The organism is Roseateles rivi, from assembly GCF_043555845.1.
Lineage (GTDB): Bacteria > Pseudomonadota > Gammaproteobacteria > Burkholderiales > Burkholderiaceae_C > Roseateles > Roseateles rivi.
This window is the reverse complement of sequence record NZ_JBIGHZ010000005.1, coordinates 225,836-281,997: the sequence shown is the minus strand read 5'-3', so window position 1 is coordinate 281,997 and position 56,162 is coordinate 225,836. Positions and strand designations below refer to the sequence as shown.

Here is a 56,162-nt window from a genome sequence, read left to right as displayed (position 1 = left end):
CAGCAGCTCGCCCAGGCGCTGCGCGTTGTCGAGGTCAAAAGGGGTGGGGTTCATCACAGTGCTTTCAAAGAATAAGGGCCCGACCGGGCCCTCGTGAGGTGTGTGGGGTGCAGTGGCGCTGTCAAGCGTAGCGGGATTCAGAGGCGTTGTGCCACCCAGGCCTGCACGCTGGCCAGCGCTTGGGGCAGGGCGGCTGCATTGGTGCCGCCGGCCATGGCCATGTCGGGCTTGCCGCCACCTTTGCCGCCCACTTGGGCTGCCACATGGTTGACAAGTTCGCCCGCCTTGATTTTGGCGGTGCTGTCGGCCGTCACGCCAGCGGCCAGCTGGACTTTGTCGCCGTCGATCGCGGCCAGGACGATGGCCGCCGTTTTGAGCTTGTTCTTGAGCTGGTCCATGGTTGCGCGCAGCGTGGCGGCGTCAGCACCTTCCAGCACGGCGGCCAGTACCTTGATGCCGTTCACGTCCACGGCTTGGCTCACCAAGCCGTCGCCTTGGTTGGAAGCGAGCTTGCCCTTGAGCGAGCCCAACTCTTTTTCCAGCTGCTTGATGTGCTCTTGCAGGCCATGGATGCGTTCGGCGAGTTCGCCCGGAGCCGACTTGAGCGCACCCGCGGCGGCGTGCACGGTGTGCTCGAGCTGGTGCACATAGGCCAGGGCATTGTCGCCAGTGACGGCTTCCACACGGCGAATGCCTGCGGCCACACCGCCTTCGGCCACGATTTTGAACAGGCCGATATCGCCCGTGGCATGCACGTGGGTGCCGCCGCAGAGCTCCTTGGTGCTGCCGATGGTGAGCACGCGCACGGTCTGGCCGTACTTCTCGCCAAACAGCATCATGGCGCCGCTCTTTTGCGCGCTCTCCAGGTCCATCACCTCGGCGCGGGCGCCGGCGTTGGCCAGGATTTCAGCGTTGACGATGGCTTCCACCTTTTGCAGCTCGGCGTCGCTCAGTGCCGCGGTGTGGGCAAAGTCAAAGCGTGTGCGCTCGGGCGTGACCAGCGAGCCCTTTTGCTGCACATGGCTGCCCAGCACTTCGCGCAGGGCTTTGTGCATGAGGTGGGTGGCGCTGTGGTTGCGCACGGTCTTGGCACGCAGCTCGGCGTTGACCTTGGCCAGGAACTGATCGCCCACCTTGATCGAGCCTTCTTGCACCAGACCTTGGTGGCCGTACACATCGGCCTGGATCTTGAAGGTGTCGGTCACTTCCACGCGGGTGCTGGCGTTTTTCAGCTCGCCGCTGTCGCCCACCTGGCCGCCGCTCTCGGCGTAGAAGGGGGTGTGGTCCAGCACCACCACGGCCTCGTCACCGGGGCCAGCCGCTTGCACCGACACACCATCCACATACAGGGTCACGACCTTGGAGGTCTCGCACACCAGGTGCTCGTAGCCATGGAATTGCGTGGCCACGCCGCTGTAGGCCAGGCCTTGGGCCATCTTGAACTTGCCTGCCTCGCGGGCGCGGCGCTTTTGCTCGTCCAAGTGCTGGGCAAACCCCGCTTCGTCCACGGTCACGCCGCGCTCGCGGCAGACGTCGGCCGTCAGGTCCACGGGGAAGCCGTAGGTGTCGTGCAGTTTGAAGGCGGTTTCGCCGTCGAGCTGCTGGGGCTGCGAGGCCAGGGCTGCATCGAGGATTTCCATGCCATTGGCAATGGTCTTGAAGAAGCGCTCTTCCTCTTGTTGCAGCACCTCGATCACGCGCTTTTCGGCTTGCCGCAGCTCGGGGTAGGCCTCACCCATTTGGGCCACCAGCTCGGGCACGATTTGGTGGAAGAAGGGCGTGCGTGCGCCCAGCTTGTAGCCGTGGCGGATGGCGCGCCGGGCAATGCGGCGCAGCACATAGCCGCGGCCTGCGTTGCCGGGGATGACACCGTCGACGATGGTGAAGCTGCAGGCGCGGATGTGGTCGGCAATGACTTTGAGCGAGGCGCTGTCTTTGTCGCAGTCGCCCGCACCGGCGCCATCCACTGCTGCCTTGGCCGCTGCCAGCAGGGCCACAAAGGTGTCGATCTCGTAGTTGCTGTGCACGTGCTGCAGCACCGCTGCAATGCGCTCCAGCCCCATGCCCGTGTCCACGCTGGGCTTGGGCAGCTTGTGCATCACGCCGTCTTCGGTGCGGTTGAACTGCATGAAGACGTTGTTCCAGATCTCGATGTAGCGGTCGCCGTCTTCATCGGGGCTGCCCGGGGGGCCGCCAGCCACATCGGGGCCGTGGTCGTAGAAGATCTCGGTGCAGGGGCCGCAGGGGCCGGTGTCGCCCATCATCCAGAAGTTGTCGCTCTGGTAGCGGCCGCCCTTGTTGTCGCCGATGCGCACGATGCGCTCTGCGGGCACACCCACCACCTTGTTCCAGATTTCGTAGGCTTCGTCGTCCTCGGAATACACCGTGACCCAGAGCTTTTCGGGCGGCAGGCCGAAGGGGCCCGTCAGCAGCTCCCAGGCGTAGGAGATGGCGTCGTGCTTGAAATAGTCTCCGAAGCTGAAGTTGCCCAGCATTTCGAAGAAGGTGTGGTGGCGCGCGGTGTAGCCGACGTTGTCCAAGTCGTTGTGCTTGCCGCCCGCACGGATGCACTTTTGTGCCGTGGTGGCGCGGCTGTAGGCGCGCTTGTCAAAGCCCAGAAACACGTCCTTGAACTGGTTCATGCCCGCGTTGGTGAACAACAGCGTGGGGTCGTCTCCGGGCACCACGGGGCTGGAAGCCACGATTTGATGGCCCTTGGATTCGAAGAACTTCAGAAAGGTGTTGCGGATCTCGGAGGCTTTCATGCCCATCCTTTTGGCGTTGGTCCAGCGGTCATGCAGCGCGCGCCGCGCACTCTCGCATGGGTTGGCTTTGGGGTCCGTCAAGTGTTTGATTTGACAAAGCTTTCGATTATAGAAGCTGGCCTGGTACCCCCCGCGTTTAGGGTGTCCGACAGCAGCTAGGATGGCTGCCAGTATCAGGTTGTGCTTTCAGCCCTCGGAGTTCTTATGTCCACCCCTATCGATTTACAGTCCCAACTGCGTGATCCCAGCCTGCTCAAGGCCGATGCGCTGATCAATGGCCAGTGGGTGGGCGGCGGCTCGCGATTTGCGGTGGAAGACCCCGCCACCGGGCAGGTGCTGTCCGAAGTGGCCGACCTCAGCGCCGCTGACGCCGAAGCGGCCGTGAACGCCGCCAACACCGCCTGGGCGGGCTGGCGCGCCAAGACGGCCAAGGAGCGCGCAGCGATCCTGATGCGCTGGTACCAGCTGCTGGTGCAGCACGCCGACGACTTGGCGCGCATCCTCACCGCTGAACAAGGCAAGCCCTTGGTGGAAGCGCGCGGTGAAATCCTCTACGGCGCCAGCTTTGTGGAGTGGTATGCCGAGCAGGGCAAGCGCGTTTACGGCGAAACCATTCCCACCACCGATCCCAACAAGCGCTATCTGGTGGTGCAGCAGCCCATTGGCGTGTGTGCGGCCATCACGCCCTGGAACTTCCCGCTGGCCATGATCACCCGCAAAGTGGCGCCCGCGCTGGCTGCAGGCTGCACGGTGGTGATCAAGCCCGCTGAGCAAACACCGCTGTCAGCCCTGGCCGCGGCTGAATTGGCACAGCGCGCGGGCATGCCCTCGGGCGTGCTCAATGTGCTGAGCGCCAGCGCGGACAACTCCATTGCCATTGGCAAGCTGCTGTGCGACAGCCCGTTGGTGCGCCACCTGTCCTTCACCGGCTCGACCGAGGTGGGGCGCATTCTCATGACGCAGTCTGGCAGCACGGTGAAGAAGCTGGCGCTGGAGCTCGGCGGCAACGCGCCCTTTATCGTGTTTGATGATGCTGACATTGAAAGCGCTGTTGAGGGCGCCATGGTCAGCAAGTACCGCAACGCCGGCCAGACCTGTGTCTGCGCCAACCGCTTCTACGTGCAAGAAGGCGTTTACGAGGCCTTTGTCACGCGTCTGGCCGAAAAGGCTGCGGCCCTGCAAGTCGGCCATGGCTTTGAGCCTGGCGTGCAGCAAGGCCCGCTGATTGATGGGCAGGCGCTGGAGAAGGTCGAGCGCCACGTGGCCGACGCCAAGGCACTTGGCGCGCGCGTGCTGCAAGGCGGCGAGCGCCTGGGCGAGCGCTTCTTCCAGCCCACGGTGCTGGCCGATGTCACGCCCGCCATGCTGTGCTCGCGCGAAGAAACTTTCGGCCCGGTGGCGCCAGTCTTCCGCTTCCAAACCGAAGAACAGGTCATCGCCTTGGCCAACGCCACCGAGTTTGGCTTGGCCAGCTACGTCTACACCCGCGACATCAGCCGCGTGTTCCGTGTCAGCGAGGCGCTGGAGTACGGCATGGTGGGGGTCAACACCGGCCTGCTGGCCACAGCCGAAGTGCCGTTTGGCGGCGTTAAGCAGTCGGGCCTGGGGCGCGAAGGCGGCCGTCAGGGCATGGACGAGTACCTGGAAGCCAAGTACATCTGCCTGGGTGATGTGCTGCGCTGACGGCGCCTGAAAGTCAGGGCGCTGCCGCCGCGGCTTTGCGGGCAGCGCTGGCCTGTGGTGTTAGCCGGGTGTCTTGCCCGAGCCCTTCATCAGAGCCATGGCGGTGCCGATGAGGCCGCTGACTTCGCTCATATTGCCCGGCACGATCATGGTGTTGTTCTTTTGGGCCAGCTGGGCGTAGGCGTCGACGGCCTTCTCCGCCACCTTCAGCTGCACAGCCTGCTGGCCACCGGGCTGCTCGATGGCGGCGGCGATCTGGCGGATGGCCGCTGCCGTGGCCTCGGCCACTGAGGTGATGGCGGCGGCCTCGCCCTGGGCCTTGTTGATTTCGGCCTGTTTGTCGCCCTCGGAGCGGGCAATGGCGGCTTCGCGCTCACCCGTGGCGATGTTGATTTGCTCCTGACGGCGACCTTCAGAGGCAGCGATCAAGGCGCGCTTTTCACGCTCGGCGGTGATTTGCGCTTGCATGGCGTGCAGGATGGCGGGCGGCGGCGTGAGGTCTTTGATCTCGTAGCGCAGCACCTTCACGCCCCAGTTCAGGGCCGCTTCGTCCAGCGCTTGCACCACGGAGCTGTTGATGAGGTCGCGCTCTTCAAACGTTTTGTCCAGCTCCATCCGGCCCACGATCGAGCGCAGTGTGGTTTGCGCCAGCTGGGTGATGGCCAGGATGTAGTTGGAGGAGCCGTAGCTGGCACGCATGGGGTCGGTGACCTGGAAGTACAGGATGCCGTCCACCGTGAGCTGGGTGTTGTCCTTGGTGATGCAGACTTGGCTGGGCACGTCCAGTGGGATTTCTTTGAGCGAGTGCTTGTAGGCCAGCCGGTCAATGAAGGGCACCAGGATGTTGAGGCCCGGGGTGAGGGTGGCGTGGTAGCGCCCCAGGCGCTCCACCACCCAGGCGTTTTGCTGCGGGACGACTTTGACCGACTGGATCACAAAGATCACGGCCACGATCAATAAAACCAGCGCAATGATTTCCGTCATGAGGTGTTTCTCCTGGTTGAGTACGTGTGGTGGCAGGGGGCTTCAGGCTTCGCCCAACAGCAGGAAATTGCCTTGAACTTGTCGAATGACCCACTGGCCTGGTTGGGCGGGGCCGGTGCCGACCCAGCGCGCGCGCCAGGTGCTGCCGCGGTAGCTGACTTGGGCCGTGCCGTCGGGCAGCCAGGCGTCGACTTGCAGGCGCTGGCCAACGTCAAGAGACATCAACGCGTCGGCGGCATCGGCTTTGCCAGCGCTGCGTGCGCGTTGTCGGCGGTGCCACAGCGCGACCGCCAGCGCACCGACGATGGCGCCTGTGGCCAATTGGGCGGATGGGGGCAATCCGGCGTGGGCACAAACAGCGCCTGCCGCCGCGCCCAGGGCCAACATGAGCAGGTAGAAGGTGCCAGTCCACAACTCCACGGCGATCAGCGCGCCGCATGCAACCCACCACAGGGTGGCGACTTCCAGATTCATTTGGGGCTCCTACAGCGCAAGGCGCTGTGCGGCGCAGTTTAGGCTCAGTTTTTGGCGGTTCGTGTCGAGGCTGAAGCGCAGCCAAGCTCTTTAAATTCCGCAGTTCAGGGTTCGGGGCTCAGCACTGTTCGAGACTGACACAGGAAAGCCCTACACTTCGGCGCTTTTCCATTTTTGCGCGTTGTGCCCGGAGGCTTCATGACCCCGCGTTTTCGCTTTCCCATCGTGATCATCGATGAGGACTACCGTTCTGAGAACACCTCTGGCTTGGGTATTCGAGCTTTGGCTGATGCCATCCAGAAAGAGGGTTTTGAGGTGCTGGGCGTGACCAGCTATGGCGATCTGTCGCAGTTTGCGCAGCAGCAAAGCCGGGCCAGCGCCTTTATTTTGTCGATCGACGACGAAGAATTTACCCCCGGGCCGGAGCTGGACCCCGCGGTGCTGAACCTGCGCAAGTTCATTGAAGAGATTCGCTTCAAGAACGCGGACATTCCCATCTACGTCTACGGCGAGACGCGCACCAGCCAGCATTTGCCCAACGATGTGTTGCGCGAGTTGCACGGCTTTATTCACATGTTCGAAGACACGCCCGAGTTTGTGGCGCGTCACATCATCCGCGAGGCCAAGAGCTACCTCGACGGCCTGGCGCCGCCTTTCTTCAAGGCGTTGATGGACTACGCCCAGGACGGCTCCTACAGCTGGCACTGCCCAGGGCATTCCGGCGGTGTGGCCTTTTTGAAGAGCCCCGTGGGCCAGATGTTCCACCAGTTCTTTGGTGAGAACATGCTGCGCGCTGATGTCTGCAACGCCGTGGAAGAGCTGGGCCAGCTGCTGGACCACACCGGCCCGGTGGCAGCGTCGGAGAAAAACGCCGCGCGCATCTTCAACGCCGACCACTGCTTCTTCGTCACCAACGGCACCAGCACCTCCAACAAGATGGTGTGGCACCACACGGTGGCCCCGGGCGACGTGGTGGTGGTGGACCGCAACTGCCACAAGAGCATCTTGCACTCCATCATCATGACCGGCGCGGTGCCCGTGTTCATGACGCCCACGCGCAACCACTACGGCATCATCGGCCCCATCCCTGAGCATGAGTTCTCGCCCGAGAGCATCAAGGCCAAGATTGCGAAAAACCCGCTGCTGGCGGGCGTGGATGCGCAAAACGTCAAGCCGCGCATCATGACGCTGACGCAAAGCACCTACGACGGCGTGCTCTACAACACCGAGACCATCAAGCACAAGCTCGACGGCTGGATTGGCACGCTGCACTTTGACGAAGCCTGGCTGCCGCACGCGGCCTTCCACAGCTTCTATGGCTCCTACCACGCCATGGGCAAAAACCGCCCACGGCCCAAGGAGGCCATGGTCTACGCCACGCAGTCCACGCACAAGCTGCTGGCTGGCCTGTCGCAGGCCTCGCAGGTGTTGGTGCAGGACTCGCAAAACGTCAAGCTGGACCGCCACCTCTTCAACGAGGCCTACCTGATGCACACCAGCACCAGCCCGCAGTACAGCATCATTGCCAGCTGCGATGTGGCTGCCGCCATGATGGACCCGCCCGGCGGCACGGCGCTGGTGGAGGAGTCGCTCTCCGAAGCCATGGACTTCCGCCGCGCCATGCGCAAGGTGGAGGCCGATTACGACGGCGACTGGTGGTTCAAGGTCTGGGGCCCGGGCCGCTTGGTGGAAGAGGGCGTGGGCCGCGCCGACGACTGGCAGCTGCACGCCAACGAGCGCTGGCACGGCTTTGGTCCCATCGAGGACGGCTTCAACATGCTGGACCCGATCAAGTCCACCATCATCACGCCGGGCCTCAATATGGACGGGCAGTTCGCCCCCACCGGTATTCCGGCGTCCATCGTCACCAAGTTCCTGGCCGAGCATGGCGTGGTGGTGGAAAAGACGGGGCTCTACAGCTTCTTCATCATGTTCACCATCGGCATCACCAAAGGCCGCTGGAACACGCTGTTGACGGCGCTGCAGCAGTTCAAGGACGACTACGACCGCAACGCCCCGCTGTGGCGCATCCTGCCCGAGTTCTGCGCTGCGCACCCGCGCTACGAGCGCATGGGCCTGCGCGACCTGTGCCAGTCCATCCACGAGGCCTATGCGCAAGGCGACATCGCGCGGCTCACCACCGAGGTCTACCTCTCGGACCTGGAGCCCGCCATGAAGCCCAGCGATGCCTTTGCCTGCATCGCCCACCGCAAGACCGACCGCGTGGCCATTGATGAGCTCGAAGGCCGCGTCACCACCTCGTTGCTGACGCCTTACCCACCGGGCATTCCGCTCTTGATCCCGGGTGAGCGCTTCAACAAAAAGATTGTGGACTACCTGAAGTTCACCCGCGAATTCGACACCCGCTTCCCCGGCTTTGCCACCGATGTGCATGGTCTGGTGGAAGAGGTCGACGACGCGGGCGTGAAGCGCTACTACGTGGACTGCGTCAAGCAAGACTGAGCCAAGGCGTCGGGCCTTCGGGCCTGCGCCACAAAATCAAAAGGGGCGGTGCGCATGGCACAGCCCCTTTTTGTTTGCAGCCTTGCGTGGTGGACTTCAGCGCCGGCGCAGGCTCAAGAGCAGCACGCCAAGGGCGGCGGCAAAACCGAGCGCGCTCCAGACCTCGTAGGGCAGGCTCAGCAGCCGGTAGGTGGCGGCGTCAGCACAGTTGGCGGTGATCATGAACATCTCTGGCCAAGTCATTTCCAGGTCCAGAGCGGTCACGATGCGGTCGGCCAAGCCCATGGCGCAGCTGGCTTGTTGCGCTGCCACTTCGTGCTGGTAGTAGGCCGAGGCCAAACCAGCCAGGGTGATGGCAAGGCCGAGGCCGCTCAGGGTCAGGCGCAGCGGACGCACGCCGCCAGCCAAGCTGGCCAGCCCGCACACCACGGCCAGCAGCAGGAACAGCGCGCGCTGCAGCACACACCAAGCGCAGGGTTTGACGCCAAACTGGTGCTGTGCCACATAGACCACGCCCACAGCAGCCAGGCTGCCCAGGGCCACCAGCGCCAGCAACAGCCGTGGCGTTGGCAGGGTGCAGCGCATCAGTCTTGCACCTCGGCCACCAGGTCGATTTCCACGCAGGCGCCCAGCGGAATTTGCGCCACGCCAAAGGCACTGCGCGCATGGGCGCCGACTTCGTTGCCAAACACCTGCACCATCAGCTCCGAGCAGCCATTGGTCACCAGGTGCTGTTCGGTGAAGTCGCCCGTGCTGTTGACCAGGCTCAGCAGCTTGACCACGCGCTTGATCTTGTTGAGGTCACCCACAGCAGCGTGCAGCGTGCCCAGCAGGTCGACGGCCACAGCGCGTGCGGCAGCTTGGCCGGTGGCGGTGTCTACATCTTTTCCGAGCTGTCCCACCCAGGGTTTGCCGTCCTTCTTGGCGAGGTGGCCCGATGTGAAGATGAGGTTGCCCGTGCGCACAAAAGGCACGTAGGCTGCAACAGGAATGGCCAGCGGGGGCAGCGAGATGCCCAGTTCTTGCAAGCGGGCGTAGACGTCAGGACGGTTGTTGGATGAGGACATGATGGAGAAGAAACAAAAATATTGTGCGGGCATCCTACACCTGAGGTTGACGGCCAGACCCTGTGCCGTGATGGCCAGCGCGCTGCTGGTGTTGGCTGCGGGCTGCAGCTCGCGCGCGGGCATGGAGAGCACCCAGGCGCAGGCCGTGCCCGAGCTCCAGCAGCAGCCAGAGGCTGCCAGTGGCCGGCACGACAAACCCGGCTGGCACTTGAGCACAGAGGGCGTGGCCGCTGCCCACCCCTTGGCCGCGCAGGCTGGGGCCGCGGTGCTGGCTCAGGGCGGCAATGCCCTGGATGCCGCCATTGCCGCGCAGCTCATGTTGGCTTTGGTGGAGCCGCAAAGCAGCGGGCTGGGTGGTGGCGCGTTTTTGCTCATGTGGGACGGCCAGCAATTGAGCGCCTGGGATGGGCGTGAGACCGCACCCGCCGCCGCGCATGAGCGCATGTTTGAGCTGGCCCCTGGCCAGGCCATGCCCATGGCGCAGGCCGTGCCCAGCGGGCTCTCCGTGGGGGTGCCGGGCTTGTTGCGCATGCTGCAGCAGGCCCATGCCAAAAACGGGCGGCTGCCCTGGGCGCAGTTGTTTGAAGCGGCCATTGCAAAGGCCGAAGCGGGGTTTGAGCTCACGCCCCGGCTGCATGGGCTGCTGCAGCAAGACCCCTATCTGCGCCAAGACCCCTTGGCAGCGGCGCTCTACTACGACGCGCAAGGCCAGGCCCGCCCGGTGGGCTACCGCTTGCGCAACCCCGCGCTGGCGCAGCTGCTGCGCCGCATCGCCAGCCAGGGGGCTGATGCCTTCTACACCGGTGCGGTGGCGCAAGACATCGTGCAGCGCGTGCGCAGCCACCCCAGCCGCCCGGGCTTGATGAGCCTGAGTGATTTGGCAAGCTACCGCGCCGTGCAGCGCAGCGCCCTGTGTACCGACTGGCGTGTCGAGAGCGCCGCGCCCTGGCGCGTGTGCGGCTTTCCGCCGCCGTCCTCGGGGCATTTGACGCTGATGCAGCTGCTGACCATGCTGCCCGCCAGCACTCTGGCGCAGGCCTGGCAGCAGGGCGTGCCGGGGCCGGACTGGCTGCATGCCTACACCGAGGCCGCACGTCTGGCCTACGCCGACCGCGACCGCTATATCGCCGACCCAGATTTCGTGGCCGCGCCTGGCGGCAGCTGGAGCAGCCTGCTGCAGCCCCAGTACTTGCGCGAACGCGCGGGGCTGATCGGCCCGCGCAGCATGGGGCGCGCTTCCGCTGGGGTGCCCGCACCGCTGAGCGTGGCCTGGGCGCCGCATCCGGAACAGCTGGAGCAGGGCACCAGCCACATCAGCGTGGTGGACCGCGAGGGCTCAGCGGTGGCCCTGACCACCACCATCGAGGCGGGCTTTGGCTCGCGCATCATGAGCAATGGCGGCAGTGGCCTGCCCGGGGGCTTTTTGCTGAACAACCAGCTCACGGATTTTTCGCTGCTCAGCCACGACGCCAAGGGCCAGCCTGTGGCCAACCGCGTGCAGCCGCTCAAGCGTCCGCGCTCCAGCATGAGCCCCACGCTGGTGTTTGATGCGCGCAGCGGCCGCCTGCTCATGACACTGGGCGCACCCGGCGGCGCAGGCATCATCCACTACGTGGCCAAGGCCCTGGTGGGCACGCACGATTGGGGCTTGGATTTGCAGCGCGCGGTGGATTTGCCCAATGTCGCCAGCTTCAACGGCCCGACGCTGCTGGAGCAGGGGCAGTTCCCACCGAGCACGGCGCAGGCCCTGCGTGCACGTGGCCACGAGGTGCAGGAGCGCGAGCTCACCAGTGGCTTGCACGGCCTGCAGCGCGAAAGTGCGGGCTGGCTGGGCGCCGCCGACCCGCGCCGCGAAGGCGTGGCCGCGGGACGCTGAGAAGGTGCGGAAAAGATGTTGAGAGGGCGCTGCGGCCTTAGCGCTGCGCGCCAGTGAGCTGGGCGTTGATCCAGGCGCGCAGCGGTGGCAGGCGCGACGCGCCTTGCAACACACTATCACGCAGCAAGCGCGCCAGCGGACGCTCGTTGGTGAAGAGCCCCACCACCGCATTGGTGCCCAGGTAAATGGTGCGCGTGGCTTGACGGTGCTCGCGGGCATAGGCCTGCAGCGGACCGGGCGCACCAGGGTCCCAGCTGCCGTTGGTCACGGCGCGGGCCTTGAGTTGCTGGCGCAGGGTCTCGAGCCCGTAGAGGCCGAAGTTGTAGCCATGTGCAGTCACGGGGTGCATGCCCACGGCGGCGTCGCCCGCCAGCACCAGGCGCTGGGCGGCAAAGCGGTGCGCGTAGCTGGCCACCAGCGGGTAGTGGTGGCGCGGCCCGGCCAAGCTCAGCTGGCCCAGCCGACCCTGGCTGTGCTGCTGCACCCAGGCCAGAAAGTCTTGGTCCGTGGCGCGCAGCAGCTCCTGTGCCTGGGCGCCGTTGAGCGTCAAGACCAGCGAGCACACGCCCGGCTGCAGCGGCAGCCAAGCCATGGTGTGGCCGTGGTGGAAGCACTCCAGCGCGGTGTGCTGGTGCTCCCGCTCCACCTGCATGCGGCAGAGGATGACGCTGCGCCCGAAATCCAGCTGATCTGCGCCAATGCCGGCCAAGCGCCGCGTGGCAGAGAAGCGGCTGTCGGCGGCAATCACCAAGCGGGCTTCAAAGCGCTCGCCCGAGGCCAAACCCACGCTGGCTGATGTGCTGCCCAGCGCCAGCTGCCGCACCTGGGCTTGGGCGCGCAGCTGCACGCGCTCACCACGCTCCTGCGCGGCCAGCCAGGCCGCGCGGCGCAACAGGTGGTTGGGCACCAGCGTGCCCAGGCGGTCCACACCGCTGGCCCCGGCATCGCCGCTGAAAAAGTCCAGCGTCCGCGCGCTGCCGCCGTTGAACACGCGCGCAGCGCGCAGCGGCCAAGTTTGATCGGCGGGGATGTGCTTCCAGTGCCCAAAGGCTTGCAGCAAAGCCACGCCGCGGTGGGTGAGGGCGATTTCGCGCCCGTCTTCACGCGGCTCTTGGAGCTGCTCTAGCGGGGCTTGTTCCAGTACCAGGGCCTTGAGGCCCAGATCCGCCACCATGGCGGCGGCGCCCAGACCCACGGGGCCAGCGCCAATGATGATCACGTCGTGCATAGGGGGCAGCCTAGCTGCAGCTGAAGCTTGCTATTTTGACTCGGCGCAGGGAAGCCTCCTTCGAACTGTGGTTTATGGCCGCGCGGCCACAACCTAGGCTGCGTCCATGGCCCGCCATTCATTGCATCTTGCACCCCACAGCGCCGCTGGCAGGCCCGGCTATGGCGCTTGGGTCTGCGCGGGCCTGGCTTGGCTGGCGGGGCACGCGCTGCTGCAGTGGGCGCCTGAGCTGCCGCCCGCCTGGTGCTGGGCCGTCTTGCTGGCACTGGGCTTGGCGGCGGCGCTGTGGGCCTGGCGCTGGCCGCGGCAGGCGCCTGCCGCTTGCTTGGTGGCGGCGCTGGCGTTTGCCCTGGCCCACGCGGGCTGGCGCGCCCAGCTGCGCATGGCCGAGACCCTGCCCGCGGCATGGCAGGGCCAAACCTTGGCGGTGCAGGGGCGTATCGCGGGCCTGCCTCAGCCGCTGGCGGGCTGGGGCGCACGCACGGGCTGGCGCTTGACGCTGGACGTGGAGTCACTGGCTGCACCCGGCGTGGGTTCACCGCTGCCTGTGGTGTCGCGCCTGTCTTTGAGCTGTTTTGACTTGCCCAGCGTGCCCAAGGCCGACGAGCAGTGGCGCTTGCATGTGCGCCTGCGTGCCGCACAAGGGCTCTTCAACCCGGATCTGCCCGACACCAGCTTGTGGCTGCTGGAGCAAGGCGTGCGCGTGAGCGGCAGCTGTGTGCGCGAGCCCGCCGCTCAGCGCTTGGCCGCGCCACGCGTCTGGACGGTGGACCACCTGCGCCAGCGCTGGCGCGACGTCCTCTACCAGCAGGTGAGCGACCCGCGCCAAGCCGGTGTGCTGACGGCGCTGAGCGTGGGCGAGCAGGCCGCACTCAGCACCCAGGACTGGGCCTTGATGCGCGACACCGGCGTGGCGCATTTGCTCAGCGTCAGCGGCTTGCATATCACCATGCTGGCGTGGCTGGCGCGCGGCCTGGCGCAGCGGCTGTGGCAGCGCAGCGCCAGACTGTGTTTGGTCCTGCCCGCACCGCGCGCGGCGCGCTGGCTGGGGGTGGCGGCTGCGGCGCTCTACACCGTGTTTTCCGGCTGGGGCGTGCCCGCGCAACGCACGTTGTGGATGCTGGTGCTGTGGGCTTTGCAAAGCGAGCTGGGCTGGCGCTGGCCGCGGCATTTGAGCCTCTTGTTGATCGCGGCCTGGATTTGCCTGTGGGACCCCTGGGCGCCGGTGCAGCCGGGGTTTTGGCTGTCTTTTGTGGCGGTGGCTGTGCTCATGGCGGCGGATGCACAAACCACCCAAGCGGCTTCGGCCCCGGTGGTCAGGCCCTGGTGGCGCAGCCTGTGGGCGGCACTGCGCGTGCAGCTCATGATCAGCCTGGCGCTGGCGCCGCTGAGCTTGGTGCTGTTCCAGCAGCTCTCGGTGGTGGGCGTGCTGGCCAATGCGCTGGCCATTCCCTGGGTGTCTTGGGTGGTGACGCCGCTGTCGCTGCTGGGGGCGCTGTTCAATCCTTTGTGGCTGCTCGGCGCCCTGGCCGTGCAGGGCTTGCTGCTGTGGCTGCAGTGGTGCCAGCAGCTGCCGCTGGCGGTGTGGCGCGTGCCGGTGGCCCCCTTGTGGACCTGGGCGGCGGCCTTGCTGGGTCTGCTGCTGTTGGTGCCGCGCTGGCCGCTGCACTGGCGCGCTTGGGGCGGCTTGCTGCTATTGCCCATGTTGTGGCCGCCGCTGCAGCGTTTGCCCGCCGGTGTGCTGGAGTTGCAGGCGCTGGACGTGGGCCAGGGCAGCGCTGTGCTGCTGCGCACGCGCTCGCACACGCTGCTGTTTGATGCCGGGCCGCAATGGGCCAGCGGTCAGGATGCCGGCACGCGCATCGTCGTGCCCACGCTGTGGGCTCAGGGGCTGGTGCCCTTGTCCATGCTCATGGTCAGCCATGCCGACATGGACCACCGCGGTGGCGCGGCGGCGGTGCAGCGCGACGCCCAGCCGCGCCGCTTGCTGGGCGCCTTGCCCCAGGCCACGCCCTGCCTGGCTGGTCAGCGCTGGCAATGGGATGGCGTGGAGTTTGAGCTGCTGCACCCCTGGCCGCAGACTGGGGCGCCGACGCGCCGTGTGGCCGAAAACGAGCGCTCTTGCGTGCTGCGCGTGCGTGCCGCTGGGGGCTCGGTGCTGCTGCCGGGCGACCTCCCCGCCGCGCAGGAGGCACAACTGGTGGCGGCCTATGGCGCTGCCGGGCTTCAGTCCAGCGTGCTGATGGTGCCGCACCACGGCAGCAAGAGTTCTTCGAGCAAGCCCTTTATCGAGGCCGTGGCGCCGCGCTGGGCCGTGGTGCAGGCCGGGGCGAACAACCGCTTTGGCCACCCGGCGCTGGAGGTGCGCCAGCGCTACGCCGCGCTGGGGGTGCCCTTGGTCAACACCGCGCAGTGCGGGGCCTGGCGCTGGCGCAGCGACCAGACTTTGGCGCAAACCGCGGAGCAGGGCTGTGCGCGAACCCGCCTGGCTCGCTACTGGCGGCCCCTTCCCCCGCCGGAACCCCCCGCTGCGTCCATGGGGCCGGAACAGCCCCTGGCCGCGCCTTGAGCAGCCCCGCGCAGCGTCAACTCAAGGTGTGGTCTGTGACGCTGCAGGTGCTGTGGCACTGGCGCCGGAGCGCAAAGCTGCGAGCGTGTCGGCCATCTCGATCACGGCCATGGCGTAGTAGGCCGACCAGTTGTACCGCGTGATGACCCAGAAGTTCTGCGTGCCCGCCACATACACCGGCGTGGCGCCGCCCATTTGCAGCTCCACCAGGGCCAGCGGGCCGGCATGGGCTTGGCCTGCAGGGCTCAGTTGCGCGCCAGCGGCTGCAAAGTCCGCCGCGCTGAAGCTGGGGCGAATATCCGGTTCCAGCAGCCGCGCGCGGGCCGCCCCGTCGCTGGGCGGGGTGACGGCAAAGTGCGTGGGTGCGCCCGTCTGCCAGCCGTGCTCGGCCAGGTAGTGGGCGATGGAGCCGATGGCGTCGACCGGGCTGTTGATGAGGTCCACATGCCCGTCGCCGTCAAAGTCCAGCGCGTAGCGGTTCCAGCTGCCCGGCATGAATTGGCCCCAACCCATGGCCCCAGCGTAAGAGCCTTTGAGGGCGAGGGGGTCCAGGCCTTCGCGCTGGGTGAGGGCGAGGAACTGCGTCAGCTCGTCGCGGAAGAAGGCACTGCGGTCGGAGCGGCCACTGGGGAAATCAAAGCTCAGCGTGGCCAGTGCGTCGATGACGCGAAACCCACCCGTGATGCGGCCGTAAAAGGTCTCGATACCGACGAGGCTCACCACCACGGCCGCGGGCACGCCCCAGCGCTCTTGGGCGCGCTGCAACGCGGCTTGGTGGGTGTCCCAAAAGGCCAGACCGGCTTGCAGGCGGCGGGGCTCGATGAAGCGGTCCCGGTAGGCGCCCCAATCCTTGGCCGTGCCCACGGCCGGCGGCATGATGAGCTGCTGCACGCGTGCCAAGCGCTGGGCCTGCGCGAGCACCTGGCGCAGCGCGGTGGCGTCGCGGCCCTGGGCTGCGGCCACGCTGTCGGCAAAGGCCATGACGTCCGGGCGCTGGCCATAGGGCGTGGCGGCTTCAACCGCTGCCACCTTGGCCTTGCCAGATTTCTTGCTGGATTTGTTGCGCTTGGGCACCGCCTTCTTGGCTGCTGCAGGTGATTTTTGCGCGGAGCCTTGCATCTCACCCGCAGGGCTTGCAGGTGCGGCCAGCGCGGCTGAATGGGCAGCGGCAAGGGCTGCGGCCAGGAGCAGCGCAGCGCTGTGCTGGCTCAGGCTTTGAGCGCGAGTGCGCCAGGGGCGGGTGAGGTGATGGCGGGGGCCGGGGCAAAGAGTCATGAGCTGGCGCTGGCTGCGGCTGTGTGCGGCCTGCCAGTATCACCGCGTTGACGCAGTCTCTGGCAGCTCCAGCGCAGGCTCAAACACCAGCGCAGCCCGCCCACCGCCCCCAAAGTGCGGGGGCGTTCGTGCGCGCCAGAGCTTGCGCCGTAGCGGGCTTGCTCCAACTCCAGCAGCAGGGTGCAGAGCTCATGGGCGTCATTGCCCCAGCGCTGCTGGGCCAGCTCGGCCCAGTGCCGTGGGCTTTGGTGGTGTTGCGCGGGCAGGCCCAGGGCCTGGAGTTGGCGCACGCAGCTCTGGCGCAGGCGTGCCCAGGGGCTGTGGTCGCGGCGCCGCCAGGCCAGCACCAGGCCCCAAACGGCCACGCAGCTGCAAAGCCCCACTACGACCAGCTGCAGCAGGTCGGCCACGGCTGCGGAGCGCCAGCCCAGGCGTTGCAGCAGCTCGAGCTGGTCGGTCTGGTCGTAGTTCAGCACGGCTTGCTTCCAGCGGTAGTCCAGCAGCTCCCAGTGGTAGCGCCAGCGCTGCAGCAAGGCGGGGCTGACTTTGGACAGCGCCTCAGACCAGGCATTGCCCCGGGGGCGCACGGTACGGCCTTGCACGCGCTCAGGGGCGATGACGGCCGTGGGGTCGGCCCGCAGCCAGCCACTGCCGGCCACCCAGTACTCGGCCCAGGCGTGGGCGTGGCTCATGCGCACCACCAAGTGTTCGTCCTGCAGTTGCTCGTCGGCCCCCTGAAAGCCCGTGACGATGCGCGCCGGTATGCCTGCCGCGCGCATGAGCACGACGAAAGCGCTGGCGTAGTGCTCGCAAAAACCGGCGCGCCGCTCAAACCAGAATTCGTCAATCAGGTGCGGGCTGTTTTGGCCATAGGTGCCGGGGCTGAGGGTGTAGCTGTAGTTCTGGCCGTTGATGTGAGCCAGCAACGCCTGGGCGTAGGCGCGCGGCGTTTGCGCCGGGCTGCTGCTTTGCACCTGCGCCAGCAGCTCGCGCGCAAAGCGCTGGCTGCGCGGGTTGAGCCCCGCGGGCAGGGCGAGGTCGGCCTGCAGCATGGGGTGAAATTGCTCGGGCCCGCGCCGCACCTGCGGGTAGTACATGGCCATGAGTTTTTGGCGCGTGCCCACGGGCTGGGGGGACTCCCACTGCAGCTGGGCGCCGCGGGTGAGGGTGACGCTGGCGTCGGGCCACTGTGCGCCGGGCTGCGCGCCGGAGAACTCCAGCTGCGGCAGCACGCGCAGGTTCAGGGGCTCGATCAGCATTTCGTAGGCCCGAGGGCGGCCCTGGGGGCGCACGGCTTGCCCGGGCAAATCCGCTGGCCAGCTCTGCTCGTTTTGCACCCAGACGCGCCCGTCGAAGTTGGACAGCACCTGGGTGCGAAAGTACAGCAGCTGCTGCGGCGGTGGGGCTTGCTCGTCCAGAAAGCGCAGGCGCAGCGCAATGCTGTCGTCATGTGTGAGTGCGCCGATGGAGCCAAATTGCAGCTCGCTGGACAGCCCGGTGCGGGCCTGGGGTTCTTGGGCCATGCCCCACAGCGGCGGCAGGCGGGGAAACAGGGCGTAGAGCAGCAGCATCACCGGCAAGCCCCACAGCACATTGCGCGCGGCCACGCTGGCGGCTTGGCGCAGGCTGGGCTGCCCGTTAGGCATGTGGGCCAGCACCAGCTGGCTCAAGAGTGCCCAGCAGCACAGCAGAGTCCACAGCGCGGTGAGCAGCGACTGTGAGTTCAGGTACTGCGTCAGCACCACAAAAAAGCCGAGGAAGAACACCACAAAGGCGTCGCGCCGCGCTCGCAGCTCCAGCGTCTTGAGGCCCAGCATCATCACCAGCAAGGTGATGCCGGCTTCGCGGCTGATGAAGGGGTCGTGCGTGAGCGCCGTCAGGGCCACCACCGCAACCACCACCACCGCCAGCACCCAGCGCGGTGGCAGCGGGGCGCAAAGCCAGGCCAGTCGGGCGCGCCACAGCAAGATGAGCACAGCCACCACGGTGCACCAGGATGGCAAATTGGGCACGTGCGGCGCCAGCGTGGCGGCAATGGTGGCCAGCAGAAACAGGGTGTCGCGTGATTCGCGCGGCAGCGGCTTCATGCTCGCCCCTTGGTGTGAGTGCCCTCAGCACCGGGTAGCAAGGCCAGTGCCTGCAGGCAGGCGTCGCGGTGGGCCTGGCTGTGTTGGGCTTGCAGGCACTGCTGCGGCAGCTCCAGGGCGTAGGGCCGCTGTTGGCTGTGCGCGGCTTGCACCCAGGCGGCCAGGCGTGCGATGCGGGCTTCCTGGGCCAGGCCTTGGGTGTCTTGCCAGCGCAGCGTCACGGTGCGGCCGCCCAGTGCTTGGCTGTCGTGCACCCAAAGCTGGGGTGTGCTGCCTGGGCGCTGGGGGCGCTGCAGGGCGGGGGCTGACTTTTTCCAGTCGATGCGCCGTGGCGCGTCACCCAGGCGGTAGGGGCGCAGGCCGTCGGGGTCTCCGCTGCTGGGGCCTGCGCGCCCGGCGTCGTCCATGCCGCCGTGGCCGTCGGGCAGGGCGGGGGCTTCGGCCTCGGGTGCGGGGTAGACCCACAAGGTGCTGGCCGGGCGCCAGACGCTCCAAACACGAAACAGCCCCAGCGGGAAGCGCGACTCAATGTGCAGTGTGGGCACAGCGTGGCGACCGCGTGGCAAGTCGCCCAGCTGCAGGTGCACCAAGGCATGACCTTGCGCGGGCACATCTTGCACGGACAAGTCCTTCGCCCCTTGGGGCCGCAGGCCTATGCCCCAGCGGGCCTGGCCGGGGTTGTGCAGGCGCACTTCCAGCAGCAGCGGGTCGCCTTGATGCGTGGGCTGCGGCGGGCGCAGGTCCAGTTGCAGGCCGTGCAGATTGGCGTGGGTGCTGTACATCGAGGCCAGCCCTGCGCCCGCCAGCAGGAAGGCCAGCAGATAGCCCAGGCTCACTTGATCGTTGATGGCCGCCACCAGCATCAGCGCCAGCGTCAGCGCAAACATCAGCCCGGCCCGGCTGGGCAGGATGTAGAGGCTGCGCTGTGTCAGCGCATGGGTGTCGAAGCGCTGGCGGCGCTGTAGCCACCATTGCCGCCAGCGCTGGGTGAGTCGCTCCTGCATGCTGCGCGCGCCACTCAGGGCAAGGGAATGGCCGCCACCATGGCCATGACTTGTTCGCGCGCACCCCGGCTGCTGCTGCCGCGCGGGCGCAGCCGGTGGGCAATGGTCTGGGGCAGGATGGCCTGCACATCGTCGGGGCTGACGTAATCGCGCCCTTGCAAAAGCGCCTTGGCGCGCGCTGTGCGCAGCACCGTCAAGGCCGCGCGCGGGCTCAGCCCCTCCACAAACCACTGGCCGCTGCGCGTGGCTTCGATGAGGGCTTGCAGGTAGTCCAGCAGCGCGTCAGAGGCGTGCACGGCCTGCACCTCTTGCTGCCAGCGCAGCAAATCGGCCGCACTGGCCACGGGTTTGAGGGTGCGTAGCTGCTCGCGGCGGTCCACGCCGGTGAGCAGCTCGCGCTCGGCGCGCCGGTCGGGGTAGCCCAGGCTCAGGCACATGGTGAAGCGGTCCAGCTGCGACTCCGGCAGCGGGTGGGTGCCCAGTTGTTCGCTGGGATTTTGCGTGGCGATGACGAAGAAGGGCTCGGGCAGGGCGCGGGTCTGCCCGTCGATGCTGACCTGATGCTCCTCCATGGCTTCCAGTAGTGCGCTTTGGGTTTTGGGACCCGCGCGGTTGATCTCGTCGGCCAGCAGCACTTGGTGGAACACCGGCCCGGGGTGAAAGCGCAGGCTGTCGCTGTCGCGCTCATAGAGGCTGTAGCCCAGCAGGTCGGCCGGCATCAAGTCGTTGGTGAACTGCACGCGTGCGAATTTCAGTCCGAGCGACAAAGCCAGCGCTTGCGCCAGCGTGGTTTTGCCCACCCCAGGCAAGTCCTCAATCAGCAGGTGCCCCCCGGCCAACATGCAGGCCAGGCAGTCCTGGATCTGGGTGTCTTTGCCTCGAATGATCGTGCTAATCTGGGCTTGCAAGCCCTTCAAAGTCTGCTGCGGTGCGGTGTTCATGCAAGACACCATACCCCAGATGACCTGACCCCAAAGCCACAGACAGTCCTATGCCGACCCTCTATTTCAGCCACCCCGACTGCCGGCGTCACGACATGGGTGCCGGGCACCCGGAATGCCCCCAGCGCCTCGATGCGATTGAGGATTGGCTGATCGTGCAGGGCCTGGACGCAGGCTTGCAGCGCCAGGAAGCGCCGCTGGTGGAGCTGCCCGCGCTGGAGCGTGCGCACACCCACCGCTATGTGGCTGAACTCAGCGCCCAGCTGCAAGCCTTGCAAGACACCGGCGAACAGCAGGCCCTGGACCCCGATACCGTGGCCATGCGCCACACCTACCGTGCCGCATTGCGCGCCGCTGGTGCTGCCGTGGCCGCCACCGATGCTGTGCTGGCCGGTACGGCCGAAAACGCCTTTTGCGCCGTGCGCCCACCGGGCCATCACGCCACGCGCGAGCAAAGCATGGGCTTTTGCTTTTTCAACAACGTGGCCGTGGCCGCGCGCCATGCCCTGGACCACCACGGCTTGCAGCGCGTGGCGGTGGTGGACTTTGATGTGCACCACGGCAACGGCACCGAAGACATCCTGGCTGGCGACGAGCGTGCGCTGATGGTCTCCATCTTCCAGCACCCGTTCTATCCGCACAGCGGTGCCGTGCCCATGGGCCCCAATATGTGCAACGTGCCCGTGCCGCCTTACACCCGAGGTGGCGATGTGCGTGAACTCATCGAGGCCAACTGGATGCCTGCGCTCGAAGCCTTTGCGCCGCAGATGATCTTTATCTCAGCCGGTTTTGACGCCCACCGTGAGGATGAGCTGGGCCAGCTGGGCTTGGTGGAGGCCGACTACGAGTGGATCACGCTGCGCCTCATGGATGTGGCCCAGCGCCACGCCGGCGGGCGCATCGTTTCGGTCTTGGAAGGCGGCTACCATCTGCCAGCGCTGGCGCGCAGCGTGGGTGTGCACCTGCGGGCCTTGGCTGGCATCTGAATTTTTTTGACGCAGCCCGGCAGTCTTGTGGCGATGCCGGGCTCATTTGTTTCCAGGACATGAACAATTTGGACTTCCATCAACTGGAGGCGCTGCTGGCCTCATTCCTGCACCCAACTGCTCTGGTGGAGCTGGGGGTGTTTCTGGCCTGCCTGGGCCTGTCTTATGTGTTGGTGAAGCTGTGGCGGCAGCGCAGCGCAGAGCTCGCAGAGGGTGACTCGATTCTTTTTGGTCAGCATGTGGTGGATGGCGTGCTGTTCCCTGTTGTGGCCTTGGCGCTCGGGCTTGTTTCACGCAAGGTATTTGTGCTGCTGGAGCAGCCGCTGGCGGTGTTCAAGCTCGTGTTGACGGTGCTGCTGGCCCTGGTTGTGATTCGCATCACGGCGCGCGTGCTGCGTGCGGCTTTGCCGCAGGCGCGCTGGACGGTCTTGCTGGAGCGCAGCGTCTCCTGGCTGGCTTGGGGCGGATCGATTTTGTGGATCACCGGCGTGCTGCCTGTGTTGCTCAAGGATATGGATGAGATCCGCTGGAGCATTTCCGGGACACAGGTGAGTTTGCTGGAGCTGTTGCAAGGCGCTTTGTCAGCGGGCTTTGTGATGGTGCTGGCGCTGTGGCTGTCCTCGGCCATCGAGGCTCGCTTGATGCGGTCGAGCCGTTTGGACATGTCCATGCGCAAAATCGCCGCCAACCTCTCGCGAGCTGCGCTGCTGTTTGTAGGGCTGCTGGTGGGGCTCAATGTCATGGGCGTAAACCTCACCGCGCTGTCGGTGCTGGGGGGGGCCCTGGGTGTGGGCATTGGCTTTGGCTTGCAAAAGCTCGCAGCCAACTATGTTTCAGGTTTTGTGATCTTGGCCGAGCGTTCTCTGCGCATCGGCGACATGGTGCGCGTGGATAACTTCGAGGGCCGCATTAGCGACATCAAAACGCGCTTCACGGTGATTCGCGCACTCAATGGTCGCGAAGCCATCGTGCCCAACGAGATTCTCATGACCACGCGAGTCGAAAACCTCTCGTTGGCTGACCCCAAGGTGCTCATCACCACCATCGTGCATGTGGCCTATGGCAGCGATGTGGAGCTCATCATGCCGCGCATTGCCCAGTGCGTGGCTCAAGTGCCGCGTGTCTTGCAGGACCCCGCACCCAGTGTGCAGCTCAGCAACTTCGGCGCTGATGGCCTGGAGTTGACGGTGCTTTTCTGGATTTGCGACCCCGAAAACGGGCAAGGGGGGCCGCGCTCTGATGCCAACCTCGCCATCTTGCGTCTACTCACCGAGCTGGGTATTGATATTCCTTTTCCGCAGCGTGTGGTGCACAAGGTGGGGCACTGAGCGATTAGGCCCGGCGGTGGCTCTGCCTCACAGCCTTGCTGTTGTGAGAGGCTGCGCTACACCAGTCCTTGCTTGCTGGCCAATACAGCGGCTTCTGCGCGGCTGGAGACGTTGAGTTTCTTGTAGATGGACTTGATGTGGTCATTGACGGTGAACCACTTGATACCCATCAGATTGGCAATTTCCTTGATGGTGAAGCCCTTGCTCAGATAGGTGAGCACTTGGTTTTCTCTGGGCGTGAGGCGGTCCCATTCCGGCAGGGGATCAAGCGTGACCCCTTTGTGGCTGGAGTGTTGGGTGGCGCTGAGGTTGCCCAAAGAGGAATTGTTCGTGCCCGCTGCAGGGGCTTCGCCGCTGCTGGCCGTTGCTGCGGGGCGAAAGTGCTGAAGCAAGCGGCGTGCAATAGCGGGCGAGAGGGGCGGCTGCCCACGAACGATGCGCTGCAATTCCTCCACCAACACCTCAAAGCGGTCTTCCTTGAGCAGGTAACCGTCGGCCCCACGTTGCAAGGCAGGGAAGAGGTGGTCGTCGTCTGAATACAAGGTGGTGACGACCTTCATCGCGGGGTTGCTTGCGACATCTGCCAAAAATTCCAAGCCATTACCGTCGGGCAATTCAAGGTCGATGAGAAAGAGCTTGAACTCATTGCCCGCCGATTCGTTACTGCCCGTGACTTGATGGCGTGCGCTTTCAAGATCACAGGCCTCAACGATGAGCATGTCGTCAGAAAAACTCTCCCGCACAACACGGGCCAGAAAAGTTCTGGCCACTGGGTTGTCTTCGATGATGAGTACTTTTACAGACATGGCATGGGGGTGGCTGTGCTGTCCGATCCTAGCGCAAGCGCGGCGGCGGACGTAGCCAATCATTTGCGGGTCAGTGGCGCATTGTGCGGAGTTGCTCTAGAGCGACCGGGGCTGCCTAGAATGCGCCGCATGCGAATACTGATTGCCAACGATGACGGTTACCTTGCCCCGGGCTTGCAGGCCCTGGTGCAAGCGGTGCAGGGACTGGGTGAAATTGAGGTGATCGCGCCGGAGCAAAACGCCAGCGGCACCTCCAATGCGTTGACGCTGTCGCGCCCGCTGTCGGTGTTTCATGCCGCCAATGGCTACAAGTTCGTCAACGGTACGCCCTCAGACTGCGTGCATTTGGCCCTCACCGGAGTTTTGGATTACCGCCCCGATTTGGTGCTTTCGGGTATCAATCAAGGGGCAAATATGGGCGACGACACGCTCTACTCCGGCACCGTGGCTGCGGCGTCGGAGGGTTATTTGTTCGGTGTGCCTGCGGTGGCGTTCTCTCAGGTGGACAAGGGCTGGACGCACCTGGACAGTGCGCAGGCGCTGGTGCGAAGCGTGGTGCAGGAGCTCTTGCAAGGCGATTTGAGCCAACCGTTCTTGCTCAATGTCAATATTCCGAACCGACCTGACGCTCATCTGCGTCCGCGGCGTATCACGCGCCTGGGGCGGCGCCATGTCAGCGAGCCCCTGATTGCTCAGCGCAACCCACGTGGCGAGACCATATATTGGATCGGGCCCGCAGGTGATGCCCGCGAGGCGGGTGAGGGTACGGATTTTTATGCCACGGCCGCTGGTGATGTTTCCATCACGCCCTTGCAGTTGGATCTGACCGATCACGCCGGATTGCCTGGCTGGGCTGCGAAGCTCAAAGTGGGCGGCGCATGAGTGCGCCTCCGCGCAAACGCTTTCCGCTGTCGCTCACGCAGCTCGACGGTGCGAGCCCACGCGCGGTGCCTGCTTCGGCAGCACGTGTCTTGATCAAGCCTCAGCGCCACTGGCAGCAGGCTGAGGCGCATGCGCGGACCACGGCGCCGTCAGGCCTGGGGCTGGATTCGTCAGAGGTGCGCCTGCGCATGGTCCAGCGCCTGCGTGCCGAGGGCATTGAAGACGAGCGGGTGTTGCGTGCCTTTGCGGAAGTGGCGCGCCATGAGTTTGTGGACAGCGCTCTGGCCACTCAGGCCTATGAAGACACGGCCTTGCCCATTGGGTTGGGGCAGACCATCTCCAAGCCCTCGGTGGTGGCGCGCATGCTCAGCCTGTGCCTGCAGGGCCAGCTGACGCAGGGAGCCGCCCCGCCGTGGCGCCAAGTCCTTGAGATCGGCACGGGCTGTGGCTACCAAGCAGCACTGTTGTCGCGGCTGTCGCGCCGCGTGGTGAGTGTGGAGCGCCTCAAGCCCTTGCATGACAAAGCGCGCGGGCATTTGCAGCAGTACACCAACGTCAGCGTGGTGTATGCCGATGGCTGTGCTGGCTATGCGGCCTCAGCACCCTTTGATGTGATCGTCGCGGCCGCAGGGGGGGAGGAACTGCCCGAACCCTGGCTGCAGCAATTGGCCCCGGGAGGGCGTCTGGTGGCACCACTGTCTTTGCCCGGACGTGGTCAAGCTCTGGTGGTGGTGGATCATGTGCAGCAAGCCGGGCGCAGCAGCTACGTCCGCACAGTGCATGAGAGCGTGCTCTTCGTCCCCCTAAAATCTGGTGTGATGTAAGCGCGATCTTCCCCCTCACTTCGCTCATGCAAAAAAATCAAACGATGACAAAGACTTACTGGCTGTGGAGTGCCCTGGCACTGACGTTGGCACTGTCGGGCTGTACCAATACCCCACACCGTGCTCCGGTGGAGGAGCGCAGCGTCGGCAAGTCAGCTGGGGCTAGCAAGCCGCCTCTGCAACCCACCGCAGAGGCTCTACCCGAAGGCAAGCCTTTGCCAGGTGCAGAAAATGCGGGCAAGCCTGGCTACTACACCGTCAAACCAGGCGACACGCTCATCCGTGTGGCCCTGGAGGCAGGGCAGAGCTGGCGCGACATTGCCAAGTGGAATGGGCTAGAAAACCCCAACGTCATTGAGGTTGGGCAGGTGTTGCGTGTGGTGCAGCCGGGGGTGGACCCCACCCAAGTCAGTGCCAGGCCTGTCACCTCTGCGCGTGTCGACACAAAGCCACTTGACAGCCGTGGAGGCAAGCCTGAAACCCCTAAAGAGAGCCGCCCATCAACGGCTGCTCCGAGTCCCAGCTCACCAGCGTCGGCGGCGTCCCCTGGCGCTAGCTCCGATGAATTGCAGCTGGTGTGGCCTGCCAACGGGCCCGTGCTTGCTGGCTTTGATGAAGTCAAGAACAGGGGATTGCTTTTCTCGGGTAAGGCGGGGGACCCGGTGTTTGCCGCAGCCGACGGTCGTGTCGTCTTTGTGGGCGTATTGCGTGGTTATGGCAATCTCGTCATCATCAAACATAACGCCACGTATCTGACGGCTTATGGACACAACCAAAGTTTCGTCGTGAAAGACGGACAAGCGGTTCGCGGCGGGCAGAAGATTGCAGAGATGGGCTCCACGGACGCCGAACAGGTGCAGCTCATGTTCGAGGTGCGTCGCAATGGGCGCACCATTGACCCCGCCCGCATGTTGTCCAGTCGATAGCAACGCGTCAGAGACCGTGGTGAACTCGTTGGGAGTCACCATGCATACAGCGTCGGCTGAAGCCGAAAGCCATTTCCCCGATCGCGCACGTGAAGTAGAGGACCCGCCCGCAGCGGTAGAGCTGGAGGCTTGGGGCGTCGCCCAGGACGCCGATCCGGGCAACGCGCTGCAGGCCTACTTGCGGGACATTCGGAAAACCCCGCTGCTGACGCCGCAGGAAGAGTTCGAAGTGGCTTCGCGGGCCCGCCAGGGTGACTTCGATGCCCGGCAGATGATGATCGAGCACAACCTGCGCTTGGTGGTCAGCATCGCCAAGAGCTATATGGCGCGGGGCTTGCCCTTGAGCGACTTGATCGAGGAGGGCAATCTGGGCTTGATGCATGCCATTGGCAAGTTCGAGCCCGAGCGTGGGTTTCGCTTTTCCACTTACGCGAGCTGGTGGATTCGCCAAGCCATTGAGCGAGCACTCATGCACCAAGCTCGATTGGTGCGCTTGCCCGTGCATGTGGTGCGCGAACTCAACCAGGTGCTCAAAGCCCGGCGCACGCTTGAGGCCCTGGCTGCGCAGCGCGGCCAAGGAGGTGGGGCGCGGGCTGAGGAGCTGGCGTTGCTGGTCAAACGCCCGGTGGCCGAAATCGCGGTGTTGCTGTCCTATGCAGAGCACCCCACGTCGCTGGATGCACCGTTGGACCGGCAGGGTGAGGGCTCAGAGTCTGGGCTGGACTTGGTGGCGGATGACCAGGCCACCGACCCCGTCGGGCAGCGACTGAGCCATGAGGTGGAAGACCTGCTGCAGCATGGTTTGGCGGCTTTGTCCGAACGCGAGCGTGAGGTGCTGGCCGGCCGCTATGGCTTGGCCGACCGCGAGCCCGAGACGCTGGATGTGTTGGCCGTGCGGCTCAAGCTCACGCGCGAGCGCATACGGCAAATCCAGCTTGAGGCGCTGGACAAACTCAAGCGCGCCATGATGCGCCGCGGTGTGAGCCGCGACTCGATTTTCTGAATCCCAGCTCGAAGCGCAAAGCCGCGGCAGCCGTGGAGCTGGCTGGGATAATCCGCGCATGACTGACGTATTGGAATGGCTCAAGGTCGAGTCCCTGGACCTTGAGGCGCAGGGCGTTGCGCACAACGCTGAGGGCAAGGTGGTGTTCATCGAAGGCGCGCTTCCCGGCGAGGAAGTTCAGGCGCAGGTGGGCCGGCGTAAGAACAATTGGGAGCAGGCCGTGATGAGCGCCATGCGGCGCGAGAGCGCGCAGCGGGTGCGCCCGGCTTGCCCGCACTTTGGCTTGCACGCGGGGTCCTGCGGCGGCTGCAAGATGCAGCACCTGCACCCCGCCGCCCAGGTGGCGGTCAAACAGCGCGTGCTGGAAGACAACCTCTGGCATCTGGGCAAGGTCAAGCCCGAGCGCGTGGCGCGCCCCATCGAAGGGCCTGCCTATGGCTACCGCTACCGGGCGCGGCTGTCGGTGCGCTATGTGCCCAAAAAGGGGCAGGTGCTGGTGGGCTTTCACGAGCGCAAGAGCCGCTACATCGCCGACATGCAGGTCTGTCCGGTGCTGCCCCCCAAGGTCAGCGCCATGCTGATGCCGCTGCGCGACTTGGTCGCCAGCATGGACGAGCGCGACCGCCTGCCGCAAATCGAACTGGCCGTGGGCGAGGCCAACGGCAGCTTGGTCACGGCGCTGGTGCTACGCCATCTGCAGCCGCTGGGTGCGGCCGATCTGCAGCGCCTGCGGGACTTTGCGCAGGCCCACGATGTGCAGTGGTGGCTGCAGCCCAAGGGGCCCGACACCGTGCACCTGCTGGATCCAGGTGGGCCGGAACTGGCCTATTCGCTGCCTGAGTTCGGTGTGCTCATGCCCTTCAAACCGACCGACTTCACGCAGGTCAACCACCACATCAACACCGTGCTGGTGGGTCGTGCACTGCGCTTGCTGGACGTTCAGCCGCAAGAACGTGTGATCGACTGGTTCTGCGGCCTGGGTAACTTCACCTTGCCGCTGGCCACGCAGGCTCGCGAGGTGTTGGGCATCGAAGGCAGCGAGGCCCTGGTGCAACGCTCGCGTGAGAACGCCCAGCGCAACGGGCTCAGCCACAAAGCTCAATTTGTGGCGCGCAATCTCTTTGAAATGACGCCCGAGCTGCTGGCCGCTGACGGCGTGGCTGATCGCTGGCTGGTGGATCCGCCTCGCGAGGGTGCTTTCGCCCTGGTCAAGGCCTTGGCCGATTTGGTGCAAAACCCTGAGCTGGCACCGGGCTGGACGCCGCCGCAGCGCATTGTGTATGTCTCGTGCAGCCCCTCCACCCTGGCGCGTGATGCGGGGTTGCTGGTGCATCTGGCGGGCTACCGCTGCACCTTGGCCGGTGCGGTGAATATGTTCCCGCACACCGCGCACGTGGAGAGCATTGCGGTGTTCGAGCGCTGAGGCGTGGCCCTTCAGTCTGGCTTGGGCTGGTGCAGCGCTTCGGGCGTGTTGACGTTGGCAAAGGCCGTGGCATCGCCCGCAGCGTCCAGCAGCACGGCGCGGGCCCCGACCTGCTGCAGCCACTGCAGCACGCGGCGTTGCTGGCCCTGCAGGGCTGAGGCCAGCTCGGCATGCAGGCTGCTGTGCAGCAGTGCAAACACGGGCTGGGGGCCGTCAGCCGTCTGCGCGTAGGCGGCGCGGTCTTGCGCGCACAGCGCCGCGCAGAGTCGCGCAGCCAGCGTGGGGCTCAGCAGTGGCGCATCACAGGGCACGCTCAAGAGCCAGGCGCCTTGCCGCGCGGTTTGGGCGTGCAGGGCTTGCAGCGCGGCATGCCACCCGGCCAGTGGCCCGAGGTGTCCGGGAAGGGCGTCGCTGAAGACGCGCTCCACACCCAGCGTGGCGTAGCGCTCGGCGTTGCGGTTGGCGCTGATCCATACCGTGCCGACTTGGGGGGCTAGGCGTTGCAGCACATGCTGCACCAGGGCTTGTGATGGCGCTTGCGCGGCGGGCCACATCACCCAGCCTTTGTCCACGCCGCCCATGCGCTGCCCCTGGCCGCCAGCAAGAATCAGCCCTGTGAGCTGCTCAGGGCGCGGGCTTTGCCAGGGCGGGGCGTGCATCTCAGCCGCCGATGTAGTGCATCTCGATGCGCTGGCTGCCATCGCGCTGGGCCTCGGCAGTGCCGCGCAGCTCCGAGTAGCGGTCGGCACGGCGCGCCCACAGCGCGGCCAGTGCGGCGGCAATTTGGGCGTCGCTATAGCCCTTGGGGTCGCGCAGCAGGGCGCGCAAATCGTGGCCGCGGTTGGCAAATAAGCAGGTGTACAAGACACCTTCGGTGGAGAGCCGCGCGCGGTTGCAGTCACCACAAAAGGCGTGGGTGACGCTGGAGATCAGGCCCAGCTCGCCCTCACCATCGGCATAGCGCCAGCGCTGGGCGGTTTCGCCCTCGGCGCTGGGAGGCAGTGGCGTGAGGGTGAAATGCGCCTGCAGGCGCTGCAGCACCTCGTCGGAAGGCAGCACTTGGTCCATGCGCCAGCCATTGCTGCTGCCCACGTCCATGAACTCGATAAAGCGCAGCACTGCGCCGCTGCCCAGGAAGTGGCGCGCCATGGGCACGATGTCTTGATCGTTGACGCCGCGCTGCACCACCATATTGATTTTTATGGGGTTCAGCCCCGCGCGACGTGCGGCCTCGATGCCCGCCAGCACTTCGGCCACGGGGTATTGCACATCGTTCATGCGCTGAAACACCGCGTCGTCCAGTGCATCCAGGCTGACGGTGATGCGCTGCAGGCCCGCAGCTTTGAGGGCCTCGGCCTTGCGCGCCAGCAGCGAGCCGTTGGTGGTCAGCGTGAGGTCCAGCGGCTCGCCATCTGGCGTGCGCAGCCGCGCCAGCATGGCGATGAGTTCTTCGATGTTCTTGCGCAGCAGCGGCTCGCCGCCGGTGATGCGCAGCTTGCGCACGCCGCCATGCGCCACAAAGACGCGCGCCAGCCGGGTGATTTCCTCAAAGCTCAAGAGTTCGGCATGCGGCAAGAAGCGGTGCGATTTGTCGAACACCTCTTTGGGCATGCAATAGCCGCAGCGGAAGTTGCAGCGGTCGGTCACGGAGATGCGCAAGTCCCGCAGCGGGCGTGCCAGGGCATCCTGCCAGTTGCTGCTGCTGGCGCGGGGCTGGCCGGGCAGCTCCTCGGGCACTTCGACCCGACGCTGCGGCAGCGGCTCGCGATAGAGGGGAATCACGCGGTCAGACATGGCTGCGCATTGTGCCTAAGGGGTAGGCTCAAAGGTGTGCAGCATCCCCCATGTGGACGCGCTTGCCGCTGGGGTTTGTGCGCAGGGCGGCTCTTGAGCGCGGGTTGACTTGCTGTTGGCGCTGCGCCGCTCTAGGTGCGGCGGCTGGCGATTTTGCTCGCCAGAGGGGGCAATTGCAGCGCTGGGCGACCGGGTTCGGCCTCCTGCAGGGGCTCGACCTCCTGCAGGGTTTGAAGGCAGCGCACAGTGAGCTGCTGATAGGCCAGCGTGCCTTCGTGCTTCCAGGCCAGCTCCTGATCGCTGAGTTCGCGCAGCACCTTGGCGGGGATGCCTGCAGCAAGGCTGCGTGGCGCAATGTGCTGACCTGCTTTGACAAAGGCGCAGGCCGCCACGATGGCGCCTGCGCCAATGTCGGCCTCGTCCATGACCACTGCTTTCATGCCAATCAAAGCGCCTTGGCGCACCACACAGCCATGCAGCACTGCGCCGTGCCCCACATGCCCATCACGCTCCACGCAGGTGGTGGTATGGGGAAAGCCGTGAAGTACGCAGCTGTCTTGCACATTGGCGCCCGCGTGGATTTCAATGCGGCCGAAGTCGCCACGCAGCGATGCACAGGGCCCGATGTAGGCGCCCGCGCTCACGTGCACGTCGCCGATCAGCACAGCGCTGGGGTGGACAAAGGCTTGGGGGTGGACCACGGGGCGCACCCCGTCAATGGCATAGCAGGGCATAGCGTCTTCGTCAAAGCACAAAGGAGCCGATTGTGCGGGCATGGGGAGCGGTGTATGCCATAACGAGCCAAGCTGCAGGCCCGGTCAAGCACCTGCATGACTCAGCGGCGCAGCTGGAACACGGCCACCAAACCGTAGAGCTCATCGGCGCGTTGGCGCAGCCCATCGGCCGCGGCTGCCGACTCTTCCACCAGCGAGGCGTTTTGCTGCGTCATCTCGTCGAGCTGCTGAATGGCCTGACCAATCTCGCCCAATGTCACGGCCTGGGCCGATGTGGCTTGGGAGATTTCGGCCACCACGCGCGAGACGCTCTGCACACTGCGCACCACCTCCGTGATGGTGCTGCCGGTATCGGCTACCAAACGGCTGCCGCTCTCAACCTGGTCGACCGATGCGCCAATCAGGCCTTTGATCTCTTTGGCCGCCTGCGCGCTGCGCTGCGCCAGGGCCCGCACCTCGCTGGCCACCACAGCAAACCCCCGGCCCTGTTCCCCGGCGCGGGCTGCTTCCACGGCGGCATTGAGCGCCAGGATATTGGTTTGAAAGGCAATGCCGTCGATGACGCCGATGATGTCGGCAATGCGGTGGGAGGCCTGCTGGATGTCGCGCATGGTTGAGACCACCTGTTGCACCATGTCGCCACCACGCTCGGCCACTTGCGCGGTGTCGTGGGCGAGTTGATTCGCCTCACGGGCAGACTCGGCATTGGTGGTCACGCCTTCGCGCAACTGCTGCATGGCCGCGCCGGTTTGCTCCAGGCTGGATGCCGCTTGTTCGGTGCGGTTGGAGAGGTCGAAGTTGCCGGTGGCGATTTCGTTGGACGCCAAGCGCACCTGCTCGGCCACACCGCGCACACCGCTGATGCTGTCTGAGAGGCGTTGCTGCATGGCGCTGAGCCTCTGAGCCAGCACCGCCAGTTCGCTGCGGCCTTCGGCGGCAATGTCCTGACTCAAGTCACCTTGGGCGATGCGCTCAGCCATGGCAGAGGCCAGGCCCAGCGGTCGCACGATGGAGCGTGTCAACAAAACAGCCATGACCACAGCCAAGAGGGCCGCAGCGGACATCATGCTCACAATCAAGGTGGTGGTGCGCTCGGCGGCGATCATGGCCGCTTTTTCGGTGCTTTCTACTCGTTCGCGGCAATATTCCGCAAAGTCCTGCAACGCGCCCAAGTACACATCCACCTTGGGCAGCAAGTCGGTTTGGGTGCGCTTGAGGATGTTGATGCCTTCTTTGCGCTGGGCGATCAGTTCGTCGCGCACGCGTTGGTAGTCCTTGCGGGTGGCGTCAATGCGATCGTTGAGCGCTTTGGCTTTGGCGTCCTTGGGCAGTTCACCGAGCTGCCTTTGTATCTCGTCGACTTGCTTGGAGATGGCGCTGGACTTTTGCGTGAAGACCTCGACGAATTCAGGATCGTTGTGGGTGATGGAGATGATGCGCCGCTGAATATTTCCCTCGCTCATGCCCGCCCATGCGCGGGACAAATCCAGGGCTTTGACGTCGATATTGATCAGCGTTTGGATTTTTTGGTTGAGTATCTGCACGCGCCAGGCGGCAACGGCGCTGGCGGTCACGAGTGCGGCAATCAAGACGGAAAAGGCCAGCAACATGCGTTGGCGTATGGAGCTGTGATGGGCTATTCGAAGCATGCCGACCCCCTGCACGGGAATGTGAAAGATTCACGGTTTCTGTGGTTTCTCTGGTTTCTGACGCGGTGCGCCTGTGCAATTGTTTGCCTTTTGGCCCATTTGCGCCGACAGAGATGGCGGGGTATTCGGCTGTTTATCGTCGCAAGTTGAGCTCGGATGTGCGAGGGGTGCAGCGCGTCGGGCTTGCCCTGAGGCGGCGATCGGCCTAGGGATAACACTAGGCTGATCTGCGCACCAATGTCTTGCTGTGGGTCAAGTGGGCCTCCTATGATCTACCGACCGGTAGGTAATGCACATTCAAGCGAGTCCCCACCATGACGTTTTCTCCGCAGAGCCCCAGCATTGCCACAGCGATCGAGGGCGGTGTTTGCCACATCACGCTCAACCGCCCTGAGGCACTCAATGCCTTCACTGCGCCGATGCTCGACGCCTTGGCTGCGGCGTTGCAGGAGGTGGCCGCCAACGAGCAGGTGCGCGCCCTGGTGTTGACCGGGGCTGGGCGGGCCTTCAGTGCCGGGCAAGATTTGCAAGAGCCGCTGGTGCGGCCCGAGCCCGGCGTGCGCAAAGACTTGGGCCTGATGCTGGACCACTACCTGCCCGTGGCCAGAGCCCTGCGCTCGCTGCCCGTGCCCACGGTGTGTGCGGTCAACGGCGTGGCCGCAGGCGCGGGCGCCAACCTGGCCTTGGGTTGCGACATCGTGCTGGCCGCCGAAGGCGCGAGCTTTATTCAAGCCTTCTCAAAAATCGGCCTGATCCCTGACTGTGGCGGCACCTGGCTGCTGCCGCGTTTGGTGGGCCGCGCCAAAGCCCTGGAACTGGCGCTGCTGGGCGACAAGCTCAGCGCGTCTGAGGCCGCTCGCCTGGGGCTGATTGCGCGCTGTGTGCCCGCCGAGACCCTGGCTGCCGAAGCCCTGGGGGTGGCGCAGCGCCTGGCGGCCTTGCCGACGAGTGCTCTGGTGCGCACGCGTGCGCTGGTGGACGCCGCCATGGACTTGCCTTTTGATGAGGCGCTCAGCGCCGAGCGCACCGCGCAAAGCGCGCTGGGCCAAGCCCATGACTACCAAGAAGGCGTGCAAGCCTTTTTGGACAAGCGTGCACCGCGCTACGCCGACCGCTGAGCCCCCAACGCCCATGAGCCACGCAACCCTCTCGCCTCAAGAGCTGGCCCAGGCCGTGCGTACGCACATGCTGGCCCAGGACCGCGCCAGCCTCGGCCTGGGGATGGAAGTGGTGGCCATTGCGCCGGGCAGTGCCGCGGTGCAAATGCGCGTGCGCGCCGACATGCTCAACGGCTTTGGCATCTGCCACGGTGGCTTCATCACCACCCTGGCCGACTCGGCCTTTGCCTTTGCCTGCAACAGCCGCAATGTGCTCACCGTGGCCCAGGGCTTGAGCGTGGACTTTGTGGCCCCGGCGCGCGAGGGCGATGTGCTGCTGGCCCAGGCCCAGGAACAACATCTGGCGGGCCGCACCGGTGTGTACGACGTGCGCGTGACGCGCGCCGACGGCAGCCTGGTGGCGGTGATGCGCGGCAAGTCTTACGCCCTCAAGGGCAAGTGTGTGCTGCCCGAGCTGGGCTGATTCGGCAACTTCCACGACTGGAGTGAGTGATGTCTCTGCCGTTCCCTGCATCTGAGCTTGAGCCCATAGAGCGTGCCAGCCGCGACGAACTGCAGGCCCTGCAGCTGCAGCGCCTGCGCTGGACGCTGCAGCACGCCTACGAGCATGTGCCGCACTACAGGGCCGCGTTTGATGCCAAGGGCGTGCACCCCTCAGACCTCCAGCAGCTGGCGGACCTGCGCCACTTTCCCTTCACCACCAAGGCCGATTTGCGCGCCAACTATCCCTTTGGCTTGTTTGCCGTGCCGCGCCAGCGGGTGGTGCGCGTGCATGCGTCGAGCGGCACCACGGGCAAGCCCACAGTGGTGGGCTACACGCAAAACGACATCGACACCTGGGCGCAGCTGGTGGCGCGTTCGCTGCGAGCCAGTGGCGTGCGCGCGGGCGACATCGTCCACGTGGCCTATGGCTACGGCCTCTTTACCGGTGGCCTGGGCGCCCATTACGGGGCCGAGCGGCTGGGCTGCACGGTCATTCCCATGTCCGGCGGCCAGACCGAAAAGCAGGTGCAGCTGATCCAGGACTTCAAGCCCGATGCCATCATGGTCACGCCCAGCTATATGCAGGTGATCATCGAGGAGTTCGAGCGCCAGGGCTTGGACCCGGCACAGATGTCGCTGCGCGTGGGCATCTTTGGCGCCGAGCCCTGGACCGAAGCCATGCGCCAGGAGATTGAGCGCAAGGCCGGCATCGACGCGGTGGACATCTACGGCCTGTCTGAAATCATGGGCCCGGGCGTGGCCAATGAGTGCATTGAAACCAAAGACGGCCCGGTGATTTGGGAAGACCATTTCTACCCTGAGATCATCGACCCCGAAACTGGCGAGGTGCTGCCCGACGGCGCCGAGGGCGAGCTGGTCTTCACCACGCTGAGCAAAGAGGCGCTGCCCATGGTGCGCTACCGCACGCGCGACCTCACGCGGCTGCTGCCGCCCACGGCGCGCAGCATGCGGCGCATTGGCAAGATCGTGGGCCGCAGCGACGACATGCTCATCATCCGCGGCGTCAACCTTTTCCCCTCGCAGATTGAAGAGCTGGTGCTGCAAGAGGCCGAGCTGTCGGGCCAATACCAGCTGGTGGTCTCGCGCGAGGGCCTGCTCGACGAGGTGAGCGTGCGCACCGAGCTGCGCAGCGGCGTGCCGCTGTCGCGCGCCGCTGAGCTGAGCCGCCACTTGCAGCACCGCATCAAGACGCTGATTGGGGTCTCCACGCGCGTGGACGTGGGGGCGCCTGAATCCATCGAACGCACGCTGGTGGGCAAGGCCCGCCGCGTGGTGGACCGCAGACCGCGCTGAGCGCGGTCAACGACTGACGGAGAAAACCTATGTACACCCAAGCCATGAGCGTTGGTCCCCAAGACCAAGCGGCCAAGCTGCAAAGCGCCGAAGAGCTCGCGCGCACGGCGGCGTTTGAAGCGCGCATCGATGCGGGCGACTTCATCGAGGCCAAAGACTGGATGCCCGAGCACTACCGCAAGACCTTGGTGCGCCAGATCAGCCAGCACGCGCACAGCGAAATCGTGGGCATGCTGCCCGAGGGCAACTGGGTGACGCGCGCGCCCACGCTCAAGCGCAAAGCCATCTTGCTGGCCAAGGTGCAAGACGAGGGCGGCCACGGCCTCTACCTCTACAGCGCTGCTGAAACCCTGGGCACCACGCGCGACCAAATGCTCGAGGCCCTGCATTCGGGCAAGGCCAAGTACAGCTCCATCTTCAACTACCCCACGCTGAACTGGGCCGACATCGGCGTGATCGGCTGGCTGGTCGATGGCGCGGCCATCATGAACCAGGTGCCGCTGTGCCGCTGCTCCTACGCGCCCTATGCGCGCGCCATGATTCGCATCTGCCGCGAAGAGAGCTTCCACCAGCGCCAGGGCTACGAGAGCCTGCTGGTGATGATGCAAAAAGGCACGCCCGAGCAAAAAGCCATGGTGCAAGACGCCGTCAACCGCTGGTGGTGGCCCTCGCTCATGATGTTCGGGCCGCACGACAAAGACTCCCCCAACTCCGAGCAGTCCATGCGCTGGGGTATCAAGCGCATCAGCAACGACGACCTGCGCCAGAAGTTCGTGGACGCCACCATCCCGCAGGCCGAGGTCTTGGGCGTGAGCGTGCCCGACCCTGACTTGAAGTGGAACGCCGAGCGCGAGCACTACGACTTCGGCCGCATCGACTGGGACGAGTTCTGGCGCGTGGTCGGCGGCGACGGCCCCTGCAACCGCGAGCGCCTTCAAACCCGCGTCAACGCCTGGGAAGAGGGCGCCTGGGTGCGCGAAGCTGCCCTGGCCCATGCCCGCAAAGCCGCCGCCAAAGCGCAGGCCGCCTGAGACACCGCCAACCCATCCGCACTGAATCACGAGGAAGCCACCATGACCACACCGCTGCCCAAAAACGAATGGCCCCTGTGGGAAGTTTTCGTCCGCTCCAAAGCCGGGCTGGACCACAAGCACTGCGGCAGCCTGCACGCGCCCGACGCCAAGCTGGCGGTGCAAATGGCCCGCGAGGTCTACACGCGGCGCCAAGAGGGCGTGAGCATCTGGGTGGTGCGCGCCAGCGACATCCACGCCAGCGACCCCGGCCAGAAGAGCATGTACTTCGACCCCATGGAAGACAAGGTGTACCGCCACCCCACCTTCTATGAGCTGCCCGAGTCCGTGAACCACATGTAAAGCGCGGGCAGGCCTTTGCAGCCGTGCTGCATGGGCCCGCTCCCCAGCAGGGCAGGAGATCACGAGATGACCCAACAATCCATCCAGGTCAGCGACAAGGCTGACGTTCGCTACGTGCTGCGCATTGCCGACAGCTGCCTCATTCTTTCCCAGCGTTTATCCGAGTGGTGCGGCCACGGCCCCATCCTGGAAGAAGACCTGGCCTTGACGAATATGGCGCTGGACCTGGTCGGCCAGGCCCGCGCCTTGCTGACCCACGCGGGCCAGCTCGACGCGCAAGGCCACGACGAAGACCAGCTCGCCTTTTTGCGCGATGAGCGCCAGTACTTCAACCTCGTGGTGGCCGAGCTGCCGCGCGGCGACTTTGCCTTCACCGTGGCGCGCAACCTCTTGCTCTCGAGCTGGTTGCTGGCACTGTGGCAGGGCCTGCAGAACAGCCGCGACGCTGAGCTGGCCGCCATTGCCGCCAAGGCCGCCAAAGAAGCGCACTACCACCAGCAGCATGCCGCCGATTGGTTTGTGCGCCTGGGCGATGGCACCGAAGAATCCAAGCGCCGCATGCAAGCTGCACTGGTGCAGCTGTGGCCCTATGTGGGCGAGCTCTTCATCAGCGACAGCGTCGACCAAGCGGCTGTGGCGCAGGGCCTGGGCCCGAGCTTTGCCAGCACCCGTGCGGTGGTGGAGCAGACCCTGGCCGCCCTCATCGAGGAAGCCGAGCTGCAGCAGCCCGCCGCTTCGCGCTGGGTGCCCCAGGGCCACCAAGGTGTGCACAGCGAGCACATGGGCCACCTGCTGAGCACCATGCAGTACTTGCAGCGCGCCTACCCCGGCGGCGTGTGGTGATCATGGCCGCGGTGTCCATACTCCCCACTCCAGGCTTGGTCCCGGTGGCCGCGCCGCGTGTGGCGGCGGCCTGGGAGGCCCTGCGCGGGGTGATGGACCCCGAGGTGCCGGTGATCAGCCTGGTCGAGCTGGGCATTGTTCGCGAGGTGCGCGAGCTGCACCTGAGTGCGGCCGATGCCCACGATGCCGCAGCCGAGCCCGTGCTGGAGGTGGTGCTCACGCCCACCTACTCGGGCTGCCCGGCCACGGAGCTGATTCAGCAACTGGTGCAAGAAGCGCTGGCTCCCTGGGGCCCGGTGCGCATCAGCTTGCAGCGCGCCCCGGCCTGGACCACCGACTGGATAGACCCGCAAGGGCTGGAAAAGCTGCGCGCCTATGGCATTGCCCCGCCGGGGCCGGCCCGCTGCGGCACAGCGGCGGCAAGCGCTGAACAGCCGCTGCGCTTTCACCGTCGCGCCAGTGCGGCCGCGCTGGCCTGCCCGCGCTGCGGCTCCCACCACACCGAGCAGCTCAGCGCCTTTGGCTCGACAGCGTGCAAAGCCTTGCACCGTTGCCTCAGCTGCCTGGAGCCTTTCGAACACTTCAAACCCATCTGACTCTCATGAGCCTGAACTTCCACCCCTTGCGCGTACGCGCCGTGCGCCCCGAAACGGAAGAAGCCGTTGTCGTCAGCTTCGAGGTTCCGCCCGAGCTGCGCGAGACCTTCCGCTACACCCAGGGCCAATACCTGACGCTGCGCGCCGAGGTCGGCGGCGAAGACCTGCGCCGCTCCTACTCCATCTGCGCTGGTGTTGACGACGACGAGCTGCGCGTGGGCGTGCGCAAGGTCGCCGGCGGGCGCTTCTCCAACTGGGTCAATGGCCAGCTTAAGGCGGGCGATGTGATCCAGGTCTTCCCGCCGCAGGGTCGCTTTTTCGTGCCCGTGCAGCCGCAAGAGCGCCGCCACTACCTGGGCATTGCCGGGGGCTCGGGCATCACGCCCATCCTCTCCATCATGAAGACCGTGCTGGCGCAAGAGCCGCTGAGCCGCTTCACGCTGATCTACGGCAACCGCAAGCAAGCCTCCACCATGTTCAAGGAGGAGATTGAAGACCTGAAGAACAGCTACCTCACGCGCGTGGCGCTGCACCATGTCTTCAGCGACGAGCATGTGGACGCGCCCCTGATGGCCGGTGTGATGAACCGCGCCAAGATTGCCGAGCACCTGCACAGCCTCATCGACCCCAGCACCATCGACCACGCCTTCGTCTGCGGTCCCTACCAGATGAACGACGAAGCCGAAGCTGCGCTCAGCGCTGCCGGTGTGCCCAGCGAGCGCATTCACATCGAGCGCTTTGGCACGCCCGAGATGCAGCAAGGCCAGGCCGCGCCGCATGCGGTCAAGGAAGGCGACGCCGAGGCCGCGACCATCGTGCTGGTGCGCGACGGGCTGGCGCGCGAATTCCCCTTCAGCCGCCAAGACCCCAGCTTGCTCGACGCCGCCGCGCGCGCCGGGCTGGAAGTGCCTTACAGCTGCAAGAGCGGCGTGTGCTCCACCTGCCGCTGCAAGGTGCTCGAAGGCCAGGTGCGCATGGACAAAAACTTCGCGCTGGACAAGCACGAAGTGGCCGCGGGCTTCATCCTCTCCTGCCAGGCCCATGCGCTGACCGAGCGTGTGGTGATCTCTTTCGATGAGCGCTGAAGCACGCTGCGCGCGCGCTGCCTGAACATGGCCCGCGGACGCGCCCCCAACTACGAAGCCACGCGCGAGGAAATCCTCGCGCAGGCCGCACGGCTGTTTGCCAATCTGGGCTATGCCGCCACCTCCATGAACGAGGTGGCCGAGGCCTGCGGCGTCACCAAGCCCACGCTCTACCACTATGTGCGCGACAAGCACGACCTGCTCATGCAGATCTGCCAAACGCATGTGGACGAGCTGGTGGCCCTGGTGCAGGAAGTGCAGGGTCGGGGCCTGGCGCCGCGCGAGCACCTGCAGGCCCTGGTGTGCCGCTTCATGCATGTCTACGGTCAGGCGCAGCACCAGCACCGCGTGCTCACCGAAGACCTGCGCTTTTTGCAAGAGGCCGACCGTCAGCGCCTGCAAGCCCTGGAGCGCCAGGTGGTGCAGGCCTTTGCCGATGCGGTGCTGGCCCTGCGGCCAGAGCTGCGCGGGCACAAGCTGGACAAGCCCGTGACCATGCTGCTGTTTGGCATGATGAATTGGACCTTCACCTGGCTGCGCCCGGACGGCGCATTCAGCTACGAATCCCTGGCGCCCCTGGTGGCCGAGCTCTTTTTGGGCGGGCTCATGGCGCTGCAACCCACAACCCCACACACCACACCATGAACTCCCCGACATTGCAGAGCTATATCGCCGGTCGATGGGTAGGCCAGCAGCCCGACAAGCTGCTGTCCAGCGCCCTCAACGGCCAACCCGTGGCCTACACCCATGCCGAGCGGCTGGACTTTGCCGAGAGCCTGCACCACGCACGCAGCGTGGGCCTGCCGGGCCTGCTGGCGCTGGACTTTCAGCAGCGCGCCGCGCGGCTCAAGGCGCTGGCCCAGTACCTGATGGAGCACAAGGAAGCGCTCTACGCCATCTCCACCCACAGTGGCGGCACGCGTGCCGACAACTGGATTGATGTGGAAGGCGGCATCGGCACGCTCTATGCCTACGCCTCCATGGGCCGGCGCGAGCTGCCCTCGAGCAATGTGGTGCATGAGGGCCCAGCCCAGCAGCTGGGCAAGGCCGGTGCCTTCTGGGGCACCCACGTGCTGGTGCCCAAGCGCGGTGTGGCCGTGCACATCAACGCCTTCAACTTCCCCATCTGGGGCATGTTGGAGAAGTTCGCGCCCAACTTCCTCGCGGGCATGCCCGCCATCGTCAAGCCCGCCAGCGCCACCAGCTATGTGGCCGAAGCCGCCGTGCGCCTGATCGCGCAAAGCGGCCTGCTGCCCGAGGGCAGCTTGCAGCTGATTGTGGGCTCCTCGGGCGATTTGCTGGACCGCCTCACCGAAACCGATGTGGTCACTTTCACCGGCTCGGCCCAGACGGCGGCCATGCTGCGCGTCAACGCCAATCTGGTGGCCCGCAGCGTGCCCTTCAATGCCGAGGCCGACAGCCTGAACTGCGCCATCTTGGCCCCGGACATCACGCCCGACGACGCGGAGTTCGATCTCTTCGTCAAAGAAGTGGCCAAGGAAATGTGCGCCAAGACCGGCCAGAAGTGCACGGCCATCCGCCGCGCCATCGTGCCCGCGCACCTCATCGACGCCGTGGCCAGCAAGCTGCGCGAGCGGCTGTCCAAAATCAAGGTGGGCGACCCTGCTGTGGACGGCGTGCGCATGGGCGCGCTGGCCTCCAAAGAGCAGCAGCGCGATGTGCGCGAGCGCGTGGCCCAGCTGGCCGCTGGCAACGAGGTGATCTGGGGCGAGCGCGATGGCTTTGCCCCCGTGGGCGAGGGCGTGGCCGAGGGCGCGTTCTTCTCGCCCACGCTGCTGCTGTGCCGCGACGCTCACGCCAATGCCGCCGTGCATGACATCGAGGCCTTTGGCCCCGTCTCCACGCTCATGCCTTACGCCGATTTGGACGAAGCGCTGGCGCTGGCCGCGCGCGGCCGTGGCTCGCTGGTGGGCACCATCGTCACCAAAACGCCAGCGCTGGCAAGCCAGGCGGTGTTCCATGCGGCAGCCTTCCATGGCCGCTTGCATGTGCTGGACGCTGAGGCGGCCACTGAATCCACCGGCCACGGCTCGCCCCTGCCCATGCTCAAGCACGGCGGCCCGGGTCGCGCCGGCGGTGGCGAGGAGCTGGGCGGCATCCGTGCCGTCAAGCACTACCTGCAGCGCTGTGCCGTGCAGGGCTCGCCCACCATGCTCACCGCCATCACCGGCGAATATCAGCGCGGGGCCAAGGTGCGTGAGGACGCGGTTCACCCCTTCCGCAAGCACTTCGAAGACATCGAGGTGGGCGACTCGCTGCTGACGCACCGTCGCACTGTCAGCGAGGCCGACATCGTCAACTTCGGCGGCGTCTCGGGCGACTACTTCTACATGCACTTCGACGAAGTGGCCGCCAAAGACAGCCAATTTGGCCAGCGCATTGCGCACGGCTACTTTGTGCTGTCGGCCGCGGCGGGCTTGTTTGTGTCTCCCGCGCCTGGTCCGGTGTTGGCCAACTACGGGCTGGACACGCTGCGCTTTGTGAACCCCGTGGCCATTGGCGACACCATTCAGGCACGGCTCACCTGCAAGCGCCGCATCGACCGCGGCAACCGCCCCGACCAACCGCCCCAGGGCGTGGTGGCTTGGGACGTGCAGGTCATGAACCAGCGCGGTGAATTGGTGGCCAGCTACGACATCTTGACCCTGGTGGCCAAGCGGTCCAGCTGAGCGCTTTGGCGTGCCCATGCGGCGCGCTCCGTAGAATCGGCCCTCCCTGACAAAAAGAGCCCCAGTAGGTGGAGGGCACGATATGGCCAAGAACGCTGCAGCTGCAAACACCCCGGACGCCCCGGTGGTCATCATTGGGGCCGGGCTGGCGGGTTTGACGGTGGCGCTCAAGCTGGCCGAACACGTGCCCGTGGTGGTGCTGGCCAAGCGCCGCTTGAACGAAGGCGCCACGGCCTGGGCACAGGGGGGCATCGTCGGCGTGCTGGGCAGCGACGACAGCATCGACAGCCATGTGCGCGACACGCAGGATGCGGGCGCGGGCCTGGTGGATGAGGCCACCGCACGCTTTATTGCCGAGCGCAGCGCCGCTGCCGTGGGCTGGTTGGTGGAGCAGGGCGTGCCCTTCACGCCCGACGCCGAAGGTCCGCTGGGCCTGCACCTCACGCGCGAGGGTGGGCACGCGGTGCGGCGCATCGCGCATGCGGCCGACGCCACAGGCAAAGCCATTCACGACGCGCTGCTGGCCAAGGCTGCAGCCCACCCCAATATCGCGCTGCGCGAGCGCTGGATGGCGGTGGACCTCATCACCTCGCGCCACTTGCAGCGCAGCGAGGTCTCGCGCTGCTACGGTGTTTACGCGCTGGATATCGACGCGCAGCGCGTCGAGGCCCTGCCAGCGCGGGCCGTTGTGCTGGCCACTGGCGGCGCAGGCAAGGTCTACCGCTACACCACCAACCCCGACACCTCCACGGGTGACGGCATCGCCATGGCCTGGCGTGCGGGCTGCCGGGTGGCGAATATGGAGTTCATCCAGTTCCACCCCACCTGCCTGTATCACCCGCAAGAGCGCAGCTTCCTCATCACCGAGGCGCTGCGAGGCGAGGGTGGCCAGCTGCGCCTGCCCGACCATGTGGGCGGCGCGCGCTTCATGGCTGACCACGATCCGCGCATGGAGCTGGCACCACGCGACATCGTGGCCCGCGCCATCGACTTTGAAATGAAAAAGCACGGTGTGGACCATGTCTGGCTGGACGCCACGCCCATCGTGCGCGAGAAGGGCGAGGCTTTTCTCAAGTCCCACTTCCCCACCATTTATGCGCGCTGCCTGAGCCTGGGGCTGGACATCACGCGCGAGCCCATTCCGGTGGTGCCCGCGGTGCACTTCACCTGCGGCGGGGTGGTGTCAGATTTGGCCGGCCGTGCCGATCTGCCCGGGCTTTACGCCGTGGGCGAGACGGCGTACTCCGGCCTGCACGGTGCCAACCGCTTGGCCAGCAATTCGCTGCTCGAGTGTGTGGTGCTGGGCGAGAGCTGCGCCAGCGACATCCTGGCCGAGGCTGCGCCGGGCGCGGTGGCCCTGCCGGCCTGGGATGAGAGCCAGGTGGAAGACGCTGACGAGCAGGTGGTGATTGCCCACAACTGGGACGAATTGCGCCTGCTGATGTGGAACTACGTCGGCATTGTGCGCACCACCAAGCGCTTGGAGCGCGCGCTGCACCGCATTGCGCTGCTCAAGGGCGAGATCCACGACTACTACGCCAACTTCCGCGTCAACCGCGATTTGCTGGAGTTGCGCAACCTGGTGGATTGCGCCGAGCTGATCGTGCGCTCGGCGCTGCGGCGCCACGAGAGCCGTGGCTTGCACTACAGCCGCGACTACCCGCGCACCTTGCCCGCCAGCCTGCCCACCGTGCTGGTGGACGAGCGCGACACGGCGCGGCCGCCGCGGCGCTGACCCGCGCTCAGCGCTCGGCCTTCATGGACTGACGCGCGCCCACAAAGGCATAGGCAAAGGCCACGGCGTCTTTGATGGAGTTCTCTACCTCGCGGCGTTCCTGCTCCGTGAGGTAGAAGGAGTAGTCGACGGCATGGCGGATATAGCGCGGCGGCAGCCGGTTCAAGGCCACGCAGGCCACGTCCATGAGCAAATCTGGCTCGTTGCTGAACTCAGGGAATTTGTCAGCCGAAGCAGCCACTTCGGCAATCACCTCTGACTCGTGGTGGTTGTAGATGGGCGAAAAGTCCATGCAGCAGGCTCCCTACGCGCACGCCAAGCGGTGCGGCTGTCTCTGTATGTGGCTCAATGTCGCCGGTACCCAGCCCAAGGCCAAGGTACCGACGCTGTGGTGCCGTAAAGATAGCACTGCCCCCTCTAGGAATAGCGGGCGATATGCGCCCGCAAACCTCGCCAAATTGTGTTGCCGTGAAAGGTGGCACTCAGACCGCGCCCATGTGTGGCACGTGGGGTGTTTTTGTTGCTTGAGCTGCACGGGCTTTGAGGGCGGCGGTGAAGTCCAGCATGCGCTCAATGCAGGCCAGGGCTTTGCCGCGCACGGGCTCTTGCACGTGGATTTCACCCAGGCCTTGCTCCAGACTGTCCACCACACCTTGCAGGCCGTTCATGGCCATCCAGGGGCAGTGGGCGCAGCTCTTGCAGGTGGCGCTGTTGCCCGCGGTGGGCGCTTCAATCAAGGTCTTGCCCGGTGCGAGCTGGCGCATGCGGTGCAGGATGCCGTTGTCCGTGGCCACGATGTATTCGCGGGCCGAGCCCTCCACCACGGCCTTGATGAGGGCCGAGGTGGAGCCCACCACATGCGCTTTGTCCACCACGCCCTTGGGCGATTCGGGGTGCACCAGAATCATGGCCTCGGGGTGCTGCTCGCGCAGCAAATCCAGCTCCAGCCCCTTGAACTCGTCGTGCACGATGCAGGCCCCGTTCCACATCAGCATGTCCGCACCGGTTTGCTCCTGGATGTAGCGGCCCAGGTGACGGTCGGGCGCCCAGAGGATTTTTTCGCCGCGGCGCTTGAGCTCGCTGACGATTTCCAGCGCGCAGGAGCTGGTCACCATCCAGTCGGCACGGGCTTTCACGGCGGCGCTGGTGTTGGCATAGACCACCACCGTGCGGTCTGGATGGGCGTCGCAGAAGGCGGCGAATTCGGCCTCGGGGCAGCCCAGGTCCAGCGAGCAGGTGGCGTCCAGGTCCGGCATGAGCACGCGCTTTTCGGGGCTCAGAATCTTGGCCGATTCACCCATAAAGCGCACCCCAGCCACCACCAGGGTCTGCGCTGCGTGGTCGCGCCCAAAGCGCGCCATCTCCAGCGAGTCCGAGACGATGCCGCCGGTCTCCCAGGCGAGGTCTTGCAAGTCGCCGTCGACGTAGTAGTGGGCCACCAGCACGGCGCCCTTGTCGCGCAGCAGTTGCGCAGCACGGGCCTTGAGGGCGTCGCGCTGCGCCACCGTCAGTGGGGCGGGAACTTTGGCCCAGGCTTGGGCGGTACAGGTGGCACCGGCGGCGTCCTGGCGGTCGTAGTCAAACAGCTGGGTATTCATGGCGGGGGGATTTTAGGTGCGCGCAGCTACTTATCATGGGCTCATGCAATCATCCACAAGCGCAGCACTCCCATTGCCCGAACAAGCCCGCAGCTGGCGCCAGGACGCCCGCACCATGGGCTTGATTGGCCTGGCCCATGGCAGCAGTCATTTTTTTCACATGCTGCTGCCGCCACTGTTCCCGGTGTTCATCCGCGATTTCGGCCTGAGCTACGCGCAGCTGGGGCTTTTGGTGAGCATATTTTTCGTCATCTCCGGCACCGGGCAGGCGCTGGCGGGTTTTGTGGTGGACCGCCTCGGTGCACTGCCGGTTTTGCTGGCAGCGCTGGGCTGCTTTGTGGTGGGGGCTCTGGCGGCCGCCTTTGCTCAGGGCTTTGGCGGGCTGGCGCTGGCCGCAGCGCTTACGGGCTTGGGGAACTCGCCTTTTCACCCGGCGGACTTCACCATCCTGAACAAACGGGTGAGCCCGCAGCGGCTGGGGCATGCGTTTTCGGTGCATGGCATTTCCGGGAATTTGGGCTGGGGGTTGGCGCCGGTGCTGCTGCTGGGCGTGATGAGTTTGAGCGGCCAGTGGCGCGCGGCCTGTTTGGTGGCGGCGCTCTGGGCCTTGGCAGTTTTGCTCTTGCTGCTGTGGCAGCGCGAGGCCATTGACGACCGCCTGGGCAGCTGGGCGGCCACCCCGCGCGCAGCGGGGGCACCGCCCGCTGCGGCCGAACACCCGCTGGCCTTTTTGCGCCTGCCCAGCGTGTGGCTGTGCTTTTCGTTCTTCTTCTTCACCACGGCGGCTTTGGCCGCCATTCAGAGTTTTTCGCCGCCAGCGCTGGCTGCTTTGTACGGTTTGACGCCCGAGCGCACCGCTTATGTGGTGACGGGCTACATGCTCTGCGGTGCCGTGGGCATGGTGTTGGGCGGCTTTGTGGTGGCGCGCGGCGCACCGCTGGAGCGCACCATTGCGGCGGCCATGACGGGCGCGGCCTTGCTGCTGTGCCTGGTAGGCAGCGGGCTGGTGGGGGCCGAGCCCGCCTTGCTGCTGGTGTCCGCCGCTGGTTTCGGGGCGGGCTTGGCAGGGCCCTCGCGCGACATGCTCATCAAGCGTGCCGCCCCCCCGGGAGCCACGGGGCGGGTCTACGGCATGGTCTATTCGGGGCTCGATATCGGCTTTGCGGCTGCGGCGCCAGTCTTTGGCTATTTCATGGATTCAGGGCACCCGCAAGCGGTGTTGTACGGAGCGGCACTGGCTTTGGTGATGGGGGTCACGTCTGCAGCGCTTGTGGGGCTTGCCCGCTCGCGCAAGCGGTGACGTCTTGTTACATTGCGCTCACCATGACCGCAGTTCGAACACCTCTTGAGCGTCCGCAGCCTCGGCTGGCCGGACATGTGTTGGTTGAAGCGCTGATTGCGCAAGGCGTAGACACCGTCTTCGGTGTGCCTGGTGAAAGCTATCTGGCAGTGCTCGATGGCTTTCACGAGCACCGCGAGCACATCCGCTTTGTGGCCTGCCGCCAAGAGGGCGGAGCGGCCTTTATGGCCGAAGCCCAGGGCAAACTGGGCCCGGTGCCGGGTGTGTGCTTTGTCACCCGCGGCCCCGGCGCCACCAACGCCAGCATTGGCTTGCACACGGCTTTTCAAGACTCCACGCCGATGGTTTTGTTCATCGGTCAGGTGGCCTCAGACCAGCGCGACCGCGAGGCTTTTCAGGAAGTCGATTACCGCCAGATGTTCGGCCCCGGCACGCTGGGCATGGCCAAATGGGTGGGCGAGGTCCACGATGCGGCCCGTTTGCCCGAATATGTGTCGCGCGCTTTTCACACCGCTTTGCAGGGGCGACCGGGCCCGGTGGTGGTGGTATTGCCCGAAGACATGCTCACCCAGCTCACCGACGCGCCGGTGCTGCCGCGCGCCCAGCCCGCACAGGCTTGGCCCACGCCCGCGGCGCTGGAGCAAGTGCGCCAGCGCCTGAGCAGCGCCCAGCGCCCGCTGGTGCTGGCCGGCGGCGGCGGCTGGACGGCTGAGTCCTGCGCGGCGCTACAGCGTTTTGCCGAGGCCTGGCAGCTGCCCGTGACCTGCAGCTTCCGCTTCCAAGACCTGTTCAACAACGAGCACCCGCTCTACGCGGGCGATGTGGGCATTGGCATCAATCCCAAGCTGGCACAGCGCGTGAAAGAGGCCGACCTCATCCTCGCCGTGGGCCCGCGTCTGGGCGAGATGACCACCGGCGGCTACACCTTGCTGCAGCCCCCGCGTCCGCAGCAAAGCCTGATCCACATCCACGCTGGGGCCGAGGAGCTGGGGCGCGTGTACGCGGGCGATGTGCTCATCAACGCCAGCATGAGCTGTGCGGCGCAGGCGCTGGAGCAACTCACGCCGCCCGCGCAATGCCACTGGGTGCAGTGGCAGCATCAAGCCCATCAGGACTATCTGGACAATCTTGAGGCCGCGCCCGTGCTGCCCATGGACATGACCGAGGTGGTGCGCAGCCTTGGGCGTGTGCTGCCTGCGGGCACTGTCTTCACCAACGGCGCAGGCAACTACGCGGGTTGGCTGCACCGCTTCCACCGCTACTTGGCACTGCACCAGCACGGGCGCACGCAGCTGGCTCCCACCAGCGGTGCCATGGGCTATGGCTTGCCCGCCGCAGTGGCTGCCAGTGTGTTGCAGTCAGGCGTGGACGATCCCCGCTGGGTGGTGAACATCGCCGGTGACGGCGACTTCCTCATGAATGGCCAGGAGCTGGCCACCGCCACCGGTTATGGCGCGCGGCGGCTCATCAGCGTGGTGGTGGACAACGGTGTGTACGGCACCATCCGCATGCACCAGGAGCGCGAGTACCCCTGCCGCACGGCCGGGACCGACCTCTACAACCCCGACTTCGCGCAGCTCGCGCGCGCCTTCGGCTGGGAGGCCGCTTATGTCGAGCGCACCGAGGACTTCGAGCCCGCGCTGCGCGAGGCCATGGCGCATGAGCGGCCCACGCTCATTCACCTGCGCCTCTCGCCCGATGTCTCCAACAGCCGCAGCACGCTGAGCGCCATCCGCGAGGCCGCCATCAAGCGCCAACAGAGCTGATGCCGCGCTCGTGCTGGCTGACAATGCGGGGATGAACGCAGTTCCAACCCCCATTGAATTCCAGCTCCGTGGCGAATACATCGAGCTCGATAAATTGCTCAAAGCCACCGGCCTGGCTGAAAGCGGCGGCCAGGCCCGCATGATGATCAGCGAAGGCCTGGTTCAGGTCGACGGCCAAACCGAGAGCCGCAAGACGGCCAAGATACGCCCTGGGCAGCAGGTGCGCCTGGGGGAGCAAACCATACGGATTGCCCCAGCGGCTTGATGCCGAGCACCCCTCAGAGCCCGCCTGTGCGGGCTCTTGGTTTTTAGCGCGGCAGCGTGGGTTTGGCAGCCCAGCGCAGCACCAGCTGCGTCAGCACAATCGCCAGCACGATGTCGCCCCAGGTGGTGTAGTTCAGCCAGCCGTCTTTGCTCAAGGACAGGGCCACCAGCAAATTCACACCCGCCATGACCGCACCCACCGCAGCCATGCCGGCCGACAGACGGCGCAAGTTGATGCGCTCGTCCATCAGGTAGACACGCATGCGCTGGCCCAGCCAGCGGCCGCCAAACAGCGCGTCCACGCCAAAGCACAGCGCACCAATGCTGCCGATCACCGTGGACTTGAGCTGCACGGCGAACTCAGACTCGAAGTACCAGGAAAAGCCCGCGCCCAGCAGCATGATGAACACACCAAACAGGGCCAGGCCACCGAGCAAATCGACGCGCTTGCTGGCCCAGCGGTTGATGGCCCATTGAATGGGCAGCAGGGCCAGGCCCACCGCTGCTGTGACCAGCGCGGCCGTGCGCAAGTCACTGAGCTTGCCCACCACAAAGAACAGCAGGCCCAAGCCGATGTCTACCGCAATGGCAGGCGATTGTTTTTTGAATTGATTGAAGTCGCCACCGGGTTGGGGCACGGGTTGCTGGATCGAGGACATGGATTGAGCGCTTGGATGAGCGCGATGCAAAAAAGTCGTGACAGAACAGTAAAAAGCCCTGCACTGAGGGCATTGAGGCCAGAAGGCTGGGGCCTAGCGCAGCACGCTCAGGACTTGATCCAGCCCCCCAGCATTGATGGCCACCATGGCTTGCTCGCGCACCTTGGGTTTGGCGCAGTAGGCCACGGAGAGTGCGGCCGCACCCATCATGGGCAAATCGTTGGCGCCGTCGCCCACGGCGATGGCCTGGGTCTTGGCGTCCGCACCGATCTCGGCGCAGCAAGCCAACAGCATGCGGCGCTTTTCCTCGCCGTCGCAAATCTCACCCCAGGCCTGCATGACGAGGCCCCCGCTCAGGCGGCCGTCGGCAATCTCTAGCTCATTGCTGCGCACCCAGTCCATGCCCAGCTCGGTGGCCACGTGGCGCGTGAAATAGGTAAAGCCCCCTGAGACCAGCAGCAGCTTCAGGCCCGCGGCTTTGAGCGCCGCGCACAGCTCGCGCGCACCGGGGTTGAACTGCAAGCGCTCGCGCAGCACCTGCTCCAGGGCAGCCTCAGGCACCCCTTTAAGCAGCGCCAAACGCCGCCGCAAGCTGTCTTTGAAGTCGGTGATCTCGCCGCGCATGGCCGCTTCGGTGATGGCCGCCACCTCGGCCTTCTTCCCTGCCACCGCCGCAATCTCGTCGATGCACTCGATGTTGATCAGCGTCGAGTCCATATCAAACGCCGCCAGGCGAAAGTCGCTCAAACGCAGCGGCGGGGTGAAGCCTTGGGTCACAAGCGCAGCAAGGGTGTCTGTCACGGTGGGGGCAATGCAAGGTTGGGCCAGAAGCCCGCCACCTTAGCATGGGCCTGCATGAAAAAACGCCCGAAGACCTGAGGGTCTGTTCGGGCGTCTGGGGTGCTAGAAGGTGCTCAGCACTCGACGATATTGACCGCCAAACCGCCGCGGGCGGTTTCTTTGTATTTGGTCATCATGTCAGCGCCGGTTTCGCGCATGGTTTTGATGACTTTGTCCAGGCTCACGAAGTGGGTGCCGTCGCCGCGCAGTGCCATGCGCGCGGCGTTGATGGCTTTCACGGACGCGATGGCGTTGCGTTCGATGCAGGGGATTTGCACCAGGCCGCCCACGGGGTCGCAGGTCAGGCCGAGGTGGTGTTCCATGCCGATTTCGGCCGCGTTTTCCACTTGCTCTGGGCTGCCGCCCATGACTTGGCACAGCGCACCGGCGGCCATGGAGCAGGCCACGCCCACTTCGCCTTGACAGCCCACTTCGGCGCCGGAGATGGAGGCGTTTTCTTTGTAGAGGATGCCAATGGCGGCGGCGGTGAGCAGGAAGTCCACCACGCCGTCTTCGTTGGCGCCGTGCACAAAGCGGGTGTAGTAGTGCAGCACCGCGGGCACGATGCCTGCAGCACCGTTGGTGGGAGCGGTGACCACACGCCCGCCAGCCGCGTTTTCTTCGTTCACGGCCAGTGCGTAGAGGTTGACCCAGTCCATGACCTGCAGCGGGTCGCGCAGCGCGGCTTCGGGGTTGGCGGTGAGCTGGCGGTGCAGATCGGCGGCGCGACGCTTGACGCGAAAGCCCCCGTGCAGCTCGCCCTCGGTGCGGCAGCCGCGCTCCACACACTCTTGCATGACGCGCCAGATCTTGAGCAGCCCGGCGCGGGTGTCGTCGTCGCTGCGCCAGTGGCGCTCGTTGCGGCGCATCACCTCAGCAATGCTGATGCCGTGGGCCTTGGTGAGGGCCAGCAGCTCGTCGCCCGTTTTGAAGGGGAAGGGCAGCACGGTGGCGTCGGGGGCGATGACTTTTTGCTTGGAGCCATCGGCCGCCACTTCATCGCTGACCACAAAGCCGCCGCCCACGCTGTAGTAGGTGCGCTCTTCCAGCAGCTGGTTGGCCTCGTCGTAGGCCAGCAGGCGCATGCCGTTGGCGTGGAAGGGCAGGGACTTGTTGCGGAAAAAGAGCAGGTCCGTCTTCTCGGTGTAGGTGATGTTGTGCTCACCCATGAGCGAGAGCTGAGCGCTGCTGCGGATGTGCGCCAGGTACTCGGGCACACTTTCTACATCCACGCTGTCGGGCTCATGGCCGCACAGGCCCAGCAGCACAGCGGTGTCGCTGCCATGCCCTTTGCCTGTGGCGCCCAGCGAGCCGTAGAGCTCACAAATCACCCGGTGGGTGCGCTTCACCAAGCCTTCTGCGCGCAGCCGCAGGCCGAACATGCGCGCTGCGCGCATGGGGCCCACGGTGTGTGAGCTCGAAGGCCCGATGCCGATCTTGAACAGATCGAAGACTGAGACTGCCATGGGTATCTTTCTCCGCAGCGCTGGCTCAGGCGTAGTCCGACACCGGCGGGCAGCTGCACACCAGGTTACGGTCGCCGTAGACATTGTCCACCCGGCCCACGGGCGACCAGTACTTGACCTGGCGCAGCGAAGCCACCGGGTAGGCCGCAGCCTCGCGGCTGTAGCTGTGGGTCCAGTCCTGGGCCAGCAAGACTTCGGCGGTGTGAGGGGCGTTGACCAGCGGGTTGTCTTCGCGGCTCCAGCTGCCGGATTCGACTTGCGCGATTTCCTGGCGGATCTGGATCATGGCCGCGATGAAACGGTCCAGCTCGGCCTTGGACTCGCTCTCGGTGGGCTCCACCATCAGCGTGCCAGCCACGGGGAAGGAGAGCGTGGGCGCGTGGAAGCCGTAGTCGATGAGCCGCTTGGCCACGTCTTCGGCGGACACACCCGAGCTGTCCTTCAGGGGGCGCAGGTCCAAGATGCACTCGTGTGCCACGCCGCCACCCTTGACGCCAGCGATGTTGCCGCTGAAGTGGATGTCGTAGTGCCCAGCCAGGCGCGCAGCCACGTAGTTGGCCGACAGGATGGCGGTTTCGGTGGCAGCCTTGAGGCCGTCAGCGCCCATCATGCGGATGTACATCCACGAGATCGGCAGCACGGCGGCGTTGCCCAGCGGTGCGGCCGACACGGCGCCCACATTGCTGGGCTGGCCCAGACCGGCGCTGCGGTGCGCGGGAAGGAAGGGCACGAGGTCTTCGACCACGCACACCGGACCGACGCCGGGGCCGCCGCCGCCGTGCGGGATGCAGAAGGTCTTGTGCAGGTTCAGGTGCGAGACATCGCCACCGAACTCGCCCGGCGCGGCCACGCCCACCAGGGCGTTCATGTTGGCGCCGTCCACATACACGCGCCCCCCGTGGCTCTTGACGAGCTGGCAGATCTCTTTGACATGGATGTCAAACACGCCGTAGGTGGAGGGGTAGGTGATCATGATGGCGGCTAGCGAGGCGCTGTGCTGCTCGCACTTGGCCTTGAGGTCCGCCAGGTCGATATTGCCTTCCTTGTCGCACTTGGTCACCACCACTTGCATGCCCACCATCTGGGCCGAAGCGGGGTTGGTGCCGTGGGCGGACTCGGGGATTAGGCAGATCTTGCGATGGCCTTCGCCGCGCGACTCGTGGTAGGCCTTGATGGCCAGCAGACCGGCGTACTCGCCTTGCGAGCCGGCGTTGGGCTGCAGGCTGATGCCGGCATAGCCCGTGGCTTGGCACAGCCAGGTGGTCAGCAGCTGGTCCAGCTCGGTGTAGCCCGCGAGCTGGTCTTGCGGTGCGAAGGGGTGCACCTGCGCAAACTCCGGCCAGGTGATGGGGATCATCTCGCTGGTGGCGTTGAGCTTCATGGTGCAGGAGCCCAGGGGGATCATGCTGCGGTCCAGCGCCAAGTCCTTGTCGGCCAGCATGCGCAGGTAGCGCAGCAGCTCGGTTTCGGAGTGGTAGCGGTTGAACACCGGGTGCGTGAGGTAGCTGGAGCTGCGCAGCAGCTCGGCCGGGATCAGCGTGGCCACGCCGTTTTCGTGCGCGCCGAAGGCGTCCACGGTCTTGCCTGCGTTGAAGACGGCCAGCAGTGCGGCGATGTCTTCACGCGTGGTCGATTCGTCCAGCGAGATCGACAGGCTTTGCGCGCAGGCGCGGCGCAGGTTGATGCCAGCGGCCACGGCAGCGGCCAGCAGCGGCTCCGTCTTGGCGCCGGTGTGCACGTGCAGGGTGTCGAAGCTGGCTTCGTGCGCCAGCGTGAAGCCCAGGCCCTTCAACGCGTGGGCCAGCACGGCGGTGTAGGTGGCCACGCGCTGGGCAATGCGCTTGAGGCCTTGCGGGCCGTGGTAGACGGCGTACATGGACGCGACCACCGCAGGCAGCACCTGCGCCGTGCAGATGTTGGAGGTGGCTTTTTCGCGGCGGATGTGCTGCTCGCGGGTTTGCAGCGAGAGGCGGTAGGCTTGCTTGCCGTGCGAGTCCACCGACACGCCCACCAAGCGGCCGGGCAGGCTGCGCTTGAATTCGTCGCGGCAGGCCATATAGCCCGCGTGCGGGCCGCCAGCGCCCATGGGCATGCCAAAGCGCTGCGTGGTGCCCACGGCGATGTCTGCACCCAGCTCGGCCGGGGCTTTGATGAGGGTGAGGGCCAGCAGGTCGGCCGCCACGATGACCACACCTTGGCTGCGCGCCTTGTACTGGGCAATCCAGTCGGCGTAGTTGCGCACTTGCCCGTTCACGCCGGGGTATTGCAGCAGCACGGCAAAGCTGTCGTTTTGCAGGGCTTCGTCGCCGCTGCACACGCGCACTTCCAGGCCCAGGGGTTCGGCGCGGGTGCGCACCACTTCCAGGGTTTGGGGCAGCACGTCGTCGGCCACGTAGAAGACCTTGCTCTTGCTCTTGCCCGTGCGCAGCGCCAGCGTCATGGCTTCGGCGGCGGCGGTGGCTTCGTCCAGCATGGAGGCGTTGGCAATGGCCATGCCGGTGAGGTCGGTCACCATGGTCTGGAAGTTCACCAGCGCTTCCATGCGGCCTTGGGAGATTTCGGCCTGGTAGGGCGTGTAGGCCGTGTACCAAGCGGGGTTTTCCAAGATGTTGCGCAGGATCACGCCGGGGGTGAGGGTGCCGTAGTAGCCCTGACCGATGTAGCTCTTGAGCACACGGTTCTTGCTGGCAATGGCTTTGAGTTCGGCCAGCGCTTGCGCCTCGGTGGTGGCTGCAGGCAGCGCCATGGCGTCGGCGCGCTTGATGCTGGCGGGCACGATGGCGTCGATCAACGCGGCACGCGAGGCCACGCCGATGGCCGACAGCATCTGGGCTTCGTCAGCGGCATCGGGGCCAATGTGGCGGGCGTGGAATTCGCTGGCGTTTTCCAGCTCAGCAAGGGTGGGCAGGGCAGACTTCAACATGGCGGCGGTCCTGGGGTGGGTAGCGCGGCCTGTGGCGGCGCCGCGGTCAGGGCCGGGTGCCCGGTATGGGGCGAGCCCGGCAGAAAAGTTTGGCTTAGAGGGTTTTGAGCAGCTCGTCGTAGGCTGTGCTGTCCAGCAGACCGTTGAGTTCGGCGGCGTTGGAGAGTTTGACCTTGAAGAACCAGCCAGCCTTGAGCGGGTCGGTGTTGGCCAGGGCGGGGTCGTCACGCAGAGCTTCATTGACTTCCACGATCTCGCCCGAGACGGGGGCGTAGACGTCGGCGGCGGCCTTGACTGACTCCACAACACCAGCGGTTTCGCCGATGGCAAAGGCCTTGCCCACATCAGGCAGGTCGACGAACACCACGTCGCCCAGCGCGTCTTGCGCGTGCACGGTGATGCCCACCGTTGCGGTGCCGTCGGCGTGAATCTCAACCCACTCGTGGTCGGGCGTGTACTTGATGGTCATGGTTTTGCTCCGTGAATCTTGGATGGTGGAGAAAGATCAGCCGCGGTAGTAGCGGTTGGGCGTGAAAGGGGTGGCAGAAACAGTCAGGGGCGTGCGCTTGTCACGCACCAGGGCAAAGACCTCGGTGCCTTGCGCGGCGTACGCGGTTTGCACGTAGGCCAGCGCCACGGGCTTGCCCACGGTGGGGCCCAGGGTGCCGCTGGTGACGTGGCCAATCTCCTGGCCTTCGGCGTTGACGAGCTTGGCGCCTTCGCGCACGGGCATGCGCTCGGCCGACACCAGACCCACGCGCTTTTTGGCCACGCCGTTGGTGAACTGAGCGTCAATCACGGCGGCGCCAGGGTAGCCACCGGCACGCGCGCCACCGGCGCGGCGCACTTTCTGGATGGCCCAGGTCAGCGAGGCTTCCACGGGCGTGGTGCCTTGGTCGATGTCGTGGCCGTAGAGGCACAGGCCGGCTTCGAGGCGCAGCGAGTCGCGCGCGCCCAGGCCAATGGGCTTGACTTCGGGTTGCGCCAGCAACTTCTTGGCCAGGGCAATGGCGTGCTCGCCAGCCACGGAGATTTCGTAGCCGTCTTCGCCGGTGTAGCCCGAGCGGGTGAGGAAGGCGGGAATGCCGTCCAGCTCGAAGAAGCCGCCGGTCATGAAGACCAGCTTGGCCACGTCGGGGTTCAGTCGTGCCAGTGCAGTGACGGCCTCGGGGCCTTGCAGGGCCAGCAGGGCCTGCTCGGGCAGGGGCTGCACTTCGCAGCGGCTGCTCAGGTGTTTTTGCATGTGAGCAATGTCTTGCTCTTTGCAACCGGCGTTGACCACCACGAACAGGTCGTCGGCGCGGCGGCACACCATCAGATCGTCCATGATGCCGCCCT

At 65.8% G+C, this 56,162-nt stretch carries 49 protein-coding genes (2 of these 49 running past the window's edge); 25 read left to right on the top strand and 24 right to left on the bottom strand.

All coding sequences use genetic code 11. The annotated features are described in order from the left end of the window. Both ACG0Z6_RS13975 and alaS read right to left on the bottom strand, forming a co-directional pair. Positions 1-54 carry the beginning of a UPF0149 family protein gene (locus tag ACG0Z6_RS13975; RefSeq protein ID WP_394462414.1) on the bottom strand. It extends 669 nt beyond the left edge of the window, so only the first 54 of its 723 coding nucleotides appear in the window; it begins with the start codon at positions 52-54; its stop codon lies beyond the left edge, outside the window. An 83-nt stretch (positions 55-137) separates the two neighbouring features. After that, positions 138-2,765, bottom strand: a complete 2,628-nt coding sequence (gene alaS / locus ACG0Z6_RS13970) for an alanine--tRNA ligase (protein ID WP_394462412.1) — start codon at positions 2,763-2,765, stop codon at positions 138-140. Between the two features lie 204 nt (positions 2,766-2,969). Between alaS and ACG0Z6_RS13965 the strand changes: the two genes are divergently transcribed. Next, positions 2,970-4,448 carry an NAD-dependent succinate-semialdehyde dehydrogenase gene (locus ACG0Z6_RS13965; RefSeq protein WP_394462410.1) on the top strand — a complete coding sequence of 493 codons (1,479 nt, stop codon included), beginning with the start codon at positions 2,970-2,972 and terminating at the stop codon, positions 4,446-4,448. A 60-nt stretch (positions 4,449-4,508) separates the two neighbouring features. Here ACG0Z6_RS13965 and ACG0Z6_RS13960 read toward each other — a convergent pair whose 3' ends face one another. Both ACG0Z6_RS13960 and ACG0Z6_RS13955 read right to left on the bottom strand, forming a co-directional pair. After that, positions 4,509-5,432, bottom strand: a complete 924-nt coding sequence (locus tag ACG0Z6_RS13960; RefSeq protein ID WP_394462408.1) for an SPFH domain-containing protein — start codon at positions 5,430-5,432, stop codon at positions 4,509-4,511. A 42-nt stretch (positions 5,433-5,474) separates the two neighbouring features. Then, the gene (locus tag ACG0Z6_RS13955; RefSeq protein ID WP_394462406.1) at positions 5,475-5,906 is read right to left on the bottom strand and encodes an NfeD family protein; all 432 of its coding nucleotides are present in this window, start codon (positions 5,904-5,906) and stop codon (positions 5,475-5,477) included. 198 nt (positions 5,907-6,104) lie between these two features. Here ACG0Z6_RS13955 and ACG0Z6_RS13950 point away from each other — a divergent pair, with 198 nt between their 5' ends. Beyond that, on the top strand, positions 6,105-8,369 hold the full coding sequence (locus ACG0Z6_RS13950; protein WP_394462404.1) for an Orn/Lys/Arg family decarboxylase: 2,265 nt from the start codon (positions 6,105-6,107) through the stop codon (positions 8,367-8,369). A 96-nt stretch (positions 8,370-8,465) separates the two neighbouring features. Here ACG0Z6_RS13950 and ACG0Z6_RS13945 read toward each other — a convergent pair whose 3' ends face one another. Both ACG0Z6_RS13945 and ACG0Z6_RS13940 read right to left on the bottom strand, forming a co-directional pair. Continuing rightward, entirely contained in the window at positions 8,466-8,954 is a 489-nt protein-coding gene (locus ACG0Z6_RS13945; RefSeq protein ID WP_394462402.1) for a disulfide bond formation protein B, read from the bottom strand. After that, positions 8,954-9,436 (bottom strand): RidA family protein, encoded by a 483-nt coding sequence (locus tag ACG0Z6_RS13940; RefSeq protein WP_394462400.1) that lies wholly within the window; start codon positions 9,434-9,436, stop codon positions 8,954-8,956. The genes ACG0Z6_RS13945 and ACG0Z6_RS13940 overlap by 1 nt, the downstream gene beginning before the upstream one ends. A gap of 70 nt (positions 9,437-9,506) precedes the next feature. On the opposite strand from ACG0Z6_RS13940, the gene ACG0Z6_RS13935 reads away from it, so the two are divergent. Continuing rightward, a complete protein-coding gene (locus ACG0Z6_RS13935; protein ID WP_394462398.1) occupies positions 9,507-11,312 on the top strand; it encodes a gamma-glutamyltransferase family protein in 1,806 nt (601 codons plus the stop codon). A 37-nt stretch (positions 11,313-11,349) separates the two neighbouring features. Here the strand turns inward: ACG0Z6_RS13935 and ubiM are convergent, their stop codons facing one another. Then, positions 11,350-12,540, bottom strand: coding sequence for a 5-demethoxyubiquinol-8 5-hydroxylase UbiM (ubiM, locus tag ACG0Z6_RS13930; RefSeq protein WP_394462396.1), 1,191 nt, complete (start codon positions 12,538-12,540; stop codon positions 11,350-11,352). A gap of 106 nt (positions 12,541-12,646) precedes the next feature. On the opposite strand from ubiM, the gene ACG0Z6_RS13925 reads away from it, so the two are divergent. Then, positions 12,647-15,109, top strand: a complete 2,463-nt coding sequence (locus tag ACG0Z6_RS13925) for a DNA internalization-related competence protein ComEC/Rec2 (RefSeq protein WP_394462394.1) — start codon at positions 12,647-12,649, stop codon at positions 15,107-15,109. 21 nt (positions 15,110-15,130) lie between these two features. Here ACG0Z6_RS13925 and mltB read toward each other — a convergent pair whose 3' ends face one another. From mltB to ACG0Z6_RS13905, 4 genes are read right to left on the bottom strand one after another with little or no spacing between them, the layout of a single operon-like run. Further along, positions 15,131-16,384 carry a lytic murein transglycosylase B gene (mltB, locus tag ACG0Z6_RS13920; protein WP_394462392.1) on the bottom strand — a complete coding sequence of 418 codons (1,254 nt, stop codon included), beginning with the start codon at positions 16,382-16,384 and terminating at the stop codon, positions 15,131-15,133. Further along, positions 16,381-18,471: a transglutaminaseTgpA domain-containing protein gene (locus tag ACG0Z6_RS13915; protein WP_394462390.1), complete on the bottom strand. Its 2,091-nt coding sequence runs from the start codon at positions 18,469-18,471 to the stop codon at positions 16,381-16,383. The genes mltB and ACG0Z6_RS13915 overlap by 4 nt, the downstream gene beginning before the upstream one ends. Then, entirely contained in the window at positions 18,468-19,475 is a 1,008-nt protein-coding gene (locus ACG0Z6_RS13910; protein ID WP_394462388.1) for a DUF58 domain-containing protein, read from the bottom strand. The genes ACG0Z6_RS13915 and ACG0Z6_RS13910 overlap by 4 nt, the downstream gene beginning before the upstream one ends. Positions 19,476-19,489: 14 nt before the next feature. Then, positions 19,490-20,416 (bottom strand): AAA family ATPase, encoded by a 927-nt coding sequence (locus ACG0Z6_RS13905; RefSeq protein WP_394462386.1) that lies wholly within the window; start codon positions 20,414-20,416, stop codon positions 19,490-19,492. A 50-nt stretch (positions 20,417-20,466) separates the two neighbouring features. Between ACG0Z6_RS13905 and ACG0Z6_RS13900 the strand changes: the two genes are divergently transcribed. Next, complete coding sequence (locus ACG0Z6_RS13900) at positions 20,467-21,402, top strand: histone deacetylase family protein (RefSeq protein WP_394462384.1); 936 nt, start codon at positions 20,467-20,469, stop codon at positions 21,400-21,402. 59 nt (positions 21,403-21,461) lie between these two features. Next, positions 21,462-22,730: a mechanosensitive ion channel family protein gene (locus ACG0Z6_RS13895; RefSeq protein WP_394462382.1), complete on the top strand. Its 1,269-nt coding sequence runs from the start codon at positions 21,462-21,464 to the stop codon at positions 22,728-22,730. 56 nt (positions 22,731-22,786) lie between these two features. On the opposite strand, the gene ACG0Z6_RS13890 is transcribed toward ACG0Z6_RS13895, so the two are convergent. Further along, entirely contained in the window at positions 22,787-23,536 is a 750-nt protein-coding gene (locus ACG0Z6_RS13890; RefSeq protein ID WP_394462380.1) for a LuxR C-terminal-related transcriptional regulator, read from the bottom strand. A 129-nt stretch (positions 23,537-23,665) separates the two neighbouring features. Between ACG0Z6_RS13890 and surE the strand changes: the two genes are divergently transcribed. The 5 genes from surE to rlmD are packed head-to-tail and all read left to right on the top strand — an operon-like array spanning position 23,666 to position 28,594. After that, positions 23,666-24,418, top strand: coding sequence for a 5'/3'-nucleotidase SurE (gene surE, locus ACG0Z6_RS13885; protein ID WP_394462378.1), 753 nt, complete (start codon positions 23,666-23,668; stop codon positions 24,416-24,418). Next, positions 24,415-25,242, top strand: coding sequence for a protein-L-isoaspartate(D-aspartate) O-methyltransferase (locus ACG0Z6_RS13880; protein WP_394462376.1), 828 nt, complete (start codon positions 24,415-24,417; stop codon positions 25,240-25,242). The genes surE and ACG0Z6_RS13880 overlap by 4 nt, the downstream gene beginning before the upstream one ends. 26 nt (positions 25,243-25,268) lie before the next feature. Then, on the top strand, positions 25,269-26,168 hold the full coding sequence (locus ACG0Z6_RS13875; RefSeq protein ID WP_394462374.1) for a peptidoglycan DD-metalloendopeptidase family protein: 900 nt from the start codon (positions 25,269-25,271) through the stop codon (positions 26,166-26,168). A 40-nt stretch (positions 26,169-26,208) separates the two neighbouring features. Further along, positions 26,209-27,171: an RNA polymerase sigma factor RpoS gene (rpoS, locus tag ACG0Z6_RS13870; RefSeq protein WP_394462372.1), complete on the top strand. Its 963-nt coding sequence runs from the start codon at positions 26,209-26,211 to the stop codon at positions 27,169-27,171. Between the two features lie 58 nt (positions 27,172-27,229). Further along, on the top strand, positions 27,230-28,594 hold the full coding sequence (rlmD, locus tag ACG0Z6_RS13865) for a 23S rRNA (uracil(1939)-C(5))-methyltransferase RlmD (RefSeq protein WP_394462369.1): 1,365 nt from the start codon (positions 27,230-27,232) through the stop codon (positions 28,592-28,594). Between the two features lie 11 nt (positions 28,595-28,605). Here the strand turns inward: rlmD and mobA are convergent, their stop codons facing one another. The 4 genes from mobA to ACG0Z6_RS13845 form a co-directional block, all read right to left on the bottom strand. Next, positions 28,606-29,253 carry a molybdenum cofactor guanylyltransferase MobA gene (gene mobA / locus ACG0Z6_RS13860; RefSeq protein ID WP_394462367.1) on the bottom strand — a complete coding sequence of 216 codons (648 nt, stop codon included), beginning with the start codon at positions 29,251-29,253 and terminating at the stop codon, positions 28,606-28,608. 1 nt (position 29,254) lies between these two features. Continuing rightward, a complete protein-coding gene (gene moaA, locus ACG0Z6_RS13855) occupies positions 29,255-30,388 on the bottom strand; it encodes a GTP 3',8-cyclase MoaA (protein WP_394462365.1) in 1,134 nt (377 codons plus the stop codon). Positions 30,389-30,519: 131 nt separating this feature from the next. Beyond that, positions 30,520-31,122 carry a phenylacetic acid degradation protein PaaY gene (locus ACG0Z6_RS13850; protein ID WP_394462870.1) on the bottom strand — a complete coding sequence of 201 codons (603 nt, stop codon included), beginning with the start codon at positions 31,120-31,122 and terminating at the stop codon, positions 30,520-30,522. Between the two features lie 101 nt (positions 31,123-31,223). Then, positions 31,224-32,771 (bottom strand): methyl-accepting chemotaxis protein, encoded by a 1,548-nt coding sequence (locus tag ACG0Z6_RS13845; protein WP_394462363.1) that lies wholly within the window; start codon positions 32,769-32,771, stop codon positions 31,224-31,226. A 314-nt stretch (positions 32,772-33,085) separates the two neighbouring features. Here ACG0Z6_RS13845 and ACG0Z6_RS13840 point away from each other — a divergent pair, with 314 nt between their 5' ends. The 11 genes from ACG0Z6_RS13840 to nadB all read left to right on the top strand — a co-directional run bounded on the left by ACG0Z6_RS13840 (position 33,086) and on the right by nadB (position 44,008). After that, positions 33,086-33,889: an enoyl-CoA hydratase-related protein gene (locus ACG0Z6_RS13840; RefSeq protein ID WP_394462361.1), complete on the top strand. Its 804-nt coding sequence runs from the start codon at positions 33,086-33,088 to the stop codon at positions 33,887-33,889. Positions 33,890-33,902: 13 nt separating this feature from the next. Further along, entirely contained in the window at positions 33,903-34,352 is a 450-nt protein-coding gene (paaI, locus tag ACG0Z6_RS13835) for a hydroxyphenylacetyl-CoA thioesterase PaaI (RefSeq protein WP_394462359.1), read from the top strand. Positions 34,353-34,381: 29 nt separating this feature from the next. Continuing rightward, positions 34,382-35,686, top strand: coding sequence for a phenylacetate--CoA ligase PaaK (paaK, locus tag ACG0Z6_RS13830; RefSeq protein ID WP_394462357.1), 1,305 nt, complete (start codon positions 34,382-34,384; stop codon positions 35,684-35,686). Positions 35,687-35,715: 29 nt separating this feature from the next. Beyond that, positions 35,716-36,717, top strand: a complete 1,002-nt coding sequence (gene paaA, locus ACG0Z6_RS13825) for a 1,2-phenylacetyl-CoA epoxidase subunit PaaA (RefSeq protein ID WP_394462355.1) — start codon at positions 35,716-35,718, stop codon at positions 36,715-36,717. A gap of 42 nt (positions 36,718-36,759) precedes the next feature. Next, positions 36,760-37,059: a 1,2-phenylacetyl-CoA epoxidase subunit PaaB gene (paaB, locus tag ACG0Z6_RS13820; protein ID WP_394462353.1), complete on the top strand. Its 300-nt coding sequence runs from the start codon at positions 36,760-36,762 to the stop codon at positions 37,057-37,059. Positions 37,060-37,125: 66 nt separating this feature from the next. After that, positions 37,126-37,902 (top strand): 1,2-phenylacetyl-CoA epoxidase subunit PaaC, encoded by a 777-nt coding sequence (paaC, locus tag ACG0Z6_RS13815; protein ID WP_394462351.1) that lies wholly within the window; start codon positions 37,126-37,128, stop codon positions 37,900-37,902. Positions 37,903-37,904: 2 nt separating this feature from the next. Next, positions 37,905-38,498, top strand: coding sequence for a 1,2-phenylacetyl-CoA epoxidase subunit PaaD (gene paaD, locus ACG0Z6_RS13810; protein WP_394462349.1), 594 nt, complete (start codon positions 37,905-37,907; stop codon positions 38,496-38,498). Between the two features lie 5 nt (positions 38,499-38,503). Continuing rightward, entirely contained in the window at positions 38,504-39,583 is a 1,080-nt protein-coding gene (gene paaE / locus ACG0Z6_RS13805; protein WP_394462347.1) for a 1,2-phenylacetyl-CoA epoxidase subunit PaaE, read from the top strand. Between the two features lie 27 nt (positions 39,584-39,610). After that, on the top strand, positions 39,611-40,228 hold the full coding sequence (locus ACG0Z6_RS13800; RefSeq protein ID WP_394462345.1) for a TetR/AcrR family transcriptional regulator: 618 nt from the start codon (positions 39,611-39,613) through the stop codon (positions 40,226-40,228). Next, complete coding sequence (paaZ, locus tag ACG0Z6_RS13795; protein WP_394462343.1) at positions 40,225-42,273, top strand: phenylacetic acid degradation bifunctional protein PaaZ; 2,049 nt, start codon at positions 40,225-40,227, stop codon at positions 42,271-42,273. Before ACG0Z6_RS13800 ends, paaZ begins: the two co-directional genes overlap by 4 nt. 82 nt (positions 42,274-42,355) lie before the next feature. Further along, on the top strand, positions 42,356-44,008 hold the full coding sequence (gene nadB / locus ACG0Z6_RS13790) for an L-aspartate oxidase (RefSeq protein WP_394462341.1): 1,653 nt from the start codon (positions 42,356-42,358) through the stop codon (positions 44,006-44,008). Positions 44,009-44,015: 7 nt separating this feature from the next. Here the strand turns inward: nadB and ACG0Z6_RS13785 are convergent, their stop codons facing one another. Together ACG0Z6_RS13785 and nadA are read right to left on the bottom strand one after the other, a co-directional pair. Beyond that, positions 44,016-44,300 carry a late competence development ComFB family protein gene (locus tag ACG0Z6_RS13785; RefSeq protein ID WP_394462339.1) on the bottom strand — a complete coding sequence of 95 codons (285 nt, stop codon included), beginning with the start codon at positions 44,298-44,300 and terminating at the stop codon, positions 44,016-44,018. A gap of 190 nt (positions 44,301-44,490) precedes the next feature. After that, positions 44,491-45,606, bottom strand: coding sequence for a quinolinate synthase NadA (gene nadA, locus ACG0Z6_RS13780; RefSeq protein ID WP_394462337.1), 1,116 nt, complete (start codon positions 45,604-45,606; stop codon positions 44,491-44,493). Positions 45,607-45,649: 43 nt separating this feature from the next. Here nadA and ACG0Z6_RS13775 point away from each other — a divergent pair, with 43 nt between their 5' ends. The 3 genes from ACG0Z6_RS13775 to ACG0Z6_RS13765 are packed head-to-tail and all read left to right on the top strand — an operon-like array spanning position 45,650 to position 48,937. Beyond that, positions 45,650-46,906: an MFS transporter gene (locus tag ACG0Z6_RS13775; RefSeq protein ID WP_394462335.1), complete on the top strand. Its 1,257-nt coding sequence runs from the start codon at positions 45,650-45,652 to the stop codon at positions 46,904-46,906. Between the two features lie 23 nt (positions 46,907-46,929). Continuing rightward, positions 46,930-48,672 carry a thiamine pyrophosphate-binding protein gene (locus tag ACG0Z6_RS13770; RefSeq protein WP_394462333.1) on the top strand — a complete coding sequence of 581 codons (1,743 nt, stop codon included), beginning with the start codon at positions 46,930-46,932 and terminating at the stop codon, positions 48,670-48,672. Positions 48,673-48,703: 31 nt separating this feature from the next. Beyond that, a complete protein-coding gene (locus ACG0Z6_RS13765; RefSeq protein WP_394462331.1) occupies positions 48,704-48,937 on the top strand; it encodes an RNA-binding S4 domain-containing protein in 234 nt (77 codons plus the stop codon). A 43-nt stretch (positions 48,938-48,980) separates the two neighbouring features. Here ACG0Z6_RS13765 and ACG0Z6_RS13760 read toward each other — a convergent pair whose 3' ends face one another. The 6 genes from ACG0Z6_RS13760 to gcvT form a co-directional block, all read right to left on the bottom strand. After that, the gene (locus ACG0Z6_RS13760; RefSeq protein ID WP_394462329.1) at positions 48,981-49,595 is read right to left on the bottom strand and encodes a septation protein IspZ; all 615 of its coding nucleotides are present in this window, start codon (positions 49,593-49,595) and stop codon (positions 48,981-48,983) included. Between the two features lie 93 nt (positions 49,596-49,688). Further along, the gene (gene serB / locus ACG0Z6_RS13755; protein ID WP_394462327.1) at positions 49,689-50,396 is read right to left on the bottom strand and encodes a phosphoserine phosphatase SerB; all 708 of its coding nucleotides are present in this window, start codon (positions 50,394-50,396) and stop codon (positions 49,689-49,691) included. 113 nt (positions 50,397-50,509) lie between these two features. Further along, a complete protein-coding gene (locus ACG0Z6_RS13750; RefSeq protein WP_394462324.1) occupies positions 50,510-51,901 on the bottom strand; it encodes an L-serine ammonia-lyase in 1,392 nt (463 codons plus the stop codon). A 25-nt stretch (positions 51,902-51,926) separates the two neighbouring features. Further along, a complete protein-coding gene (gcvP, locus tag ACG0Z6_RS13745) occupies positions 51,927-54,824 on the bottom strand; it encodes an aminomethyl-transferring glycine dehydrogenase (RefSeq protein ID WP_394462322.1) in 2,898 nt (965 codons plus the stop codon). 94 nt (positions 54,825-54,918) lie between these two features. After that, positions 54,919-55,293, bottom strand: a complete 375-nt coding sequence (gene gcvH / locus ACG0Z6_RS13740) for a glycine cleavage system protein GcvH (RefSeq protein WP_394462320.1) — start codon at positions 55,291-55,293, stop codon at positions 54,919-54,921. 36 nt (positions 55,294-55,329) lie between these two features. Further along, positions 55,330-56,162, bottom strand: partial view of a glycine cleavage system aminomethyltransferase GcvT gene (gcvT, locus tag ACG0Z6_RS13735; RefSeq protein WP_394462318.1) — the 3' portion only. The gene runs 295 nt beyond the window's last position; only the last 833 of its 1,128 coding nucleotides appear in the window; its start codon lies off the right edge, out of view; the stop codon is at positions 55,330-55,332.

Coding starts and splice junctions, on each gene's coding strand:
- alaS (WP_394462412.1), bottom strand. CDS start 2,765: ATGAAAGCCTCCGAGATCCGCAACACCTTTCTGAAGTTCTTCGAATCC.
- ubiM (WP_394462396.1), bottom strand. CDS start 12,540: ATGCACGACGTGATCATCATTGGCGCTGGCCCCGTGGGTCTGGGCGCC.
- rpoS (WP_394462372.1), top strand. CDS start 26,209: ATGCATACAGCGTCGGCTGAAGCCGAAAGCCATTTCCCCGATCGCGCA.
- ACG0Z6_RS13770 (WP_394462333.1), top strand. CDS start 46,930: ATGACCGCAGTTCGAACACCTCTTGAGCGTCCGCAGCCTCGGCTGGCC.
- ACG0Z6_RS13845 (WP_394462363.1), bottom strand. CDS start 32,771: ATGCTTCGAATAGCCCATCACAGCTCCATACGCCAACGCATGTTGCTG.
- ACG0Z6_RS13750 (WP_394462324.1), bottom strand. CDS start 51,901: ATGGCAGTCTCAGTCTTCGATCTGTTCAAGATCGGCATCGGGCCTTCG.
- ACG0Z6_RS13910 (WP_394462388.1), bottom strand. CDS start 19,475: ATGCAGGAGCGACTCACCCAGCGCTGGCGGCAATGGTGGCTACAGCGC.
- ACG0Z6_RS13800 (WP_394462345.1), top strand. CDS start 39,611: ATGGCCCGCGGACGCGCCCCCAACTACGAAGCCACGCGCGAGGAAATC.
- surE (WP_394462378.1), top strand. CDS start 23,666: ATGCGAATACTGATTGCCAACGATGACGGTTACCTTGCCCCGGGCTTG.
- nadA (WP_394462337.1), bottom strand. CDS start 45,606: ATGAATACCCAGCTGTTTGACTACGACCGCCAGGACGCCGCCGGTGCC.
- ACG0Z6_RS13945 (WP_394462402.1), bottom strand. CDS start 8,954: ATGCGCTGCACCCTGCCAACGCCACGGCTGTTGCTGGCGCTGGTGGCC.
- gcvP (WP_394462322.1), bottom strand. CDS start 54,824: ATGTTGAAGTCTGCCCTGCCCACCCTTGCTGAGCTGGAAAACGCCAGC.
- paaB (WP_394462353.1), top strand. CDS start 36,760: ATGACCACACCGCTGCCCAAAAACGAATGGCCCCTGTGGGAAGTTTTC.
- ACG0Z6_RS13890 (WP_394462380.1), bottom strand. CDS start 23,536: ATGTCTGTAAAAGTACTCATCATCGAAGACAACCCAGTGGCCAGAACT.
- ACG0Z6_RS13900 (WP_394462384.1), top strand. CDS start 20,467: ATGCCGACCCTCTATTTCAGCCACCCCGACTGCCGGCGTCACGACATG.
- paaD (WP_394462349.1), top strand. CDS start 37,905: ATGGCCGCGGTGTCCATACTCCCCACTCCAGGCTTGGTCCCGGTGGCC.
- ACG0Z6_RS13915 (WP_394462390.1), bottom strand. CDS start 18,471: ATGAAGCCGCTGCCGCGCGAATCACGCGACACCCTGTTTCTGCTGGCC.
- ACG0Z6_RS13760 (WP_394462329.1), bottom strand. CDS start 49,595: ATGTCCTCGATCCAGCAACCCGTGCCCCAACCCGGTGGCGACTTCAAT.
- paaI (WP_394462359.1), top strand. CDS start 33,903: ATGAGCCACGCAACCCTCTCGCCTCAAGAGCTGGCCCAGGCCGTGCGT.
- ACG0Z6_RS13960 (WP_394462408.1), bottom strand. CDS start 5,432: ATGACGGAAATCATTGCGCTGGTTTTATTGATCGTGGCCGTGATCTTT.
- ACG0Z6_RS13935 (WP_394462398.1), top strand. CDS start 9,507: ATGGCCAGCGCGCTGCTGGTGTTGGCTGCGGGCTGCAGCTCGCGCGCG.
- ACG0Z6_RS13905 (WP_394462386.1), bottom strand. CDS start 20,416: ATGAACACCGCACCGCAGCAGACTTTGAAGGGCTTGCAAGCCCAGATT.
- ACG0Z6_RS13950 (WP_394462404.1), top strand. CDS start 6,105: ATGACCCCGCGTTTTCGCTTTCCCATCGTGATCATCGATGAGGACTAC.
- paaE (WP_394462347.1), top strand. CDS start 38,504: ATGAGCCTGAACTTCCACCCCTTGCGCGTACGCGCCGTGCGCCCCGAA.
- ACG0Z6_RS13840 (WP_394462361.1), top strand. CDS start 33,086: ATGACGTTTTCTCCGCAGAGCCCCAGCATTGCCACAGCGATCGAGGGC.
- ACG0Z6_RS13955 (WP_394462406.1), bottom strand. CDS start 5,906: ATGAATCTGGAAGTCGCCACCCTGTGGTGGGTTGCATGCGGCGCGCTG.
- mltB (WP_394462392.1), bottom strand. CDS start 16,384: ATGACTCTTTGCCCCGGCCCCCGCCATCACCTCACCCGCCCCTGGCGC.
- ACG0Z6_RS13965 (WP_394462410.1), top strand. CDS start 2,970: ATGTCCACCCCTATCGATTTACAGTCCCAACTGCGTGATCCCAGCCTG.
- nadB (WP_394462341.1), top strand. CDS start 42,356: ATGGCCAAGAACGCTGCAGCTGCAAACACCCCGGACGCCCCGGTGGTC.
- ACG0Z6_RS13850 (WP_394462870.1), bottom strand. CDS start 31,122: ATGCCCTGCTATGCCATTGACGGGGTGCGCCCCGTGGTCCACCCCCAA.
- paaZ (WP_394462343.1), top strand. CDS start 40,225: ATGAACTCCCCGACATTGCAGAGCTATATCGCCGGTCGATGGGTAGGC.
- paaC (WP_394462351.1), top strand. CDS start 37,126: ATGACCCAACAATCCATCCAGGTCAGCGACAAGGCTGACGTTCGCTAC.
- ACG0Z6_RS13875 (WP_394462374.1), top strand. CDS start 25,269: ATGCAAAAAAATCAAACGATGACAAAGACTTACTGGCTGTGGAGTGCC.
- ACG0Z6_RS13765 (WP_394462331.1), top strand. CDS start 48,704: ATGAACGCAGTTCCAACCCCCATTGAATTCCAGCTCCGTGGCGAATAC.
- paaK (WP_394462357.1), top strand. CDS start 34,382: ATGTCTCTGCCGTTCCCTGCATCTGAGCTTGAGCCCATAGAGCGTGCC.
- paaA (WP_394462355.1), top strand. CDS start 35,716: ATGTACACCCAAGCCATGAGCGTTGGTCCCCAAGACCAAGCGGCCAAG.
- ACG0Z6_RS13775 (WP_394462335.1), top strand. CDS start 45,650: ATGCAATCATCCACAAGCGCAGCACTCCCATTGCCCGAACAAGCCCGC.
- ACG0Z6_RS13940 (WP_394462400.1), bottom strand. CDS start 9,436: ATGTCCTCATCCAACAACCGTCCTGACGTCTACGCCCGCTTGCAAGAA.
- mobA (WP_394462367.1), bottom strand. CDS start 29,253: ATGCACGCCCCGCCCTGGCAAAGCCCGCGCCCTGAGCAGCTCACAGGG.
- ACG0Z6_RS13895 (WP_394462382.1), top strand. CDS start 21,462: ATGAACAATTTGGACTTCCATCAACTGGAGGCGCTGCTGGCCTCATTC.
- ACG0Z6_RS13880 (WP_394462376.1), top strand. CDS start 24,415: ATGAGTGCGCCTCCGCGCAAACGCTTTCCGCTGTCGCTCACGCAGCTC.
- rlmD (WP_394462369.1), top strand. CDS start 27,230: ATGACTGACGTATTGGAATGGCTCAAGGTCGAGTCCCTGGACCTTGAG.
- ACG0Z6_RS13785 (WP_394462339.1), bottom strand. CDS start 44,300: ATGGACTTTTCGCCCATCTACAACCACCACGAGTCAGAGGTGATTGCC.
- moaA (WP_394462365.1), bottom strand. CDS start 30,388: ATGTCTGACCGCGTGATTCCCCTCTATCGCGAGCCGCTGCCGCAGCGT.
- gcvH (WP_394462320.1), bottom strand. CDS start 55,293: ATGACCATCAAGTACACGCCCGACCACGAGTGGGTTGAGATTCACGCC.
- ACG0Z6_RS13925 (WP_394462394.1), top strand. CDS start 12,647: ATGGCCCGCCATTCATTGCATCTTGCACCCCACAGCGCCGCTGGCAGG.